The organism is Betaproteobacteria bacterium (genome assembly GCA_016713305.1).
Lineage (GTDB): Bacteria > Pseudomonadota > Gammaproteobacteria > Burkholderiales.
Window position 1 is genome coordinate 114,360 of sequence record JADJPK010000009.1, and the last position, 57,671, is coordinate 172,030.

Consider the following 57,671-nt stretch of genomic DNA (forward strand, 5'->3'; position numbering starts at 1 on the left):
TTGGAGTGCACCATCGCGGCAGAAATGGCGGCCCGCGTCGTCTCCATCGGGGAAGGCGGCTCGGGGTGCTGTGGCATCAGTCCGGCCTCCCGTTCCACGTCCCCGAGGGTGATCGCCGCCCCGGCCCCGGTACCGTCGACCCGCGCGAGATCGATGCCCAGTTCCCCGGCGCGTTTGCGGGCGGCCGGGGAGATTCTCTTCCATGAAGGGATCCCGGCATCTGCCGGAGTCGCGTCCGGCGACCCGCCGGGGGATTCGGGAGCCTCCGGTAGGGAAGCAGCCATCGAGGCGGTCCCGGCATCCCGGGCAACCCGGGCCAGCAATCCGCCGACGGCGAGCATCTGGCCCGGTTCGGCCACCAGCTCCGTGACGATTCCCGGCTGCTGGATCGCCACATCCACGGTGCCGGCCGGGGTCTCGAAGACGCACAGCACGTCGCCGATCGACACGTGATCGCCTCTCCTGACCGTCCAGCGGACGAGTCTTCCCTCTTCCACGCCGTCGCTCAACGGCGGCAATGAGAATTCCATCGCTTCACCCTGTCGAACCCGATCCGGGGCCTTGTTTCTTTGACCCGGAACTCTTCTGATTGACCAGATGCCGTCCTTTCGCAGCACGATCTGTCAGCCGGCACGTGCGTGTGCCTCGCACGGGACACCCGTACCGATGCCCTCGAGCGGCCGATCCCCGCGCCACATGGAAGGACTTCGCTTCCTTCGGCGGCACCTCCGGCACAGGTCCCGGATTATTCACGATCCCGAAAGCGAGGGCAGCACTTCGCAGGCTGATCGCCGCAGGACCGTCGACTCGGCTGTCAGGGAGACGATCGCGGTCGCGCCCCGCGGCCGGCCGCACCGGCGGCATGCCATCGCGACAGGCCGACCGTGTCGGTGGGAACGGGCGAAGTGACAGGGCCCGCACACCTCGTGCCGCCGAGGAGAGCCATTCCGCCGATTCCACCGGCGCCGACGCTTCCTCGCATCGTGCCGGAAGATCGATCGCGGGAATGTCGCATCCTGTGCCGTCGAACCTCCTCATCCTGTGAGCGCTGCCATGCACGCATGCGGCGGTTTGTGCCATCCTCGGCGCAGTGGCGCAGAGTGCTGGCGGAGCGCTGCACCTACATTGATGCCGATCAAGCAAAACCACCGTGACCAGAAAGAAGCCCCCGCCCCCCCTTCCGGCAACCTCCCTCGAAGCCGAACGCCTGTACCGGCCGTCCCGGTTCGAAACGATCGATTTCCGCTCCACGGACGAGCTGGAGGATCTGCCCGGCGTCCCGGGTCAGCAGCGGGCGCAGGAGGCGCTGTCCACGGCCATCGACATCCGGCGTCGCGGGTACAACGTGTTCGTCCTGGGGCCTGCCGGGGTCGGAAAGCGGACCGTCGCCGTGGAATACCTTCGCAGCCGGGCAGCGGCCGACCCGCTTCCGGACGATTGGTGCTACGTCCACAACTTCGACGCACCACAGCGTCCCAGGGCACTGCGGCTTGCCGCGGGAGACGGTGCGCGGCTGCGTGCACAGATGCGCGGCTTCGTCGAGGAGCTTCGTGCGGCCATTCCCGCACTGCTGGACAGCGACGAGTTCCGCTCCAGGGCAGAGCAGATCGACGCGGAGTTCAGCCATCGGCAGGAGGAATTGTTCCTCGCCCTGGGTGAGGAATCGTCTCGCGACGGCATCGCGCTGGTGCATACCCCGGCAGGTTTCTCCTTCGCGCCCATGCGGGAAGGCCAGGTCATCTCGCCCGAGCAGTACGAGGCCCTGCCGGAGGAGGAGCGCAACCGGATGCAGACGAGGCTCGGCGCGCTGCAGGAGCGTCTGCAGGCGACGGTCCGCCAGGCGCAGTCCCTGCAGAAAGCCAAGCGCAACGCCATCAAGGAACTGGCGCGGGAGATGACGCTGTCGGTCGTGGGCGGCCTCACCGAAGAGATCAAGGCGAAGTTCGCGCAGATCCCCGCGGTGCTGTCCCATCTGGACGCCGTGCAGGCGGACGTGCTGGAAAACGTCGAATCCTTCCGCCGGCCTGCGGATGGCGAGAGCAATCCCCTGCCTGTGGCACTGGAAGAGGACGACGCCTTCCGCCGCTACGAGATCAATGTGCTCGTCGGCTCCGACGCGCAGGGCACTGGCGCGCCCGTGGTCGTGGCGGACTACCCGACCTTTCCCAATCTCCTGGGCCGCATCGAGAACGTGGCTCGCCTGGGCACGCTGGTCACGGACTTCTCCCTGATCCAGGCAGGTTCCCTGCACCGGGCGAACGGGGGCTACCTGGTCATCGACGCGCACAAGCTGCTCACCCAGCCCCTGTCCTGGGAAGGGCTCAAGCGGGTGCTGGCGTCGGGTGAACTGCGGCCGGAGACTCTGGGCCAAAGCCTGGGGCTCGTCACCACGCTCGCGCTCGAACCCGAGCCCATTCCCATCGACGTCAAGGTCGTGCTGGTCGGCGACCGGATGCTCTACTACCTGCTGCAAGGCCTGGATCCCGAGTTCGACGAGCTCTTCAAGATCCCGGCGGACTTCGAGGACACCCTCGAACGCACGCCGGAGAACGAAGCGCTGTACGCGAGGCTGGTGGCAGCGCTGGTGCGCAGATCGAGGCTGCTGCCCTTCGACCGCTCCGCCGTCGCACGCCTGGTCGAGCATGCGGCGCGCGAGGCCGAGAATGGTCTGCGTCTTTCGGCCCAGGTCGAGCAGGTGCAGGACCTCCTGCTCGAGGCGGATCTCCTGGCGCGCAAGGCATCGGTGGCGCAGGTGACCTCGGACCACCTCGAGGCCGCCCTGGATGCCCGCGACGGAAGGATCGGGCGGATCCGCGAGCGCCTGCTCGACGCAGTGCTGCAGGACGAGATCTACATCGACACCACCGGCGCCGTCGCCGGGCAGATCAATGCCATGTCGGTCAGCATGGTGGGCAGGCTGCGCTTCGGTCATCCGATCCGGCTCACGGCGACCACGCGGCTGGGTGACGGCGAGATCATCGACATCCAGCGGGAAGTCCAGCTGGGCGGCCCCATCCACTCCAAGGGCGTGATGATCCTCGCGTCCTATCTGGCTTCGCGCTACTCCACCGACCGCCCGCACTCCCTGTCGGCGACGCTCTCCTTCGAACAGACGTACGGCGAGGTCGATGGCGACAGTGCATCGCTCGCCGAGCTGTGCGTGCTGCTTTCGTCGCTGGCGGACCTGCCGGTCGCGCAGGGTTTCGGCATCACCGGTTCCGTGAATCAGCGGGGCGTGGTGCAACCCATCGGCGGCGTGAACGAGAAGATCGAGGGCTTCTTCGACGTCTGCCAGGCACGGGGACTCACCGGATCGCAAGGCGTCATCATCCCTGCCGCCAACGTGCCACACCTCATGCTGGCGAGCCGCGTACGCGACGCCGTGGCCGCGCGGCGGTTCAGCGTGCATGCGGTCAGCCACGCAGACGAAGCGATCGGACTGCTCACCGGAACTCCCGCGGGCGAGGCGAATGCGCGGGGCAGCTATCCGGTGGGTTCCGTCAATTTCCGCGTTGCCGCGCGGCTGCTGGAACTGTCTCTCATGCGGCAGACCTTCGCGAGCCTCGCCGTGCGGATCAAGCGGGTCCGCGAACCCGCGCCGAAGGCGGCAAAGGCGGCGAAGCCGCCGAAGTCCCGATCGTGACGACACGGGCTGCTCCTCAGGAGCTTCCTCCGCTTCCGCGCACGCGGCTGCTGTTCGTGCTTGCCGCCAGCTTTCCTTCATCGCCGCGGGCACGGTTGTTCCGATCGCTCGCAGTCGACTCGTCCATGGAGGTGGAAGTGCTGTTTCTGGAGGACGCCGATCTCCTGGGACTTGCCGCGCTGCCGTTCGCGCTGGAGATCGGGCTTGCGTCCGGCGTCGCGCGCACGATGCTCCGGCACGACGTGGAGCGCACGCTGCAGACGGCGGCACGGCGCGCGGAACAGGAATTGCACGATCTCGCAGCGCGGCACCGCTTCCGCTACACGTTCGAGGTCCGCCGGGAACACCTGCGGGCAGCGTGGGACCAGGCGGCCCGGCCGGCGGACGTCATCGTGCTGGAACCGCAACGCACACTGCGTGCGTCCTGGCACGGGGCGCCGTCCTCGCCGAGAGTGTTCGTGCGCTACGACCCGGCCAGCGCGTCCTCGGAACACGTCTTCTCCACCGCACTGGCACTCGCCGGGACCCGGCGGGAGTCGATCGTCGTTCTCGTCCCGGCGGCCCACACTGGCGTGAGCGCCGCGGAAATGTCCCGACTCGCCGCACACCTTGGCGTGCGGGCGGACTGCATCAAGACCATCCGGGAGACACCCGCGGTCGCTCGCGACGCTCTCCTGGACTCCCTGTCGCCCGGAAGGCAGGACGTGCTGGTCCTGTCCACCGAGGCCGTCGAGGACGGCGTACCGGCCTGGTCGCAGTGGATCGAGAACCGGACCTGTACCGTCGCACTCGTGCGCTGAAGCGCGCCGTCTGCGCACTTGCCGTGCTTGGGGCACACCTGCTCCTTGCGACGGTGGGCCATGCCGCAACGCCGCTTTCGGTGGCGGAACTGCGCCAGACGTACGCGACGCTGGTGGAGCAGCGGCTGAGCGTTCCGGATCCCGAGGCATGGCGCTACGGCCGCATGATGGAAACCGCCCTGAGAGAGAACGGCGCACGCCCCGAGCCGCAGTTCGTGCTGCTGGTGGATTGTGCCCCCTCCGTGCAAGCCATGTTCGTGTATCTCCGGCTATCCGACCAGGAGGCACGGCTTGTCGGAGCCTCTCCCGTCTCCACCGGCAGACCCGGCGCCTACGAACACTTCGCGACCCCGCCGGGCGTGTTCGAGCACACGCTGCGCGATCCGGACTTTCGCGCCGAGGGGACGAAGAACGCGCAGGGTGTGCGCGGCTACGGCAAGGCGGGGATGCGGGTCTTCGATTTCGGCTGGGTGGTCACGCCGCGCGGCTGGGGCGACGGCCGTCCCGGCGCCATGCGACTGCAGGTTCATGCCACCGATCCCGACCTGCTGGAAGGCCGGCTGGGCACGGCGTGTTCCAAGGGCTGCATCCGCATCCCTTCGGGCGCGAACGTCTTCCTCGACCGGCACGGCGTGCTCGACGCGGACTACGAACGCGCGCTTCGGGAGGGACACGCCGTGTGGCAGCTGCGCTCCGATCGCCTCACCACGCCGTGGTCCGGCCGCTACCTCGTCGTCGTGGACTCCGCGAAGCCCGAGCGGCCTGTCTGGGCGGCGTTCCGCACGCGTGTGCGATCGCTACGGCCGCGCTGATCCGACCTCCATGCGGGCGGCCACATTCGCCACGCACGCATCGATGCGGTCATCCGGGCCGACCCGCATCACGTCCTGTTCGCCTTCCGAGATGGGTTCCTGCCAGCGCATCTGGTCGGCCAGCACGCTCGTGGTGGCCTCGGACACATTCCCGGCATCCCGCCGGCGCGCTTCGATGCGCCGGCGCAGTTCCTCCTCGCCGGCCTCGCAGCTCACCACGCAAAACGGCAGGGTCAGTCCGCCGGCAAGCATGCGGAAGCGGTCCCGCTCCGATCGCAGCAGCGAGGCCGCATCGACCACGACAGGCCAGCGGCCCTCGCCGGCAACGAGACGCGTAAGAACCTCCAGCCGGTCGTACACGCGCCGCGTGAAATCGGCGGAGTACACCCCGGGCATCCCACCCGTCGACGCCTCGGCGGGAAGTCCCGCCAGGCGCTTGCGCTCGACGTCCGAACGCACCCGTACCGCCCCGAGCGATTCCGCCAACCGAAGCGCGAACGTGCTCTTGCCGGAGCCGGACAGACCGTGCATGGCCACGACACTTGCCCGGGCGGAGCGGGCGAGATCGCGCGCCAGATCGAGGTGCCCGCGTACTTCCGGCGGCATTGCTCCGGCCGCCGCTTGCTGTCCCGACCGTATGGCCGCGACCTTCGCGCGCACGAGTGCCCGGTAGACCAGGAAGAACCGCAACGGCACCACCGCCTCGTAGTCTCCGGTGACCGCCAGATACTCGTCGAGAAACCGCCACGCCAGCGCGGGCAGTCCGTGATCGAGAAGATCCATCACGACGAACGCAATCTCGCTCGCGACGTCGATCCAGCGCAGCGCGGGCTCGAACTCGATGGCATCGAACGCGACCGGCGCGCCGTCGATCCAGGCGATGTTCCCCAGGTGCAGGTCGCCGTGGCACTCGCGAACACGTCCCGCGATCCGGCGCCTTTCGAGCATGGGCGAGATCCTCGCGAATTCCGTGCGGGTCCAGACGTCAAGTTCGCCCAGATCGCTGGACGCGCAGAGATCGGCATACCGCGCTCGCAGGGAAGAGACGTTGTCGAGCGCCTGGTCGAGCACGGTCGCGCTCGCGCCCCAGCGGCTGTCGGCCGGCGTCCCATCGGCCCTGGCGTGGAACCATGCCACATGCCTGGCGAGCTCCACGACGTGTGCCGGGCCGAGTTCGTTCCGGCGGGCCATGGCATCGAAGAGGTCCGTCTGCCGGAAGCGCCGCATCCGGACCGCGTACTCGGCGGGGTCGCCGGCGGCGCCGACGCAGGGCCCGGAGGCGGAGTCAGCGATGGGAACGACATCCAGGTAGAGCGCCGGCGCGGTCCGGCGATTGATGCGCAACTCCTCTTCGCAGTACCGCCGCCGGAGCTCCAGCGTGGAATAGTCCAGAAAGGGCAGCGCGAGCGCCTTCTTGATCTTGTAGGCGAATTCTCCCGCGAGCAGCACGTAGGAAATATGCGTCTCGAGCACGTCCACCTTTTCCACCGGGTGCGGGTAACAGCGCGGATCGAGCAGCCGGCCGACGAGTGCCCGTTGGTCCATGCGGATCAGGTCCCGCCCGAATCGGTGCAAACGGCGCGCAAGGCGCGCCCCACGCGCTCGAGCTCCGGCTCCGGCAGGTTCGCGAGCGACACGCGCAGGGAAGAGTCGCTTCCGCCGAAGCCGTTCCCCGGAAGGACGACCACGCCGTGGCCGGCGGCAAGCCGGCCCAGCAGGTCGGGCATGGAGGGCGGCAGCACGGCCGGCGAGGACTCGGGGAACCCATTGCCGGACCAGCCCGGCCGTATCGAGCCATTCGTAATACCCCGTGTGGTCCCGCACGGAAGGCGGGGGAAGACCGAGCCCGCGCCACAAAGCGGCACGCCTGCCGGCAAGAGCGGTCTGCAGCTCGTGACACCTCCGGCCCTCCGTGTCCATCAGGGCGTCGAGAGCGAATAGCGCCAGCTGAACCTGCTGAGGCGTGGAGAGCCCGGCCGTGTGATGGAAGGCGACCCCCCGGCTGTCGGCGACCAGCCGATGGAAGAAATCCGGCCCGCCGGGAGCAGCGCTCAGCGAGCGGTAGCGCGATTCATCGGTCACGATGCGCGTATCGGGGCGCTCCGCCAGCCAGCGGTCGAGCACGTGATCGGCGGCAAGACTCATGATGCCCAGCCGCCAGCCCGTGGCGCCGAAGAACTTGGAATACGAGAAGAGGGCCGCCGTATTGCGGGGCAGCCGGGCGGCGAACGATGCGTATCCCGGGACGAGCGGCCCATAGACGTCGTCGCTGATCACGAGCAGATCGGGGCGCTCGGATTCCACCAGCCTGCCGATGCGCTCCACCACGTCGGCCCCGAGCGGACACGCCACAGGATTGCCTGGATTGACAGCCACGAGAGCGCGTATGTCGGGGTCGCGCAGGCGATCGATGCAGTGACGCGGAAGCTGCCAGCCGTCGTCATCGTCGAGCGGCAGCGCGTCGATCCCGAATCCGAAGGCGGGCCGGCTCAGGATCTCCAGATAGGGACTGAAGATCGGCGTGACGACCGCGATGCGATCACCCGCCGCGAGCAGTCCGTTGCCCAGCAGGGACTCGAACAGATAGCAGATGGCGGCACTCGCGCCTTCGGTCGCGAAGAGCCGCATCGACCGCGCGGTACGCTCGTCCAGTCCGTACACCTGTGCCAGGTGGGCGCGGCAGATCCGGTCGGGCAGCGGAAGCATCGCCGGGGGCTCGGGGTACCGCGCGCCCAGCACCCCATCGCACAGTCCGCCGAACAGAGCGCGCCGGTCGATGCCGAGCGCGGATTCCGCCCACGTCAGCGCCCTGCTCCACCACGGCTCGCCGTCGGCCTCGTTTCCCAGTTCACGGAGGAAGGCGTCGAGCTGCGCATCACGATCGGGAAGTCCGTTGCCGAGGGCGGCGTGATGCCCGAGCTGGAAAAACGCCCGGCGCGGTTCGATGGCCATCCAGTCCGGATTTCCACGGCCGGCATCGAGAAGCCGGCCGCCGGGACGCGCAGCAGCGCTGCGCGCGAGACCGAGCAGCCGATTCCTGATCTCGAACGGACTGGTGGCGGATTCCCACGCCGGGGATGGACTCCCCCCTGCGCCGTTCACCCCGAGTGCAATCCGGCCGTGCGTCATGCGCCCGAGCATATCGCACCCGACCGACCGTTCAGTTGCGGACCGGCAGGGGATCCTTGCGCGGGGAGCCCACGCCGCCGCTCGATCGCGAAGTGGCGCGGCCGCACCCTGCGCGTGGCCGTGGCGAGGACGTCCGGACCGGCCAGGTCCGCACCGACCCGGTCCCGTCTTGCCGAGTGTTAGATTCGTCTTCCGCCACCAGACCGGATTCCGTCATGACCCGACGCATCGTCATTCTGGGCGCCGCCGGACGCGACTTCCACGACTTCAACGTCGCGCTGCGTGACGACGCTTCCGCCCGGGTCGTCGCCTTCACGGCGGCGCAGATCCCGGGCATAGACAGGCGGCGGTATCCGCCTGCCCTGGCCGGTCCGCGCTACCCCGACGGGATTCCCATCCTGCCCGAAGCGGACCTCGAGACGCTGGTTCGCAACGAACGCATCGACGAAGTGATCTTTGCGTACAGCGACGCGTCTCACGCCGACGTGATGCATCTCGCGTCGCGCGCGCTCGCGGCCGGGGCCGATTTCTCTCTCCTGGGTCCGTCGCGGACCATGCTGCGCGCAGACCTTCCGGTCCTGGCCATCACGGCCGTGCGCACCGGCTGCGGCAAGTCGCAGGTTGCACGCTGGGCAGCCGGTGTCCTCTCGCGGCACGGCCTGCGCGTGGGCATCCTCCGGCATCCCATGCCCTACGGCGACCTGGAACGTCAGCGCGCTCAGCGCTTCCTCACCCTTGCCGATCTCGAGGCCGCGGACTGCACGGTCGAGGAACGCGAGGAGTACGAGCCGCACCTGGCGGCGGGCCACGCGGTGTTCGCCGGCGTGGACTACGGCGAAGTCCTGCGGCTCGCACAGGCGCAGGCCGACGTGCTGCTGTGGGACGGGGGCAACAACGATTTCCCGTTCCTGCGGCCCGACCGCCACCTCGTGGTCGTCGATGCGCTGCGTCCCTCCCAGGTGGCGACGCATCACCCCGGGGAGACGAACGTGCGGATGGCCGACGCGGTGATTCTCAACAAGGTCAACGCAGCATCGGGCGAACAGATCCGCCAGGCCACCGAGAACATCCGGTCGATCCGCCCCGGCGTTCCCATCTTCGCCGGCCAGTCGATCGTGGACCTGGACGAGCCCGAACGCGTGCGCGGGAAGCGCGTCGTGGTCGTCGAAGACGGCCCCACGCTCACCCACGGCGGAATGCCGACCGGCGCTGGCTACGCTGCCGCCCTTGCCGCCGGCGCCGCAGAAATCGTCGACCCGAGACGCACGGCGTCACCCGAACTGCGGGAGGTCTTCACCCGCTATCCACACATCGGGCCCGTTCTGCCTGCGGTGGGTTATGGCCCGGCGCAGTGCCGGGCCCTGGCGGAATCGCTCGACCGCAGCGGCGCGGACGCGATCGTGTCCGGCACCCCTGCGGACCTCGCCCGGCTGCTGAACCCCGTACTCCCGGTGGTGCGCGCCCGTTACGAATTCGCGCCGGCGCCCTCTTCCGGGCTGCAGGACTGGCTGGACGGATTCGCGCGCGGGGTGGCCGCGCCGTGACTCAGAATTGCTCGTCCTCGCCCAGATAGCGCCACTGACCGGGCGGAAGCTCGCCCAGCCGCACACGGCCGATGCGGATGCGCTTCAAGCCTGTGACCTTGAGTCCCACCATTTCGCACATGCGGCGAATCTGCCGCTTCTTGCCTTCGCTGAGAATGAAGTTGAGCTGGTCGTCGTTCTGCCAGCGGACCTTCGCGGGCAGCAGGGGTTCTCCGTCCAGTTCCAGTCCGTGCCGCAGCAGGGCCAGCCCCTCCGGCGCGAGTCGTCCCTCGACGCGCACCAGGTACTCCTTCTCGATGGTGGAGTCCGCGCCGATCAGCTTCTTGGCAATGCGGCCGTCCTGCGTCAGCACGAGCAGCCCCGTGGAGTCGATGTCGAGGCGGCCGGCGGGGGCAAGCCCGCGCAGCTGCGCCGCCGAGAAATGCAGCGGCGAAGGATCGTCGTCCGCGTGCGACTGGGCACCGATGAGCGACACCGCCGGGCGATAGCCGTCCTCCGCCTGGCCGGAGACGAATCCGACCGGCTTGTTGAGCAGGATCGTGACTCGTTCGGACTGCCGCGAACGCGCGGCCTCGGCCAGCGTGATGGTCTGGGTCGGCAGTACCCGCGAACCCAGTTCGGTCACCTGCTCTCCGTCCACGAACACCCAGCCCCGCTCGAGGAACTCGTCGGCCTCGCGTCGCGAGCACATGCCGCGCTCGGACATGAGCTTGGAGACGCGGACCCGGCCATCGTTGTCCGCCGCGGGCACGGCGACGGACGTTCGCGCGGAGGGTGCCTTTTCGGCCTGGGTGCGGCCGCGAGCGTCTGTCTCCGAGCGCGCGCCACGCGGGCGTTGAGCGCGCCCCTTGGAGGGAATGCGCTCCGGGGGCGCCTTTCCCGAAGCCTTGTTGGCGGCAGGCCGGCCGGTCCGGGGCCGTTCCTGACCGTCGAAACGGGACCGTTCGGAGCGGGCCTGGTCCGGGTCTGCAAGCTCGACAGGTCGGGTCCGTGAGCGGGCCGCGCCGGGGCGCTCCTGGGATTCGGACCGGGGACGGCCGGATCGCGGCCCTTCCGGTGCGGCCGCGCCCCGCGGAGTGTCCGGCGGCTTCCTGCCGGCATACGTGCGATCCGGCCCGCCGGGTCGAGGACGTTCTGACCTGGGGCGCTCCACGACGGCACGCTCGGAAGATTCGTCGCGTGACCGGCCCGCGCGCGCGCGTTTCGCATCGTCTCCCGCGGGACGCTCGGTCCGGACGCGATCCGGGCGGGCACTTCGGGGCGAATCGCCGCGCGACCGGCCGGCGTCGGGACGCCCCGGGCCGCCTGACCGCGGACGCTCCGAGGCGCCCTGCGCGGCCGGTTTCGACGATGACCGGCCCGAGCGCGGACGCTCCGAGTCTGCGGATCCGCTGCGCTCGGACACCGCCCGTCCCGGCGCCCCGGCACGTGATCGATCCCTCTCGGACGGCTCTGTATTTCCGGATCCCCGGCGCTCGGATGCGTCGAGCCCGGATGGCTTGGCCCGGGCCCCATCGGCATCGGGTCGCTTGGCATCCTTCTCGGGGCCGGCCTCGGGAGCGGCGCGTCTGGTCACCTTCGCCTTCAGCCGGATGGCATTGCGGCGTTCCGAGAACGTCGTCTCCCGGGCGCCTCTTCGCTTCTGTTCCACCCTAACCTCCCGCCCGCTTCGCCGCGAAACCGCGGCGATTGAGTTCGGCCAGCAACGCGTCGCAGTGATCTCCCTGGATCTCGATGGCACCGTCCTTGACCGTCCCTCCCGTTCCACACATCCGCTTGAGTTCGGTACCCAGCGAAGCGAGCGCATCCGCCGCGAGCGGCAGGCCGGTCACGACGCTCACGGTCTTGCCGCCCCGTCCCTTGCTCTGCCGCATCACCCGGATCGGGCTCGCAGCGGCCGGCGCAGCCGGGGGTTTTCCTGCACACATTCGGGCGCGGGCCGGCGGCAGCCGGGACAGATGCGGCCGCGATCGGTCGAGTACACGAGACCGGTCGTGGATTGGGATCGGGAAGCAGCCAAGCGCGAGACTCCAGGACGGGGAGGCGCATTGTCGCCGATGAGACCCTCGCCGGGAACGCTTCCCGCACTCACCTCCGGGCCCCGCATCGCGTACCGGGCGCGCCGCAAGGAATTCACGCGGGACTTCGGGTGTCGCCTACAATCCGCCATCGGTTCGCGCGCGGGTCGCCGCAATGAGCGGGCGAGTGCCGGTGAAATCCAACAAAAAACTGGGAGGATTCACCCGTGTCCACGACCACGATGGCACCGCCGCCGTTCGAGGAAGCGACGTACGGCAAGGCCACGCGCCGCCTGATTCCGTTTCTGTTCCTCTGCTACATCGTCGCGTTCCTCGACCGCGTCAATGTCGGCTTCGCCAAGCTGCAGATGGCGTCCGACCTGGGATTCAGCGACGCCATCTACGGGTTCGGCGCCGGCATCTTCTTCATCGGCTACTTCGTGTTCGAGGTGCCGAGCAACGTGATCCTGGAAAAGGTGGGCGCGCGGATCTGGATCGCACGCATCATGGTCACGTGGGGGCTCATCTCCGCGGGATTCGCGTTCACCGGGGACATCCACTGGGGCAGCATCGCCACCTTCTTCAACTGCAGCGATGCGCAGTTCACGTTCTACTTCCTGCGCTTCTGGCTCGGAGTGGCGGAGGCAGGCTTCTTCCCGGGCGTGATCCTCTACCGCACGTACTGGTTTCCCGGACCGCGCCGCGCAAGGATGGTCGCGCTGTTCATGACGGCCATCGGCACGGCACAGCTCGTGGGCTCCCCGGTGTCCGGCGCCATCATGCAATTCATGGACGGCATGTCGGGCTGGCGCGGCTGGCAGTGGCTGTTCGTGGTCGAGGGACTGCCCTCCGTGATCATCGGGCTCCTGGTGCTGGTGATCCTGCCCAACGGCCCGAAGTCCGCCAGGTGGCTCACGGGCGACGAACGGGATCTTCTCGTGCGCCGCATCGAGGAGGACAACGCCTCCAAGGGAGCCCTGGGCGGCCGGCACCATTTCTCTGACGCATTCAAGGATGGGCGGGTCTGGGCCCTGGCCTTCGTGTACTTCGCGCTGGCGACCTGTTTCTACGCCGTGGGCTTCTGGATGCCCACGATCATCCAGGAGCTGGGCATCGACAAGAAGGATCTCCTCAAGGTGGGGCTGGTCAGCATGATTCCCTGGGGGGCCAGCATCGTCTCGATGGTGGTGTGGGGCAGCCACTCCGATCGCACCGGGGAGCGCCGGTGGCATTGCGCTGGCGGAATGCTCGTCACCATGCTGGGCCTCGTCGTCCTGGCGCTGGCGCACCGGTCACCTGTCGCCTCGATCGTCGGCCTCACGCTCATCACTTCGGGGTGGGCCGGTTGCGTCGTGACCTTCTGGTCGTTGCCCACCGCCTTCCTGACCGGCACCGCCGCCGCCGCGGGCATCGCGTGGATCAATGCGGTGGGAAATCTCGGCGGTTATGCGGGTCCGGACCTGATCGGATCCATCCGGACCGCCGCAGGCGGCGCCGCCGAGGCCGCGTTCTACGCCCTGGCGGTGCTGGCCCTGGTCGGGGCGCTGGTCATCATCTTCCTGCCGCGAACCCAGTCGGGCAAAACGGCAGGCTGATGCTGTTCACGGGCGTGAACACCGCTCGACGCGTCGATGACTAGGCCATCCTGCCCGTGCGCCCCGACGCAGCGCCCGGCACACGGCGGTTCGCCGGCCGGGTTTGCGCGGCCCGCTCTCGGGAAGAGGCTCAGGCGCCCGCACCAGGTGCCTGGCTTTTCCGGATTCTGCGGCGAAGCGCGCCCGCGAGGATCGCGGCCCCGCCCACCGTCAATCCGAACGTTCCGGGCTCGGGCACCTCGACGACCGTCGACACGTTCTCGAGCCCCGCCGGTCGGCAGGGGAATCCGGTCGGCCGTGATCGTCACGACGAGAGCGCCGCGGTTGTCGTCGAAGATATCGTCGTTGAATCCGAACAGCAGATAGTCGGCGCCCTTGGGAACCGTTCCGGTCCAGACCCGTCCGATGAGGAAGGGTTTGCCGACGGGATCCAGGTTCGCGTCCGCCCAGAGACCGAGCAGCGCCATCAAGTGCAGGGGATAGGCCGCGCTGTCGATGTGCGCGCTGGGGAAGACCTCCCCGGAAGTGCCCTTCTTGTCGTCCGTGACGTAGTCGAGATCGCCCAGGGCGCCCGAGTACGGTTCGCGGTTCGAGTAGGCGGATGTCTGCCCGCTCTTGTGACGAAACGTCACTTCGGCGCCTTCCGCGAGCGAGAAGCCGTTGAAGCGGGAAAGCGCGCCAGGGTAGCGACCGTCGTAGCTGCCGTAGGGAAGATAGTCGTTCAACTGGGCATTCGACTTCCAGGGCATCGTGCGAGCATCGATGCGGAAGTCCGCGCTGCGGACTTCCGCGTGGAGCGTGGCCGACACGCAGTGCGAGGCGAGAATGGCAGCAGCAAGGCGAATCGCAGTACCAAGCAGGGGATTCGCGGACGTACGGGTCATGTCAGGGTCTCCATTCTGTTGTTGCAGCGAATCGATCCTGACCGCCAGGGCCGGCTCCCGGATCGGTCGTCCGGCAAGCGGATCGTTGGTCGAGCGTGACCCCGGAAGATTTCGTTTCCTCGATCGGTCCTGATGCGAAGAATGGCCCATTCGGACCCGCAGTCCGTCCTCGTCGACATGAGCGTGATTCGGCACTGCCCGCAACGTCGTCGTCACGGGGCGCCGTCAGAATCTGCACTGTCGGCCGCCCTGGCCGAACGGGCGTACGCCCTTCGACCGTGCCGGCGCGCGCCTGCGATCCCTGGTTGCTGGAGTGACGGCCGTCACTCGGGAGATCCTCATGACGCAGGACCTTGACACCCATTCCGCTGACGCCGCTGTCCCTGGCGTTCCGTTCCGGTCACTGTCTCCCCAGGAATTGCACCATCTGGATGCCTTCTGGCGAGCCTGCAACTACCTCGCGCTGGGCATGATCCATCTGCGGGCGAACCCCCTTCTGACGGAACCGCTCGCGCCGGAGCACATCAAGCAGCGGCTCCTGGGTCACTGGGGGGCAAGCCCTGCGTTGTCCTTCGTCTACGCGCATCTCAATCGGGTGATCTTGCGCGACGGCCTCGACGTGGTGTTCATGGCCGGGCCCGGCCACGGCGCTCCGGGCGTGCTGGCCCCGGTCTACCTCGAGGGAAGCTACACGGAGATCTATCCGGACAAGAGCCTGGACGAGGAAGGCATGCTCCGCTTCTTCCGCCAATTCTCCTTTCCGGGCGGGATCGGCAGCCACTGCACGCCCGAGACCCCCGGCTCGATTCACGAAGGCGGTGAACTGGGCTACGTGCTTTCGCACGCTTGCGGCGCAGCCTTCGACAATCCCGACCTCATCGTCGCGGCCGTCGTGGGAGACGGCGAAGCCGAGACCGGACCGCTCGCGACGTCCTGGCACATCAACAAGTTCCTGAATCCGGCCCGCGACGGCGCAGTGCTGCCGGTGCTGAGCCTCAACGGCTACAAGATCAACAATCCGACGCTGCTCGCGCGAATTCCGCCGGACGAACTGGAACAGCTGCTTCGCGGATACGGGTGGTCGCCCCGGTTCGTGGAGGCGGCGGAACCGGAGGCCGCGCATCACGCGATGGCACGGGCGATGGACGAATGCATCTCCGAGATCCAAGGGATCCGGCGGAGGTCCCGCGACGAAGGCCGGCTTACGCGTCCCCGCTGGCCGATGATCGTGCTGCGTGCCCCCAAGGGATGGACCGCCCCGGCCCGCGTCGACGGACAGGCGCTGGAAGGCAGCTGGCGGGCGCATCAGGTTCCCATGGGCGACGTCCGGACCCACGCCGAACACCTGCGGATCCTGGAGGACTGGATGCGCGGCTACCACCCGGAAGAGCTCTTCGACGACGCAGGCGCCCCGCGGCCGGAGACGGTGGCCATCGTTCCTTCAGGCGCGCGCCGCATGGGCGCCAATCCGCACGCGAACGGCGGGCTGCTCAAGCGGGCGCTGCGGCTGCCGGACTTTCGCGACTACGCCGTCGGTGTCGACCGCCCGGGCGTCCAGCGTGCCCACAATACCTGGCCCCTCGGGGTATTCCTGCGCGATGTCATCCGCGGCAACCCGGACAACTTCCGCCTGTTCGGACCCGACGAAACCGCGTCCAACCGCCTGGGCGCCGTGTTCGAAGCGACGGGCAAGGTCTGGATGTGCGAAACGCTCCCCGTGGATGCCGAAGGCACGCACTTGTCCCCCGACGGACGCGTGGTGGAAATGCTTTCCGAGCACACGCTGGAAGGCATGCTGGAAGGCTATCTGCTCACGGGCCGGCACGGACTGCTCGCCTCGTACGAGGCGTTCGTCCATGTCATCGATTCGATGTTCAACCAGCACGCCAAGTGGCTGGACGTCTGCAACCAGCTTTCCTGGCGAGCCGATATCGCCGCGCTCAATCTGCTGGTCACCTCCACGGTCTGGCGCCAGGATCACAACGGCTTCACCCACCAGGATCCCGGCTTTCTGGACGTCGTTCTCAACAAGAGCGCCGACGTCTGCCGCATCTATCTTCCCCCGGATGCCAATTGCCTGCTCTCCGTCGCCGACCATTGCCTGCGGTCGGAGAACTACGTGAACGTGATCGTTTCGGACAAGCAGTCCCATCTCCAGTATCTCGACATGGACGCGGCGGTGATCCACTGCACCAAGGGCATCGGCATCTGGCCTTTCGCGAGCAACGACGGCGGTCGCGAACCCGACGTCGTGCTGTGCGCGGCCGGCGACGTTGCCACGCTGGAGGCCCTGGCGGCCGTGGCCTTGCTGCGGGAGGAACTGCCCGCACTGGCGATCCGCTTCGTCAACGTGGTGGATCTGTACAGGCTGCAATCCGACTCCGAGCACCCGCACGGCATGACGGACCGGGATCTCGACAGCCTCTTCACCGGCGACAAGCCGGTCATCTTCAACTTCCATGGCTATCCGTGGCTCGTGCACCGGCTCACGTACCGGCGCAACAACCATCGCAATCTGCACGTGCGGGGCTACAAGGAGAAAGGCAACATCGACACACCGCTGGAACTGGCCATCGAGAACCAGACCGACCGGTTCAGCCTTGCCATCGACGTCATCGACCGCGTGCCGCATCTCGGCCAGACAGGGGCGCACGCGAAGGAACGATTCCGCAACCGGCAGATCGCCTGCCGAAACTACGCGCACGAACACGGGGTGGACTGTCCCGACGTCGCGCAATGGTGCTGGCCCTGCTGAGCACCGGCGGCGGCCGGCCGGGCCGCGATCCCGCGGTTTCCGATCGGCGCAGCAGGGGATGACCGGCTGAGTACGGCGCACCGTGCGTGTGCGTGCGGCAAGGTACCATTGGCCCCCCGTTCCTCTCGACGCGTCGCCGTGATCACCCGTTCCACGCCCTTGTGGCGTCCCTCCGCCGCCCGCATCTCGAACGCCCGCATCACGCACTACCTCCGCTGGCTGGAGCGAACCCGGGGTCTCGCCTTCCCCGACTACGAATCGCTCTGGCAGTGGTCCGTCGACGAGATCGAAACGTTCTGGGAAACCGTCTGGCAATACTTCGAAGTGCGGTCGCACTCTCCTTACGAGCGCGTGCTGGACCGGAGGGTGATGCCGGGAGCGAAGTGGTTCCAGGGCGCGACGCTCAACTACGCAGAGCACCAGCTCGCCTTCGCTGAACGGCCGGATGCCGCTTCCCGGCCCGCCATCATCTTCCAATCCGAAACCTCTCCGCGCCGGGAACTGTCCTGGACGTCGCTGTCCGGTCAGGTAGGCGCCCTGCGGCGGTGTCTCCAGACATTGGGAGTCGAGCGCGGCGACCGGGTCGTGTCCTACATGCCCAACATCCCGGAGAGCATGATCGCGCTGCTGGCCGCATCCAGCCTGGGCGCCATCTGGTCGAGCTGTTCACCGGACATGGGCCCTGTGAGCGTCCTGGACCGGTTCCGCCAGATCTCCCCGCGCGTGCTCTTCGCCGTGGACGGCTACCGTTACAACGGCAAGCCGATCGACCGCCGCGAGGTGGTGCGGGAGCTCGTGGCGCAACTGCCCTCGGTCGAGGCGGTCGTGTTCGTGCCCTATCTCGATCCCGGCGCGACGTTCGATACGGGTCCGCTGCCGGCCGGCCGCCAGGTCGAGATCGTGCGCGCGGGAGACGTGCTGGCGCATCCCGAGCCGCCCCGCTTCGATCCCGTGCCCTTCGATCACCCGCTCTGGATCGTCTATTCCTCGGGAACGACGGGCATGCCCAAGCCCATCGTGCACAGCCACGGCGGGGTCGTCATCGAGAACTTCAAAGGCATCTGCCTGCACCTGGACATCGGGCCTGACGACCGGTTCTTCTGGTATTCGTCCACGAGCTGGATCATGTGGAATCTGCTCGTGTCCACGGCTGCGACGGGCTGCACGGTGCTCATGTTCGACGGCAATCCCGGCCATCCCGACCTGGACACGCTGTGGCGGTTCGCGGAACGCGAGCGCGCGACGTTCTTCGGAACGAGCCCGGCGTTCCTCGGACTTTGCATGAAGTCGGGCGTCGATCCCGCCTCCCGCTTCGACCTGACGGCGTTGCGGGCGCTCGGCAGCACCGGGTCGCCGCTCACGGAAGAAGGCTTCCGCTGGGTGTACGAGCACATCAAGTCCGATCTGCACCTGGCCTCCATCTCCGGCGGCACGGACCCGGGTTCGGCCTTCGTCGGGGCCTGCCCGACCCTGCCCGTCTACGCGGGGGAGATGCAGGCGCGCGGACTGGGGGTGGCGACCTACGCCTACGACGACGCGGGCAATGCCATCTACGACGAAGTGGGCGAACTGGTGTGCGCGCAGCCCATCCCTTCGATGCCCCTCTACTTCTGGGGAGACACCGACGGCCGGCGCTATTTCGAGAGCTACTTCGACGTGTATCCCGGCGTCTGGCGGCACGGCGACTGGCTGAAGCTCATCACGCGGCCCGAGTCCGTGACCGCCGTCATCTATGGCCGGTCGGATTCCACCATCAACCGGTACGGCATCCGCATGGGCACCTCGGAGCTGTATCGCGTCGTGGAGGACTTCGCCGAGGTGGCGGATTCGCTCGTGGTGGATCTCGAGTACCTCGGGCGCGAATCGTTCATGGCCCTGTTCGTCGTCCGGGGCGCCGGCAGCCGTGCCGTGCCGCCCGAACTCAAGGGGCGGCTGCTCGATGCGATCCGCGTCAAGCTCTCGGCACGCCACGTCCCCAACGATGTGTTCGCCATCGCCGAGGTCCCGCGCACGATCTCCGGCAAGAAGATGGAAGTGCCGGTGAAGAAGATCCTGCTGGGCCATCCGGCCGAGAAGTCCGCGAATCGCGACTCCATGGCCAATCCGGCCAGCATCGACTGGTTCATTGCGTTCGCCACGTCACGGGAGAGTCAGCGCTGAGGAAGCTCCGATCGTTTCGCGGAGTCGGCAACAAGCCGGGGCCCCGTCGCCACTTTTCCCGTTGTCCTTGCCTGCCGCGACGCGAGCTGCGCAATATCGGTCCATTCCGCACGAGCGTCAGTTCATCGACAAACGAAACAACGAAAGGAGGACACGTCACATGAGGCTGAAGGGCAAGATCTCCATCATCACGGGTGCCGCGCACGGCATGGGCGAATCCACGGCACGGCGGTTTGCGCGCGAGGGCGCGGTCGTGGTCATTGCGGACGTGCTGGATGCCGAAGGCGCGAAGGTGGTCGCCGAGATCAATGCGCAAGGAGGCAAGGCGGAATACGTGCACTTGGACGTGACCCAGGAAACCGAATGGAAGTCCCTCGTCGCATCGACCGTTCAGCGGCACGGCCGGCTCGACGTCCTGGTCAACAACGCCGGCATCAGCGGCGCCGTCCCCGACCGGATGGATGTGGCGATGTTCGACCGCCTCATGAACGTCAATGCCCGCGGCACCTTTCTCGGGATCAAGTACGGCATCGAAGCGATGCTCGGGACGGGCGGAGGCAGCATCGTGAACATCTCCTCGATCTCTGGGCTGGTGGGCCAGGAATTCGTGCACATGGGCTACAACGCCGCCAAGGCCGGCATCCATCTGCTGACCAAGTCCGCTGCCTTGCAGTTCGGAAAGGACGGCATCCGCGTGAATTCGGTGCATCCGGGAATCATGGCGCCGATGCGCACGTCGGTGACGGCGGCCGATCCGGCGCTTCGCGCCAAGCTGCTGGAAACCATTCCGCTTCGCCGCGCCGGAAACGGTGACGACACGGCCAATGCCGGTGCTGTTCCTCGCGTCCGACGAGGCGTCGTACATCACCGGGACCGAACTGGTGGTGGATGGAGGATTTCTCGCGGGCTGACACCCGAAGAGCGGGCGGGCGGCGTCGCCACGGCCCGCTCGCCGATTCCATCAGCACACCCGGTACGTCTCCAGCGCCTCCCAGTCGAACTCGACGCCATGACCCGGCCGATCGGGCGCGATGGCATGGCCGTCACGCATCTGCAGCGGCTCCGCGATGAAACGGTCGAGCCCGAAGCCGTGAACTTCCAGATAGGCACCGTTGGGGACGGCCGCGAGAAGGTGCACGTGGACGTCGTGCGCACCATGGGAGGTCACAGGCAGTCCATGTGCCTCGGCGAGCCGCGCGATCTTCATCCACGGCGTGATGCCGCCGCAGGTGGTGAAGTCCGGCTCGGGGAAATCGACGCCGCCCGCACCGATGAGCGCGGTGAATTCGGCGACGGTATGCAGGTTCTCGCCCGCGGCGATGGGCACACCGCCCTGCGCTCTCAGTCTTGCGTACCCGGCGAAGTCGTCGGGACGGATGGGTTCTTCGATCCAGACCAGGCGAAAGTCGCGCAGCGCGTGGAACGCCCGCAGGGCTTCGTCGGGCCGCCACGCTTCGTTGGCATCCGTCATCAGTTCGATGTCCGGCCCGATCAGGTCGCGAACGGCGGCTACCCGTTCGACGTCCTCCCGCAGCAGAGGGCGCCCGAGGCGCATCTTCACGGACCGATATCCGGCGTCGAGACTGCGCCGCACGCCTTCCAGCAGTTGTTCCATGGGGAAGTTGAGATCGATGTTGCCCGCGTAGGCCCGGACTTCCGGCCGGTATCCTCCGAGCAGACGCCACAACGGTTCGCCGAGCGCGCGGCCACGCATATCCCACAGAGCCGAATCCACGGCGGCAAGGGCGAAGCTCACGAGGCCGCCGCGTCCCGAATAGTGATGGCTGCGCCAAAGGCGATTCCACAGCCATTCGATGCGTCGGGCATCCTCGCCCTGCAGCCTGTTCCTGAAGGCGTTCTCCACGACGGCCGTCACGGCATTGCCGTGCCCGGCGTTGAGCACGGTGTAGCCGACGCCGGAAGGGCCGGAATCCGATCCGATGCGCACGGCCACCATGTCGAACTCGCGCATGACGCCGTGGCTCGCCGCCTGTACCGGCACGGGCAGCGGAATGCGGTAAAGCAAGGTGTCGATCCGATCGATATTCACTTGGTGCGTCCCCGGAAGCCGGCTTCGATGATAGCCCTTCTCCGGGTGCGGGACTTGCTCCGGAACGGGACGCGCCACCTTTCGCACTCTTCGCACGAACCAAGGAAACGTCATGACGTCCCCCTCCTCCGCCCCCATTCCCGCCACGCTCATCGCCGGTGACGGCATCGGTCCCGAAATCATGGACGCCACACTCGCGGCGCTCGATGCTCTAGGGGCGCCTTTCGCCTGGGAAACCGCCGTTGCCGGCATGGCCGGCGTCGCCACCGCGAACGATCCCCTGCCCGAGGCGACGCTCGCGGCCATCCGCAGGAATCGCCTGGCGTTGAAGGGGCCGCTGGAAACGCCCAGCGGCGGCGGCTACCGGTCGTCCAACGTGCGGCTGCGCGAGGCGTTCAAGCTCTATGCGAACCTGCGTCCGGCCCGCACCATCGTGCCGGGTGGCCGCTTCGACGATATCGACCTCGTGCTCGTCCGCGAGAACAACGAAGGCCTCTACATGGGCTACGAGCACTACATTCCCATCGACGGCGATCCGCACGCTGTGGCCATCGCGACCGGCGTGAACACGCGCAAGGGGTCGCGCAACATCCTGCGCTTCGCGTTCGAGTACGCCATCGCGCAAGGACGCAAGAAGGTCACGGTGGTGCACAAGGCGAACATCATGAAGGCCCTCACGGGCATCTTCCTCGAGACGGCGCGGGAGATGCACGAGGCCGAGTACCGCGGCCGCATCGCCATGGACGAGGTGATCGTCGACGCATGCGCCATGAAGCTCGTTATGAACCCGTGGCAATTCGACGTGCTGGTCTCCACCAATCTCTTCGGAGACATCCTCTCGGACGAGATCGCAGGACTCATCGGCGGTCTCGGCATGGCACCGGGCGCGAACATCGGCGAGGACGCCGCCATCTTCGAGGCCGTGCACGGCTCCGCTCCGGACATCGCGGGCAAGGGCATCGCCAATCCGATCGCCCTGATGCTCGCGGCCGGGCTCATGCTGGATCACGTGAAGCGGAAGGATCTCGGCGATCGCCTGCGCACGGCGATCGACCGCGCGCTCAACACCGATGGGGTGAAGACAGGGGATCTCGGCGGAAACGCCACCACGAAGCAGTTCACCGAAGCGGTGGTGAGCCGGATCCGCAACGGCTGAGCCCGTATCGGAACAAGGCCCTCGGCTGACGGCGGTGCCCGCCGCGAGGGCGGGCGCCGTTCACTGGATGGGCGGCGGATTGCCCGAGGGTCTGGCCGCTGCCGTGCCCGGATTCGTGAAAGACTCGACGAGCTGCAACAGGTTCGTGACCTGGTAGTCCGGCAGCGTATAGGCGGACTTCGCGCCGACCATCAGCACGTAGCGGCTGTGGCCGTCGGGGGCGAGATCGCCCACCGCGTACTGTGCCACGGGCTGGGGCTGATCCTTCCGGTAGAAGAGCACGATCGTCTTCGGGGTCGCGACACCGTACTGTTCCCCGCCCGCCTTCCAGGGGCATCTCCCGTTCCAGCTTGGCCCGGGCCGTCCCGCTCAATGCCTTCGAGATGCGCTCGGACACCGCCTGATCCACGGTGTGTTCATGCGTTGCCACATTGGAGGTGTGAATGCCGTGATAGAACCAGATCCCTTGCGCATCGCGCTCGAACCGGTGGAGGGCGCCGCCGTTCAGCACTTCCACGGCCGCCAGATCGTCGGGTGCCACGGGCATCCACAACCGCGCGGCTTCCTCGTCGGCCCCCTCTTCCCCGCTGCCCCCGAACCATCCCGGAAACTCGGTGTAGACGATCGCCGCCGCGAGCAGCGCAAGGACGATCCACACGGCGAAAACCCGCGTGTGGCGGCGGGGTTGGGCTGCACTCATCGCTGCTTCCACCACACGACGATGCCGATGGCCGCCAGCAACGCCGGAATCAGCACGACCACGAGCGCGAACGTGCCCTTCATCTGCCGGTTGGTCATGTTGACCCGCGGAACATCGAAGGTGCGCGGTTCGACACCGATCAGGTTCTCCTGCGCGGCGAGGAAGTTGATCGTGTTGAGGAACAGCTTGCCGTTGCCCATGATGTGAAAGAACGAGTTCGTGGCGAAGTCGGAATCCCCGATCACGACAATGCGGGACTTGGCTTTCATGTCTTTCGCGCCGCCGGTCTTTTCCGCGGCGTCATCCTTCGAGGGTACGGGCGTATCGATGTCGTGCGCATCCGTACGCCGCGTGACCGATACCATCAAGGTCAACGGGCCATCGAGATCCTTTCCGGAGGTGTACTCCGCGCGATCCGCCGTCGTCTCGCCGAAGCTGTTCTTCGACGTGTTGGCCAGCGGAGTGGCAGACGTACCGGCCACGCGCTGAGCCGTCGGCGAAAGCGACCGGGCACCGGGGAAGAAGCTGAGCGGCAGATCGCGGGTGATCTGGTGGGGGTTGTAGTCGCTGACCGCGGGTGCGGACGGATCGGCCCAGAAGTGACTCGCCTCGTCGAGCACGATGTCGTTGTCCGCGATCACACCGAACTCCTGCAGCGCCGGTTCCAGTCCCGTCTTCACGAACGGGTCCAGCATGAACAGCACGTTGCCGGCAGCAGCGACGAATCGGCGAATGGAATCCACTTCGGCCGGGAGCAGTTCGCTCTTGGGCCCCGCGATGACCAGCACGGCACACTTCTCCAACGAGGTCGAGGCCTGCATCAGGGAGACCTTCTCGACCACGTAGTTCATCGCCTCCAGCGCGGTCCGCGCCTTCGCCATGCCGTGCTGCTCGTGGACCACCAGCTTCTGGCCCATCCCGTGCGAGTGGCCCTGTTCGCCTTCCGTGTGGTCGTGCGATTCCATGCTGAAGGGGTCGGGCTCCCCGTGACCATCGAGGAAGCAGATGCGCTGCGTGATGCCGCGGGAGATCCGCAGGATCCCGTTGGCGATCTCGGTTTCGCTGGGACCGTTCACCTGGAGCCGCCGGCCCTCGCTTTCCATGACCGCGGTACCGGCGAACTGGACGCCCATCATCCTGGCTTGAGCAGGATTGACCATGGGATCGAAGAACTCCACCTTCACCTTGTCCGAGCGGTCGGCCATCATCTGATACAACTCGACGGTCTCGCGCATCATCGGATCGTGGAAGAACGTGATCTTCACCGGCTTGTCCAGACGGCTCAGCATCGTGGCCGTCTGTGGCGAAAGGGAATAGACCTTCGCCTCGGTCATGTCGATGCGGAACGTGTACTGGTTCGTGAGGTACGCCAGCGCCACCAGCACCCCCACCAGCCCGGCCGTGTAGAGGGCGATCTCGCCCCGGCGGCGCTGGAAGAATGAGCGCATTTCGGTGCGCAGCCCGCGCAGCGCCACGACGGTGAGCGCAACGCCCGCCAGTCCTACGAGCCAGGTCCACTTGTTGGCTTCCAGCAGGATGGCGTGCAGCACCAGCGCCAGCGCGACGAGCGCGACGCCGACGACCAGCAGAACCCCGAATCGGAAGGAGCGTTCCATGCTCACCGCCTCCACTGCAGGTAGGATGCGTTGAGCGATAGCGCGATGGCGCTCACGATCAGGAAGAACGCCACACCTTCACTGCGGATGAGTCCCAGCACGAAATCGCCGAAGTGAAGCGAGAACGACAGGTAGCCCACCAGATTCCGCAGAGCCGGTGCAGTCTGGAAACTCTGCAGGTGACCCACGAACCAGAACGACAACATGGCGGAGATCGTGATGAGTGCCGCAATGATCTGGTTCTGAGTGAGCGCAGAACACAACTGGCCCACGGCGAGGCAGGCCATGCCCAGCAGGAAGAAACCCACGTAGCCGGCGAACATCGTGGAGGTTTCGGGATTGCCGAACAGATACAGCGGCACCAGATCGATCATCGTGCCCAGCGTCATGAGTGCCAGGATGGTCAACGCGCCGAGGTACTTGCCGATGACGATCTGCCAGGGCGACAGCGGGAGCGTCATCAGCAGTTCGATCGTGCGGCCGCTGTACTCGGCCGAGAAGAGCCGCATGGTCACCATGGGCAGCAGCGTGACCAGCAGGATGCTGATGCTGCGAAACGTTTCCGCCATCGTCGCCGTACCGGTGAGGAACACGTTGTACGTGAAGAAATAGCCTGCCCCCACGAGAAACACGGCGACCACGAAATACGCGATCGGCGAACCGAAATAGAGCAGCAGTTCCTTGCGATAGACCGCCAGCATCGCCCTCATGCGGCCTGCCCCCCGATGTAGCTGAGGAACACGTTCTCCAGCGTTGGCTGTTCGCGCTGCAACCGATGCAGCGACCACTTGCGGGTGACTTCGCGGGCAATGTCGGACTCGATGCCGTCGCGCGCATCGGTCTGGCACTCCACGGCCAGCCGCGAGCCTTCGGCGCTGGCCGGTCTGACGCTCACATCGAGCACGCCGTCGATCTCCTTCAGCGCGGCGCGCAGGCTCTCCCCGTCCCCGCTCACGACCATGGTGACGCGGTTGGTCTTCTCGGAAGCCTTCTGCAGGCCGGACGGGGAATCGATTGCCAGCAACCTGCCCTGATTCAGGATGGCGACGCGCTGGCAGATGAGCGTGACCTCGGGAAGAATGTGCGTGCTCAGCAGAACCGCATGCTTCTCGCCGAAGGAGCGGATCACTTCGCGGGTCTCCTGGATCTGTCCGGGGTCGAGGCCGGCCGTAGGTTCGTCCAGCAGAAGCACCTCGGGATCTCCCAGCAGGGCCTGCGCCAGTCCGACTCGCTGCCGGTAACCCTTGGACAGCTTGTAGATCTCCCGGCGGACCACGGTTTCCAGCCGGCAGGCCGTCAGCACGCGGTCGAGTTCCGACGCCATGCGCGACGAGGGCACCCCCTTCACGGTGGCGACGAACCTGAGGTAGCTCCGGACTTCCAGCGTGTCGTAGAGGGGAGGATGTTCGGGCAGGTACCCGAGCCTCCGTGCGGCTTCGGCGTTCTGCGTGGCCATGTCGAATCCGGCGACCCGAATGGTGCCCGATGTGGCCGTGGTGAAGCCGGAGATCATCCGCATGGTCGTCGTCTTGCCGGCGCCGTTGGGGCCGAGAAAGCCCACGATTTCACCGGGTTCGACGGTGAAGGAGACATCGTGGATGATCTGCTTGGGACCGTAGTGCTTCGATACGGATTCGAGCGCGATGGCAGAGGTCACGGGAGCGATGCAAGGCAGTAGAAACAAACAGAAGGCCCCCTCGCGGGGGCCTTCTGCCGAGAAAGAACCAGGCGCTGCTTACTTGTACCAGCGCTGGCCTTTTTCCTTGAACTGATCGCCGTCGTGCGCCATGAACAGGTCGGTACCTTCCAGGTCACGCATCATCTTGAGGCGCGTAACAGAGTCGGTGTAGTCCTTGACGCTGTAGTTCAGGCCGGCGGGATAGCCTTCCAGGTTTTCCTTCATCCACACGGCGTCCTGCGTGATGATGATCGAGTGGCCGGAAGCCAGCTTGACCTTCATCGACTGGTGGCCGATGGTGTGGCCAGGGGTGCTCAGGATCTGGATGGAACCGTCACCGAAGAGATCGTAGTCGCCGTTGAGTTCGAGGTAGTTGAACTCGCGTGCATTGTCGATGTCGGCCATCACGAACGAGCCGGGCGTCGTACGGCCCTGGAACTTCTCCGGCCACCAGCCTTGATACATTTCCTTCTTCTGGCCCACGTGGATCGCATTCGGGAACATCTCGATGTTACCGATGTGGTCGAGGTGGGAGTGCGACGTCACGACGACCTTCACCTTGTCGGCGGAGTAGCCCAGCTTCTTCAGTTGCATGTCGATCACGTCGTCGCGCTTCTGGCTCGGCTTGAGGAAGTCGCAGTTGCCCGCGGCCCAATAGGCCTTGCAGTTGTCGATGATGGCGACGTTGTTACCGGTGTCGAACACGACCAGACCCTTCGGGTGATCGATGACCCACATGCTCACAGGAATCGTGATCTGGCGGGACTTCTCGACGGGCAGCGCGGGGATCAGACCGCGGATGTCGAACGGGCCGAACATGCCGCTCGTCGTCCAGTACACCTTGGCCTGCGCCATGGCGGCAGAAGATGCGGCCAAGCAAATCAAATCGTATGAAAACTTCTGGTGTGGCGCCCTCGGCGTTCTCCCGGACTTCCCCGAGTCCGGGAACGGGCGGGCACGAGAAGGGATGCAGGGGACGACGACTCGAGCCGGCCGCAGGCGGACTCGAGCGACCGTTTCCGATCCCGCCGACAATCGGCTAGCCTGCCGCTCTTTCCGGAAATGGAGATCTGCCATGCCCCCTTGTCTCAGCCGCTGCATCGCCCTCCTCGTCCTGACCGCCTCGGCCATGCCGCTCGCCCAGAGCGAATACGCTCCGATGACCAGCGTCTTCCCGGCCGATCTCAAGTGGGCGAACTTCCCCATCATTCCCAAGGGAATCCAGCTGGCTACCGTGTATGGCGACCCCTCCAAGCCCGGCCCCTACATATTCCGGGCCCGAATGTCGGCCGGTACCAAGCTCTTTGCCCATCGTCACCCGGACGAGCGCTGGGTGACCGTCCTGCAGGGAACCTACCGCTCGGCCGTGGGCGAGAACTTCGACCTCGCCACGGCGACCGAATACCCGGAGGGCAGCTTCTACGTGACAGAGGCGAATGCGCCGCACTTCAGTTACGCCGTGACCGACGTCATCGTGCAGGAGCAAGGGGTCGGCCCCACGGGCATGGCGTACGTGCACGACGAAGACGATCCACGCCGCCGGCACTGACGCTCAGGAGACCCGGGGGCCGGACAATGAACTTTCCGCCGGTCTCGCCACTCTCCATGACCGGTGGAGGCTTCCCTTCACCCGGGAGAGTCTCGCCCAAAGCCTGTGCAATAATTCCCGAGTCATTTCCGGACACCAATCCGGACCCAACAATCTGCCGGGCGCAAGACCCGGCGACCGATTCAAGGAGGAGTGGATCACCATGCGTTTCATGCCGTCGCTCGCCAGTGCGGCACTGGCTCTCGCCGCTCTCACCCCCATCGCGGGGATTGCAGCGGAGAACGAAGAACTCAATTGGCAGTACGTCCCCGGGGTCCCCAAGCCCATCGAGATGGCCGTCGTCTCCGGCGACCCCACCCAACCGGGACCGTATGTGGTGCGCTACCGGATGCCCTCCGGCATGAAGATGGCCCCGCACCGGTATCCCGATGAACGGGAGCTCACCATCGTCAAGGGCATCTACTGGATCGTGCCCGGTGAAAGCTACAACTGGCGGGACATGAACGAGTACAAGCAGGGCGCCGTCATCGTGAAGGAGGCGGGCAAGGCCTACTTCTCCTGGGCTCGCACGGCCGTCGTGCTGGAAGAAAAGGGAACGGGCCCCACTGCGATCGAATACGTGCATCCCGAGGACGACCCGCGCAACAAGCGCGTGCGGCGGCCGTCCTCGGCGGAATGATCGTCAGCCTGCGATCGCCTGCCTGATCTGCTCGAGGGCGCCCGCGTCCTCGAGCGTGGTCAGATCGCCGGGATCGCGCCCCTCTGCCAGCGCCTGGATGCTGCGCCGCAACAGCTTGCCGCTGCGGGTCTTGGGCAGCAGAGACACGAAATGAACCCGTGACGGGCGTGCAATGGCGCCGAGCTGGCCGTCGACCGTCGCCATGACTTCCTTTTCCAATGCGGCGCGCGCTTCGGCGGTTGCCACCCGGGCTGGGTCCTTCACCACCGCGAACGCAAGCGGCATCTGGCCTTTCAACTGATCCGCCACGCCGACGACCGCGACCTCCGCAACGGCGGCGTGACTCTGCACGGCTTCCTCGATCTCCCTCGTTCCCAGCCGATGCCCGGCGACGTTGATCACGTCGTCGGTGCGCCCGAGGATGTAGTAGTAACCCTCTCCGTCGCGAATGCCCCAATCGAAGGACGAATAGATGGGTCGGTCGCGGAACATGGAGAAATACGTTTTCACGAACCGGTCGTCGTCTCCCCACACGGTGCTGAGGCAACCCGGGGGCAGAGGCGGCACGACCCCCACGACGGCCTTCTCGTTGGCGCCGGCCTCCGAACCGTCCTCGCGGAACAGTCGCAGGTCGTACCCGTAGGCCGGAAAGGACGGGCTGCCGAATTTGATGGCCGTCTGCTCCACGCCCGGCAGGCTGGTGAGCATGGGCCAGCCGGTCTCGGTCTGCCAGTAGTGGTCGATGACGGGCTTGCCCAGGACGTCGCTGATCCAGCGGTGCGTCGGCTCGTCGAGCGGCTCGCCCGCAAGGAACAGGTGCTTGAGTGACGAGAGGTCATGCTTGCGGATGAAGTTCTCGTCCTGTTTCTTGAGCACACGTATCGCCGTGGGCGCCGAGAACATCACGCTCACCTTGAAGTCCTGGACGATCTTCCACCAGATGCCGGCATCCGGCCGGATCGGCACGCCTTCGTAGAAGATGGTGGTCATGCCCGCGATGAGCGGCGCGTACACGATGTACGAATGTCCCACCACCCAGCCGATGTCGGAAGTCGTGAACATCGTCTCGCCGGGAGCGCCGCAGTACACATGCTTCATGGAGGCCGCGAGCGCGACGGCGTATCCGCCCACATCGCGCTGCACGCCCTTGGGTTTGCCCGTGGTGCCGGAGGTGTACAGGATGTACGACGGCTCGTTCGACTCCAGCCAGGTCACCGGCACCTGAGTACCGTCATGTGCGGCACGCTGCTCCGCCCAGTCGACATCGCGGCCGGGCACGCGCGCGAATCCGGGATCGAGCCCGCGATCGACCATCAGCACCTTTTCCGGCTTGGCCGCAGACAGGGAGATGGCCTCGTCGAGCAGGGGCTTGTACTTGACCACCTTGCCCGCCCGCATGCCGGCATCCGAGGAGACGATCACCTTGGGACGCGCGTCATCGATGCGCGTGGCGAGGCTGTGGGATGCGAAACCCCCGAACACCACGGAATGGATGGCGCCGATGCGCGCGCATGCCAGCATGGCAACGGCGGCCTCGGGAATCATCGGCATGTAGATGAGGACCCGGTCGCCGGCCGCGACGCCGAGGTCCTTCAGGACCGCGGCGCACCGGTTCACTTCGTCGAAGAGCTGACGGTAGGTGTAGGTCTGCCGTACCTCGGTCTCCGTGGATATGAACACCAGCGCGGGCTGGTCGCCCCGCGCGGCGAGATGCCGGTCGAGGGCGTTGTGGCACAGGTTGGTTTCGCCACCCGCGTACCAGCGGGCGAACGGGGGTCTGGAGTAGTCCAGCACCTGTCCGAACGGCTTGTGCCAGTCGATGAGTTGCGCCTGCTCGCGCCAGAAGCCGTCGCGGTCTTCGATCGAGCGGCGGTGAAATGCGTCGTACGTCTTGCCCATGGCCGGTGATCCTCCTGGGCGCGAATGATGGCATACAAGCACCGCGCGGCTTTGATCCATGTCCAAAGCCGCGCCGGGCTGGAATGCCCCGACCCGACGGCCCGGGGTCGGCGCCGGGAACCGCGGCGCGAGGCCCCGGGATGAACGACCTCAGCCGACCTTCACCACTGTCCTGCCCTTCACCTGGCCCTTCACGAAGGCATCGAACGCGGCCGGCAGATCGTCGAACGCAAGCGTCCGGGTCATGGACCCGAGGTGCTTCGGCTTCATGTCCGATCCGAGCCGGCGCCACACGTCGCGCCGGGGCGCCATTTCGCAATTGACGGAGTCCACGCCGCACAGCGTCACGCCACGGAGGATGAACGGCATGACCGTCGTATTGAACTGGAAGCTGGCCGCCAGCCCGATGGATGCGATGGGCGCGCCGATCTGCATGGTGCTGGCCATCCACGAAAGCACGTCTCCGCCCAGATTGTCGACGGCACCGGCCCAGGTGGCCTTGTCCAGGGGCCGGATCTTCGCGAGGTCCAGCGACGAACGGAGCATCACCTGCTTCGCGCCCAGGCCCTTGAGATAGTCGGATTCGGCCTCCTTGCCCGTGAGCGCGGTCACGTCGTAGCCCAGCCCCGCGAGGATGTCGACGGCGATCGATCCGACGCCGCCGGTCGCACCGGACACGACCACCGGACCATTGCCCGGCTTGAGTCCGTTCGCCTCCATGCGTGCCACGGCGAGTCCGGCGGTGAAACCCGCCGTCCCCAGTGCCATCGCCTCGAACGTGGTAAGACCCGCGGGTAACGGCACCACCCACCCGGCCGGTACGCGCACGTAGCCGGCGTAACCTCCGTCATGCGCCACGCCCAGGTCGTAACTCGTGCAGATCACCTTGTCGCCCGGCTTGAATGCAGGGTCCGTGGAGGACTCGACCGTGCCGGCGACGTCGATGCCGCCGTTACAGGGGAAGCGCCGGATGATCTTGCCGGCGCCGGTGGCGGCCAGCGCATCCTTGTAGTTGATGCTCGAATATTCGGCCCGGATGAGGACGTCGCCGCGGTCGAGTTCGTCCACGGACATGTCGACGATGCGGCTCGCGACCTTGTTGTCCTCGTTGAAGATGCGCAATGCCTTGAACGTGCTCATTCGGGTTTTTCTCCTCGTGTGATCGTGCGGAATGGGGCTCAGCCCAGATGCGGTTCGCCGAGGTAGCGGTGGGACTGCATCTCGGTGAGCCGGCTGGCCGTGCGCTCCTGTTCGGAGCTGGACCGGATGGCCGAATATAGCCCGACCGGATCGCTTTCGGCGGTCACGATGAGCTTGACCCGGCGGTCGTAGAACTCGTCCACCAGCCAGGTGAACCGGCGCATGCGGTCGGATTCGCCCACGGCCTTGAAAACCGGCACGCCCGACAGGAACACCGTGTGATAGCGGCGCGCCAGCTCGATGTAGTCGGCCTGCGCCCTCGGACCGTCGCACAGGGCAGTGAAGTCGAACCACGCGACTCCGCCGGCGACGCATCGGACCGGCACCTCGCGACCCTCGATGGTCAGGGTGGTCCCGGCCTCCCCTGCCTCCGCGGCCACCTCGTGGAACATCGCGGCCAGTTCGCCATCGGATCGATCCCCTGGGGGGACGTGCCACGTGCCGGCGCGCTCCAGCGCTGCCTGACGGTAGTCGGTGCCGTCGTCCATGTGCACCACCTCGAGATGCTCCTCGAGAATGGCGATGGCCGGAAGAAACTGCGAACGCTGCAGGCCGTGAAGATAGAGCTGATCGGGACGGGTGTTGGACGTGGTGACGAGCGTGACGCCCTCCTCCACCAATCCTTCCAGCAGCTTGCGCATCAGCATCGCGTCGCCGATGTCGGTGACCTGGAACTCGTCGAGACACAGCAGACGTGCCTCGGAGGCCACGCGGGCCGCCACTTCGCGCATCGGCTCCTCCGTTCCCTGGAGCCGGCGCAGATCGGCATGGATCTCCTGCATGAAGCGATGGAAGTGCGCCCGGCGCTTGCGCTCGACGGACGAAACCTCGAAGAAGCTGTCCATGAGAAAGCTCTTGCCCCGGCCGACGCCGCCCCAGAGATAGAGTCCCCGCACCGGCGCGGATGGCCTGGACTGGAACCAGCGCAACAGCGACCGGGAAGGCGGCCGGGCTGCCGCCTGCAACCCGGCTTCCACCCGCGAGAAATGGGTCAAGGCCCGCCGCTGGGCTGCGTCGAGGGAGAATCCGTGGGAGCGCGCGCGTGCCTCGAACCCGTCGACGAATCCATTTCCGCGCGAAGCGGGGTGCACGGCGGCAGACACGGCGGTGGATCGGGAGGGGCCGGCGCGATCCCCGGACTAGATGTTCAGCGTGCGTTTTGCTACGCCCAGCGCCGCTTCGTGCATCGCCTCGGACAGTGTCGGGTGCGCATGAACGATCCGGGCGATGTCCTCGCTCGTCGCCCCGAACTCCATCGCCACCACCGCCTCGGAGATGAGTTCCGAGGCATAGGGACCGATGATGTGGACGCCCAGGATGCGATCCGTCCCGGTATCCGCCAGCATCTTCACGAAACCGGCCGTCTCGCCCAGCGCGCGGGCCCGCCCCGACGCGATGAACGGGAACTGGCCCGAACGATACGCAACGCCCTGCGCCTTGAGGTCCTGTTCGGTGCGTCCCACCCAGGCGATTTCGGGTGCCGTGTAGATGACCCACGGAATCGTGTCCAGGTCGATATGCGCAGCCTGTCCCGCGATGGTCTCGGCCACCACCACGCCTTCCTCGGACGACTTGTGTGCGAGCATCGGGCCGCGAACCGCATCGCCGATCGCGAAGACATTCGGCAGATTGGTGCGGCAGAGACTGTCGACCTCCACGTAACCCCTTTCGTCCAGCTTGAGCCCCACGGACTCGGCGTTGAGCCCCCTCGTGTTCGGCGCGCGGCCGATGGCGACCACCAGGCGGTCGAACTCCGAGACGTGACGGGTGCCTTCGCGGTCCTCGTACTCCACCGTGACGGAATTCGAGCCGCGCTTGACACCCGCGACCTTCGCGCCGGTGTAGATCTTCAGACCCAGGGGTCCGGTGAACTGGCGATAGGCTTCCTTGGCGATCTGTTCGTCCGCGGCGGCGAGGAACGAAGGCAGCGCCTCGAGAATGGTGACTTCCGAACCGAGGCGGCGCCAGACGCTGCCCATCTCGACACCGATGACACCCGCGCCGATGACCGCCAGCCGCTTCGGAACCTCGGAAAAGGACAGCGCACCGGTGTTGTCGCAGACCAGCGTGTTGTCCACGTCCACGCCCGGAAGCGCCCGCGGAATGGAACCCGTCGCCACGATGACGTGCTTGCCTTCCACCGTCTCGGGCGGACCATCGCCCGCCACCTCGATCAGGTACGACGAGCCGTTCATGCCGGCGAAACGGCCGAAGCCATGCATCGACGTGACCTTGTTCTTCTTGAAGAGAAGCGCGATGCCGGTCGTGAACGTATCCACGATCTTGTCCTTGCGCGCCTGCATCTTCGCGACGTCGAGACTCACTTCGCCCACGTGGATGCCGTGGTCGGCGAACTTGTGGGCCGCGCGCTCGTAGTTCTCGGACGATTCGAGGAGCGCCTTGGAGGGAATGCATCCGACGTTGAGGCAGGTGCCCCCGAGACTCGGTTTGCCCGCGTTGTTCTTCCAGGCATCGATGCAGACCGTGGACAGTCCCAGCTGCGCCGCACGGATGGCCGCGACATACCCCCCCGGGCCGGCACCGATCACGACGACGTCGAATTGTTTGGCCATCTGAGTTTCCTGTTCTTGGACGTTGGAGGCAAGCCTCCGATTCTATGTCCGGAACACCGGACCGGAACGTCCGATGGCGGGCACACCGTCCCCGCCGGGAGTGCCGGGCGCCCGGAGGCGTCCGGCATCGTGCGTCACACGTCGAGCAGCAGGCGCGCGGGATCTTCCAGCGCGTCCTTGATCGCCACCAGGCCCAGAACCGCCTCGCGGCCGTCGATGATGCGATGGTCGTACGACATCGCCAGGTAGTTCATGGGCCGGATCACGATCTGGCCGTTCTCGACCACGGGGCGATCCTTGGTCGCGTGCACGCCCAGGATGGCGCTCTGCGGCGGATTGATGATCGGCGTCGACAACATCGACCCGAACACGCCGCCGTTGGAGATGGAGAACGTCCCGCCGGTCAATTCCTCGATCGTGAGCTTGCCTTCCTGCGCGCGCTTGCCGAAATCGGCAATCTGCTTCTCGATGTCCGCCAGGGACATCTGATCGGCGTTGCGCAGGATCGGCACCACCAGCCCGCGCGGGCTGCCCACCGCGATGCCGATGTCGAAGTAACCGTGATAGACGATGTCGTTGCCGTCCACCGACGCGTTCACGACCGGGTACTTCTTCAGCGCGGCGACACATGCCTTGACGAAGAACGACATGAAGCCGAGCTTCACGCCGTGCTCCTTCTCGAAGCGGTCCTTGAAGCGGGCACGCAGGTCCATCACGGCCTGCATGTTCACCTCGTTGAAGGTCGTGAGAATGGCCGCCGTCTGCTGCGACTGCACGAGCCTCTCGGCGACGCGCTGCCGCAGCCTCGACATGGGCACCCGCTTCTCGGGGCGGTCGCCCAGCAGCGCATCGATGTCCACGGGCATCGGCATCGGCGGGGCCGAGCGTCCGGAGGGCTGGGCCGGCGCTTTGCCCTGCACCACCGCCAGCACGTCTTCCTTGGTCACGCGTCCGCCGCGGCCCGTTCCGGCCACCGTGTTCACGTCGATGTTGTGGTCCGCCGCGGTCTTCTTCGCCGCGGGCATGGCGATCACCGAACCCGCGGACGGCGCGGCCTTCGCGGATTCGGCGCGGGCGGGCGCTGGCTTCGGGACACTCACCGCGGCCGGCGAACCGCCCGATGCCGCAGCGGCGACGGGCGCGGCGACCGCCTTCGCATCGGTGTCGATGCGGGCGATGATCTCGTTGCTCACGACCGTGGCACCGTCCCCTTCACGATTGCCGTCAGCACACCTGCTTCCGGCGCCGGCAATTCGAGCACCACCTTGTCGGTTTCGATGTCGATCAGGTTCTCGTCGCGCTGGACGAACTCGCCCTCGCGCTTGTGCCACTTGAGCAGGGTGGCCTCCGCAACCGACTCCGACAATGCCGGCACCTTCACTTCGATCTGCATAGGAACTTCACCTCTTTCGTGCATGAGGACGGCGGTTCGCCGTCACCCGATCAGCCGCCCAGCTTCAGGGCGGCATCCACCACGGCCTTCTGCCGCTGGTTGTGCAGAGCCACGAATCCGCCGGCCGGGGATGCGCTCGACGGACGCAATGCGTACTTCAACTTCTGTTCCGGACGCATGTGCCGGACCAGGTAATGCTGAATGCGGTGCCACGCTCCCTGATTGCCGGGTTCCTCCTGGCACCACACCACTTCCGCCGCGTTCGGATAGCGCGCGATCTCGGCCGCGAAATCCTCGTGCGGGAAGGGATACAGCTGTTCGATGCGCACCACGGCGATGTCGCGAATGCCACGCTCGCGGCGAGCGGCCACCACGTCGTAGTAGACCTTGCCGCTGCAGAACACGATCTGCTTCACGCCAGCGGGATCCAGGGCATCCGTCTCGGGGATCACCGGCTGGAACCGTCCCCTGGACAGCTCCTCGAGCGTGGACACGGACTCCTTGTGCCGCAGCATGCTCTTGGGGCTCATGATCACCATGGGCTTGCGGTAGGGGCGCAGCATCTGCCGGCAGAGCACGTGATACATCTGGGCGGGCGTCGAGGGGACGACCACCTGCATGTTGTAGTCCGCGCACAACTGCAGGAAACGCTCGAGTCGGGCCGAGGAGTGTTCCGGCCCCTGCCCTTCATAGCCGTGCGGCAGCATCAGCACGAGCCCGCAGAGGCGGCCCCACTTCACCTCGCCCGACGCGATGAACTGGTCGATCACCACCTGCGCGCCGTTGGCGAAATCGCCGAACTGCGCTTCCCACACCACCAGTTCGCTGGGCGAGGCCGTCGCATAGCCGTACTCGAACCCGAGCACGGCCTCTTCGGACAGCGTGGAATCGATCACGACGAAGTCTGGCTGGTTCTCGGCGATGTTCTGGAGCGGCACGTACGTGCCGGCATCCCAGCGTTCGCGGTTCTGGTCGTGCAACACGGCATGACGGTGGAAGAACGTGCCGCGGCCGCTGTCCTGGCCGGACAACCGCACGCCGTAGCCCTGCTTGAGCAGAGAGGCGTAGGCGAGGTTCTCGGCCATGCCCCAGTCGAGCGGAAGCTTGCCGAGCCCCATCTGGCGCCGGTCGGCGATCACCTTGTCCACCCGCGAATGCAGCTTGAAATGCGCCGGCACGGTGGTCAGACGCTCGCTCAGATGCGTGAGATCCTCCAGCGACATGCCGGTCGAGATGCCATCGTTCCACTTCTTGCCGTTGTAGATCGTCCAGTCGACGGCGAACGGCGGCCGGTAGTCGTAGATGATGCTCTTGTTGGTGTGCTGACCTGCGTCCAGCGCGCTGCGGAATTCCGCGATCATCCTGTCGGCCTCGCCCTCCTTGACGACGCCTTCGGCAAACAGACGGTCCGCGTACAGCTTCCGGGTGCCCGGATGCTGGCTGATGATCTTGTACATCAGCGGCTGGGTGACCATCGGCTCGTCCTGCTCGTTGTGGCCCAGCTTGCGGAAGCACACCAGGTCCACGACGATGTCCCGCTGGAACTCCACCCGGAAATCGAGCGCCGCCTCGATCGCCATCATCACGGCTTCAGGATCGTCGCTGTTCACATGGATCACGGGCGCTTCCACCATCTTCGCCACGTCCGTGCAGTAGATGGTCGAACGCATGTCGCGCGGGTCCGACGTCGTGAAACCGATCTGGTTGTTCACGATGATGTGCACGGTGCCGCCGGTGCCGTAGCCCCGGGTCTGCGACAGATTCAGCGTCTCCATGACGACGCCCTGGCCCGCGAAGGCGGCATCGCCGTGGATGAGCACGGGCAGTACCTGGCGGCCTTCTCGATCGCGACGGCGATGCTGCCGCGCGCGGACGGAACCCTCCACCACGGGGTTCACGATCTCCAGATGCGACGGGTTGAACGCGAGCGTCACGTGCATGGGGCCGCCCATCGTCATCACGTCGGACGAGAAGCCCTGGTGATACTTGACGTCGCCGGCCGGCAGCTCCCCGGCCTTCTTGCCCTCGAACTCCGAGAACAGGTCCTCGGGAATCTTGCCCAGCGTGTTCACCAGCACGTTCAGGCGGCCGCGGTGGGCCATGCCGATGACCAGTTCCTGCACGCCGTTCTCGCCCGCGCGCTGCAGCAGGTTGTCCAGCATGGGAATGAGCGTCTCGCCGCCTTCCAGGGAGAACCGCTTCTGCCCGACGAAACGGGTGTGAAGATACTTCTCGAGGACCTCCGCGGCGGTCAGCCGCTCCAGCACGTGCCGCTTGGCATCCGGGGAGAGGGAGATGCGGGAACGCATGCCCTCGAAGCGCTGCTGGATCCACTTCTTCTGGGCCGTATCGGTGATGTACATGTATTCGAGGCCGATCGAACCGCAGTACGTCTCGCGCAGCGCCTGGAGGATGTCGCGCAGGGTCGCCTGCTGCGCCCCCACCAGCGTGCCGGTGTCGAAGACGCGGTCGAGGTCGGCTTCGGTCAGCCCGTGATGCGCAGGATCGAGCTCGGGAACGTTGGGACGTTCGAGGCGCTTGAGCGGATCGAGCGCCGCGTGGCGAACGCCCAGGAAACGGTACGAGCTGATCAGCTGGAACACCGCCGCCTGCTTGCGGCCCAGCTCGGCCAGTTCGGCGGGCGCAAGATTGGAACGCCCGCCTGAAGTGCGTTCGCGCGCGATGCGGGCGATGAGTTCTCGGACCGGCTCGTGCGGAACATCGCGCGGTCCGGGCAGGACCTGGATCTGGTCGAAATAGCGCTTCCACTCCGGGGCCAGCGATTCCTGCCCCTGCAGATACGCCTCGTACAATTCGTCGATGTAGGCAGCGTTGCCGCCCGAAAGATACGAACCCGACATCAGGTCCTTCATCATCGTCCTGCTCCTCCCCTTGCATGAACCGCCACGGGTCCGGAGCCGGCGGACTGCCGGCGCGGGCTGGGGGACTCAGTGGCGGTTCCGGATCGAATCAATGTGCGCTCCCGTCCCGGGATGTCTCAGCTGCGCTTGGCGATGGGCACCACCGTCCGCGCCGAGGCGCCGGTGTACATCTGCCGCGGCCGGCCGATCTTGTACTCGGGATCGATGATCATCTCGTTCAGCTGGGCGATCCAGCCGACCGTGCGCGCAAGCGCGAAGATGGCCGTGAAGAGCTGCACCGGTATTCCGACGGCCTTCTGGACGATGCCCGAATAGAAGTCGACGTTCGGGTACAGCTTGCGGGCGACGAAGTACTCGTCCTCCAGGGCGATCTTCTCCAGCGCCATGGCCAGCTTGAACATCGGATCGTCGCCGAGACCCAGCTCGTTGAGGACCTCGTAGCAGGTCTCGCGCATGAGCTTGGCGCGGGGGTCGTAGTTCTTGTAGACACGGTGGCCGAAACCCATCAGCCGAACGCCCGAATCCTTGTCCTTCACCTTGGCGATGAACTCGCCGATGCGGGCGATGCCGCCGTCGCGCTGGATCTGGTCCAGCATGTTGAGGCAGGCTTCGTTGGCCCCGCCGTGCGCAGGCCCCCAGAGGCATGCCACCCCTGCCGCGATGGCGGCGAAAGGATTGGTGCCCGAGGAGGCGCACAGCCGCACGGTCGACGTGGACGCGTTCTGCTCGTGGTCGGCGTGGAGGATGAAGATGCGGTCCAGCGCGCGGACCAGCACGTCGTTGACCTTGTATTCCTCGCAAGGCGTGGCGAACATCATGCGCATGAAGTTCGCGGTGTAGCCGAGCTTGTTCTGCGGATAGACGAAGGGCTCGCCGATGGAATACTTGTAGGCCATCGCGACCAGGGTGGGCAGCTTCGCGATGAGCCGGATGGCCGAGATCTCGCGCTGGTGGGCGTCGTTCAGGTTCTGCGAATCGGGATAGAAGGCCGACAGCGCACCGACCAGTCCGGTCAGAACGGCCATCGGATGCGCGTCGCGGCGGAAGCCGCGCAGGAAGAACTGGAGCTGCTCGTGCACCATCGTGTGACGGGTCACGCGCGAATCGAAGGCTTCCTTCTGAGCCGGCGTGGGCAGTTCGCCATACAGGATCAGATAGCAGGTCTCGAGGAAGTCGCAGTTGGTCGCGAGCTGCTCGATCGGATAGCCACGGTACAGGAGCTCGCCCTTGTCGCCGTCGATGAACGTGATGGCGGAGCTGCAGGACGCGGTCGAGAGGAACCCCGGGTCGTAGGTGAATTTTCCGGTGAGACCGTAGAGCTTGCGAATGTCGATCACTTCCGGACCTGCCACACCTTTCAGAATGGGCAGTTCGATGGAAGGAGTTCCGTCGGAGAAACTCACGGTCGCTTTGGCTGGGGTGCTCATCACCTGCTCCGTCTGAATAAGAACGCTCATTGTAGTGTCATTTCTGCGGAATTGTTGCTGTGCATCAAATTGGTGAACAGCCTTCCGCTAGGCCTGCCGGAGCTTCTCCAGCAAGGCCTCCTGGCTGGGATCCGGCGCCGTCGAACGCCCGGCGATCATGTCCCAAAGGTCGTTATCGGCAAGTTCCAGCAGCCCTGAAAAAATATCGCGCTCGCCCGGAGTGAGAGAGGCGTAGGGCCCATCGAGGAAGCGGGCCAGGATGATGTCCAGTTCCAGCAGACCGCGCCGGCAATGCCAGCGAATCCGGTCGAACTCACCCATGCCGTGCCTCCGAAGCCGCAGAAGCGGCCGTCGCCCCGGCCCGGATGACGCCTTCGTATGGCCTGTCTCCGCCGCAGGGGTTCATTCCGGCAACCCGAGGGCCGGCCATTCACGGGAAGAGCGCCGATTCGTCGCCGGGAACGCCGCGACATCCGTCCGCCGGACCTCCGTCGCGACCGCGATCATGGATCCGCTCTGCCCCGGAGCGTTGCCTATACCATCCTCTTGATCATGATGTCCTTGATGCGCCCGATCGCACGGGTCGGATTCAGACCCTTGGGGCACACGTCGACGCAGTTCATGATCGAGTGGCAGCGGAACAGACGGTAGGGATCCTCGAGATCGTCGAGGCGGTCGTTGGTCGCCTCGTCTCGCGTGTCGGCGATGAAGCGGTAGGCAGCCAGCAGGCCGGCGGGCCCCACGAACTTGTCCGGGTTCCACCAGAACGAGGGACAGGACGTGGAACAGCACGCGCAGAGGATGCACTCGTACAGGCCATCCAGTTCCTCGCGCTCGGCCGGCGTCTGCAGCCTTTCCTTCTCGGGCGCCGGCTGCGTGTTCTGCACGTAAGGCTTGATCGAGTGGTATTGCTTGAAGAACTGCGTCATGTCCACGATCAGATCGCGGATCACCGGCAGCCCGGGAAGCGGCCGCAGGACGACCGGCTCCTTGAGGTCGGCGAGCCTGGTGATGCACGCGAGCCCGTTCTTGCCATTGATGTTCATGGCGTCCGAACCGCAGACCCCCTCGCGGCAGGACCGGCGCAGGGACAGGCTGTCGTCCATGGACTTGATGCGCACCAGCGCGTCCAGCAGCATGCGGTCGCTGGGCTCGAGCGCAACGTCGTAGTCCTTCATGTAGGGCTGGGCGTCCTTCTCCGGGTCGTACCGGTAGATACTGAATCGCATCTTTTCCTCGTTTCCTGCGTTTGCCTGACAGTCGGTCGGGTCGGTGCCCGTCGTGCAACTCTCCTCGGACGGGGCGCCGGGCCGCCCCAAGCCCCGTCCGCTGATCAAGACGGTCGAAGTGCACGTGCGCCACTGCAAGGGGCGCGTACACTTCGACCGATCAATCAATAACTCCGCACCTTCGGCTCGAAGGTCTCGGCGGTCAGGGGCTTCAGCTTGACCGGCTTGTACTCGAGCCGGTCGCCGTCGTGGTACCACAGCGAGTGCTTCAGCCAGTTCACGTCATCGCGCTTGGGGAAGTCGGCGCGGTCGTGCGCACCGCGACTCTCCTGGCGCGCGGCCGCGGAGATCATCGTCGCGCGGGCGACTTCGATGAGGTTCTCCAGTTCCAGTGCCTCGATCCGGGCCGTGTTGAAGGTCTTGCTCTTGTCCTTGATCTCGGTGCGCTTCACCCGTTCCGTCACCGCCTGGATCTTTTCCACGCCCTGGGAAAGCATGTCCGGGAACCGGAACACCCCGCAGTGGGCCTGCATGGTCCGGCGCATCTCCGCGCCCACCTCGAACACGCTCTCTCCGCCCGTCTGGCTGTCCAGGCGGGCGATGCGCGCCCGGGAGTATTCGCCGGCGTCGGCAGGCAGGTCCTTGTGCCCGGGGTTCTCCTTCAGGAACTGGATCACGCGGTCGCCGCTGGCCTTGCCGAACACCAGCAGGTCGGTGAGCGAGTTGGTGCCGAGGCGGTTGGCCCCATGCACCGAGGCGCAGGCGCACTCGCCGGCCGCATAGAAACCCGCCACCACGGTATTGGGATCACCGTTGGCCGGCGCGACGACCTCGCCGTGATAGTTGGTCGGGATGCCGCCCATCTGGTAGTGGCAGGTGGGCACGACGGGAATGGGATCCTTCACCGGATCCACGTTGGCGAACTTCTTGGCGATCTCGCGGATGCCGGGCAGGCGCTTCTCGATGACATCCAGCCCCAGATGATCCAGTTTCAGCAGGATGTGATCGGCTTCCTTGCCGCATCCGCGCCCGTCCTTGATCTCCGTCGCCATGGCGCGCGCCACCACGTCCCGGCTGGCGAGGTCCTTCATGGTCGGCGCGTAGCGTTCCATGAACCGCTCGCCGTCCTTGTTGAGCAGATAGCCACCCTCGCCGCGAACGCCTTCGGTGATGAGCACCCCGGCCCCGGCCACCCCGGTCGGGTGGAACTGCCAGAACTCCATGTCTTCCAGCGGGATGCCCGCGCGCGCCGCCATGCCCAGGCCGTCGCCGGTATTGATGAACGCATTCGTCGAGGCGGAATAGATCCGCCCGGCGCCGCCCGTCGCGAACAGCGTGGCCCGGGCGTGGAAGACCCAGATGTCGCCGCTTTCCATTTCCATGGCCGTGACGCCCAGCACCTGGCCGGTGGCATCGCGGATGAGATCCAGCGCCATCCACTCCACGAAGAAGAGCGTGTTCGCCCGCACGTTGCGCTGGTAGAGCGTGTGCAGCATGGCGTGGCCGGTACGGTCGGCCGCGCAGCAGGACCGCTGGACCGGACGCTCGCCGAAATTCTGCGAGTGGCCGCCGAAGGGCCGCTGGTACACCGTGCCGTTGTCGTTGCGGTCGAACGGCATGCCGAAGTGCTCCAGCTCGTAGACCACCTGGGGCGCCATGCGGCAGAGGAATTCGATGGCGTCCTGGTCGCCCAGGTAGTCGGACCCCTTGACCGTGTCGTACATGTGCCAGAGCCAGGAGTCGTCCCCCATGTTGCCCAGGGATGCGCCGATGCCGCCCTGGTGCCAGAACACCGACAGCAGGAAGAGAAGGCTCGCCAGCCGGAACCACTGCATCGCGAACAGGGACTTCCAGGCGGCGTATTCGGTGGGTCTGGCCACCAGCACGATCAGGAACATGACCACGGCGTACACGGCCATGACCACGGCCGTGACCCGCTGGACCAGCCAGTCGCGCAGCCCGTAATGGGCGCCTACGGGAACGCGCTTCACCATAGCCAGACTCCCAGGATGACGGTGAGGACGAGACTCACCCCGAACACGGCATAGCTGGTCGCCCGGGCGCACTCCAGGTCCGTCCCGATATGCACGTCCAGCGCGAGGTAGCGGACGCCTGCGCAGAAGTGATGCAGGAAGGCCCACAGCACGCCCAGCAGAACCAGCTTGGCCAGCGGATGCGCGAGCACGGCCGCGGCGCTGGCGTGGGTTTCCGGCGACTGCAGGCTCTGCTGCAGCAGGCACAGGAGAAACGGCAGCATGACGAACAGCCCTGCTCCGCTCACGCGATGCAGGATGGACACCACGCCCGGAAGGGGCAACCGTATCTGGAACAGATTGAGATGCTTGGGGCGGGTTCTGGCTGTCGCGGGTGTCATGGCGCTATGGGCGTGGGTGGGTTTGGCTCAGCTGATGATGTTGGCGTAATGGTGTTCTGCGCAGTTGCAGTAGCTGCGTCTGAGTTCGACGGGGCGGCGTCCGTAAGTATAGGCGACCCGCTCCGTCGCCAGCAGCGGCGAATCGGCCGGAACGCCCAGCACGGAGGCCATATCGGCGGTGGCGGCCACCGCCTTGAGGCGTTCTTCCGCTGCCACGATGCGGACATGGAAAACCGACTCGTACATGCTGTAGAGCATGCAGCCGTGCGCCTCCAGAATGGTTGCATCCAATCCCTTGAACAGCCCGGCCGGAACCCGGGCTTCCTCGTACACGACCCGTTTGTCATTGATGAGCAGCGCCCGCCGGATGCGGACGACCGGCTCGCCGGCGGCGAGATCCAGGCTCCGCGCGGTCGCGGCGTCAGCCTTGACACGCCGGCAGTCGACGAGTTCCGCCCTCAGGGATTCCATGGCGCCGTCGTCCGGCGTGATGCGGAGGAACGCGAGCTGGGCGCGCTCGTGGGCGTGGGAGGCGACGAAGGTGCCCCGCCCCTGCCTGCGGACCAGCACGTTCTCCTGGGCGAGTTCCGCCACGGCCTTGCGGACCGTGCCCTGACTCACGTTGAAGCGCTTGGCGAGCTCGATCTCGCTGGGGATGCTCTGGCCGGGCTTCCATTGGCCGTTCTCGAGCCCCTCCGTGATCAGCAGCTTGATCTGCCGGTAGAGAGGCTGAAAGGCGGGAGCGGCGGCTTCGGGCTTCATTTGAGGGCGGATTTTTAGCACATCGTCACGGCCGGGTCCAGGGTAGACGTGTATCAGTCGTCATATATAAGACTCTCGTTGACACGCCGCAACGCCCGTCCTTATCATCCTGCCGTTTGACGAGACCGCATCGTCCATTGCATGACTGTGGCAATGCACCAAACGGCTCTGCCGAGAGCGCCCCGCGCCGGAAGATCCCGGCCGGATTTCCCATCCCTTCGAAGGAGTTTCCGTCCATGAAGACCCCCGTGCGAGTCGCCGTCACCGGCGCTGCTGGCCAGATCGGCTACAGCCTTCTCTTCCGCATCGCCAGCGGGGAGATGCTGGGGCGCGAACAGCCCGTGATCCTCCAGTTGCTGGAGATCCCCGACGAGAAGGCCCAGAAGGCGTTGAAGGGCGTGATGATGGAACTCGACGACTGCGCGTTCCCGCTGCTCGCCGGCATGAGCGCCCACAGCGATCCCATGACCGCCTTCAAGGACATCGATTTCGCACTGCTGGTCGGCGCGCGCCCGCGCGGCCCCGGCATGGAACGCAAGGACCTCCTCTCGGCCAACGCGCAGATCTTCACCGCGCAGGGCAAGGCGCTCAATGCCGTGGCGAGCCGGAACGTCCGCGTGCTGGTCGTGGGCAACCCTGCCAACACCAACGCCTACATCGCGATGAAGAGCGCCCCCGATCTGCCCAAGGGAAACTTCACGGCGATGCTGCGCCTGGACCACAACCGGGCGCTCTCCCAACTCGCGCAGAAGACCGGCAAGACCGTCGAGTCCATCGAGAAGCTCATCGTCTGGGGCAACCACTCGCCCACGATGTATCCCGACTACCGCTTCGCCACCATTGCCGGACAGGCTGCTCCTGCCGCCGTGGCTGACGAACCCTGGTATCGCGACACGTTCATCCCCACGGTCGGCAAGCGCGGCGCCGCCATCATCGAGGCCCGCGGCCTGTCTTCCGCCGCCTCGGCCGCGAACGCGGCCATCGATCACATGCGCGACTGGGCGCTGGGCACCCACGGCAAGTGGGTGACCATGGGCATCCCGTCGGACGGCTCCTACGGCATTCCCCAGGATGTCATGTACGGTTTTCCCGTGACCTGCGCCGGCGGCAAGTACGAGATCGTCCGGGGACTGGCCATCGACGACTTCAGCCGACAGAAGATGGACGCCACCCTCAAGGAACTCGAGGAGGAGCGCTCGGCCGTCGCCCACCTGCTGGGTTGAGCGGAGCCGTCGGCGTGGATGCGCTGCAGCGGGACGCCGCAGCGCCCGATCGTTTCCGGGCCGCAAGGCCCCACGGAGTGACACAACCATGACCCAACCGGCCACCCCGGGCGCCAGGTTCCGCCGCGCCCTGGAAGAAGAGAAACCCCTGCAGATCGTCGGCACGATCAACGCCTACCACGCCCGCCTCGCCGAGCGCACCGGCTTTCGTGCCATCTACCTCTCCGGCGGCGGTGTCGCCGCCGGTTCGCTGGGCCTGCCCGATCTGGGCATCAGCAACCTCGACGATATCCTGACCGACATCCGCCGCATCACCGACGTCTGCGCCCTGCCCCTGCTCGTCGATGTCGACACGGGCTTCGGTTCCAGCTTCTTCAACATCGCCCGCACGACCCGCTCGCTGATCAAGTTCGGCGCCGGCGCCATGCACATCGAGGATCAGGTCGGCGCAAAGCGCTGCGGCCACCGCCCCGGCAAGGAGCTCGTCAGCACCGAGGAGATGGTCGATCGCGTCAAGGCGGCCGTCGACGCCCGCACCGATCCCAGCTTCGTCATCATGGCCCGCACGGATGCGCTGGCCGTGGAAGGCCTCGAGGCCGCCATCGACCGCGCTTGCCGCTGCGTCGAGGCCGGCGCCGACGCCATCTTCCCCGAAGCGATGACCGAGCTTTCCATGTACCGCCAGTTCGCCGACGCCGTGAAGGTGCCCGTTCTCGCGAACATCACCGAGTTCGGTTCGACGCCGCTGTTCACCGTCGACGAGCTCGCCTCCGCGAACGTGGGCATGGTGCTGTACCCGCTGTCGGCCTTCCGCGCCATGAACAAGGCGGCCCTGAACGTGTATCAGCACCTGCGCAACGACGGCACGCAGAAGCACGTGGTCGACACCATGCAGACGCGGGCCGAGCTCTACGACTACCTCGGCTACCACGACTTCGAGAACAAGCTCGACGAGCTGTTCGCGAAGAAGAAGCAAGGTTGACGAACGCGCCGCCGGCCGGCATCGCCATCGCGCCGGCGGATCGAGACGAAGGCAGAGGGCCCGTGCGTACACGCGTTCCCGACACGCAGCGCGCCAACGTCCGGCCCGGAACGGAATTCACCAGGAGAACGAACCATGACTGAAGTGCAAGCAGCGGGCCCGAAGCCGAAGAAGTCGGTGGCCCTGTCTGGCGTTGCAGCCGGCAACACGGCCCTGTGCACGGTCGGACGGACCGGCAACGACCTTCATTACCGCGGCTACGACATCCTCGATTTCGCCGACGAGGCGACCTTCGAGGAGATCGCCTATCTGCTGGTCCACGGCCGTCTGCCCGGCATCGCGGAATTGAACGCCTACAAGACGAAGCTTGCCCGTCTGCGCGGCCTGCCCACGGCCCTCAAGGCCGCGCTCGAGTGGATTCCGCCCTCCGCCCACCCGATGGACGTGATGCGCACCGGCGCCTCGGTGCTCGGCACGCTGATCCCCGAGAAGGACGACCACAACACGCCCGGCGCGCGCGACATCGCCGATCGCCTGATGGCGAGCTTCGGTTCGATCCTCCTGTACTGGTACCACTACAGCCACAACGGCCGCCGCATCGAGACCGAGACGGACGACGAGTCCATCGCCGGGCATTTCCTGCACCTGCTGCACGGCGCGCCGCCCAGCGCCACGTGGGAACGCGCGATGCAGACCTCGCTCAACCTCTACGCCGAGCACGAGTTCAACGCGTCCACGTTCACGGCGCGCGTGATCGCCGGCACGGGTTCCGACATGTACTCGGCCATCGCCGGCGCCATCGGCGCGCTGCGCGGCCCGAAGCATGGCGGTGCCAATGAAGTCGCCTTCGACATCCAGGGCCGCTACTCCGATCCCGACGAGGCCGAGGCCGACATCGTGCGGCGCGTGCAGAACAAGGAGATCGTGATCGGCTTCGGCCATCCCGTCTACACCATCTCCGACCCGCGCAACAAGGTCATCAAGGACGTCGCGAGCCGCCTGTCGAAGGAGGCCAAGGACACCAAGCTCTTCGACATCGCCGACCGCCTGGAAGCCGTGATGTGGCGCGAGAAGAAGATGTTCCCGAACCTCGACTGGTTCAGCGCCGTGTCCTACAACATGATGGGCGTGCCGACGGCGATGTTCACGCCGCTGTTCGTCATCGCCCGCACCTCCGGCTGGTGCGCCCACGTGATCGAGCAGCGAATCGACGGCAAGATCATCCGCCCGAGCGCCAACTACACCGGCCCCGAGAACCAGAAGTGGGTCCCTTTGGAACGCCGCAAGTAATCCGCCGCGCCCTTCGCCCCAACCGAACAACATTCACGACCACGGGAAAACAACCGCCATGTCCGCACACATCTCCAACGTCCGCCCGAAACCCGACAAGGTTCTCGTCGACATCGCCGACTACGTCTCCAAGACCAAGATCTCCAGCAAGGAAGCCTACGAGACGGCGCGCTACTGCCTGATGGACACGCTGGGCTGCGGACTCGAAGCCCTCGAGTACCCGGCGTGCACGAAGCTCATGGGCCCGATCGTCCCGGGTACCGTGGTGCCCAACGGAGCGAAGGTGCCGGGCACCCAGTTCCAGCTGGACCCCGTACAGGCGGCGTTCAACATCGGTGCCATGATCCGCTGGCTCGACTTCAACGACACCTGGCTGGCGGCGGAATGGGGTCACCCTTCCGACAACCTCGGCGGCATCCTGGCGACGGCCGACTGGCTCTCCCGCAACGCCGTGGCCGCCGGAAAGGCGCCGCTCACCATGCGCGACGTGCTCACCGCCATGATCAAGGCGCACGAGATCCAGGGCTGCATCGCGCTTGAGAACAGCTTCAACAAGGTGGGCCTCGATCACGTGGTGCTGGTCAAGGTGGCCTCCACCGCCGTCGTGGCGCAGATGCTGGGCCTCACCAAGGACGAGATCATCACCGCCCTGTCGCTCGCCTGGGTCGACGGCCAGTCGCTGCGGACGTACCGCCACTCGCCCAACACCGGCTCGCGCAAGAGCTGGGCAGCCGGTGACGCGACTTCCCGCGCCGTGCGCCTCGCGCTCATCGCCAGGACCGGCGAGATGGGCTACCCCTCGGTCCTGTCGGCCAAGACCTGGGGCTTCTACGACGTGCTGTTCAAGGGCAACGAGTTCAAGTTCCAGCGGCCCTACGGCAGCTATGTGATGGAGAACGTGCTGTTCAAGATTTCCTTCCCCGCCGAGTTCCACTCGCAGACGGCCGTGGAATGCGCCATGCAGATCCACCAGGCGCTCGCAAAGGCCGGCAAGACCGCGGAGGACATCAAGAAGATCACCATCCGCACGCACGAGGCCTGCATCCGCATCATCGACAAGAAGGGCCCGCTCGACAATCCGGCCGACCGCGATCATTGCATCCAGTACATGGTGGCCGTGCCGCTGCTGTTCGGCCGCCTGACCGCGGGCGACTACGAGGATGGCGTCGCCACCGATCCGCGTATCGACATCCTGCGCGACAAGATCGTCTGCGTCGAGGACAAGCGCTTCACGAAGGACTACCACGATCCCGCGAAGCGCTCCATCGCCAATGCGCTGACGGTGGAGTTCAAGGACGGCACGACGATGAAGGAAGTCGTCTGCGAGTACCCGATCGGCCACAAGCGCCGCCGCAAGGAAGGCATGCCGGTCCTGGTCGAGAAGTTCAAGACCAACCTGGCGCGCAAGTTCCCGGCGAAGCAGCAGGCCGCGATCCTCGCGCTCTGCATGGACCCGGCCAAGCTTTCGGCAACGCCGGTGAACGAGTTCGTCGACATGTTCGTCATCTGAGTCGTTCGTGATCGAAGTCCCATCCCGCTGGAGCTGACATGAGCCACAACCTGTTCAAGTCCCTGCAAGAGTTCCCGATCGGCACCTCGAAGGGCAAGTTCTACTCCCTGCCTGCCCTGGAGAAGGCCGGCCTGGGCAAGATCTCGCGCCTTCCCGTGTCGATCCGCATCGTGCTCGAGGCCGTGCTGCGCAACTGCGACGGCAAGAAGGTCACCGAGGAGCACGTGCGGCAGCTGGCCGCCTGGAAACCCACGGCCGATCGCGTCGACGAGATTCCCTTCGTCGTCGCCCGCGTCGTGCTGCAGGACTTCACGGGGGTGCCTCTGCTGGCCGATCTCGCCGCCATGCGCAACGTGGCCGCCGACATGGGCAAGAACCCCAAGACCATCGAGCCGCTGGTACCGGTGGATCTGGTGGTCGATCACTCGGTGATGATCGATCACTACGGCGGGAAGGACTCCCTCGATCTCAACATGAAACTCGAGTTCCAGCGCAATCGCGAGCGCTACGAGTTCATGAAATGGGGCATGCAGGCGTTCGACACCTTCGGCGTCGTGCCCCCCGGCTTCGGCATCGTCCACCAGGTGAACCTCGAGTATCTGGCGCGCGGCGTGCACAAGAAGTCCGGCGTCTACTATCCGGACACGCTGGTGGGCACGGACAGCCACACCACCATGATCAACGGCATCGGCGTGGTGGGCTGGGGCGTGGGCGGCATCGAGGCCGAGGCCGGGATGCTGGGCCAGCCGGTCTATTTCCTCACGCCCGACGTCGTGGGCGTGGAACTGAAGGGACGCCTGCGCGAAGGCGTCACGGCGACCGACCTGGTGCTCACCATCACCGAAATGCTCCGCAAGGAGAAGGTCGTCGGCAAGTTCGTCGAGTTCTTCGGCGAAGGCACCGAGACGCTCGCGCTGCCGGACCGCGCGACCATCGCCAACATGGCCCCCGAGTATGGCGCGACCATGGGCTTCTTCCCGGTCGACGACAAGACCATCGACTACTTCCGCGGCACCGGCCGCACCAAGGCCGAGATCGACGCGTTCGAGGCCTACTTCAAGGCGCAGAAGCTCTACGGCGTGCCCAAGGCGGGCGAGATCGACTACACCAAGGCGCTCGTGCTGGATCTTTCCACGGTGGCGCCATCCCTGGCAGGCCCGAAGCGTCCACAGGACCGCATCGAGATCGGCAACGTGAAGACGAAGTTCGCCGACCTCTACTCCAAGCCCGTGGGGGAGAACGGCTTCAACCAGCCCAAGGAAAAGCTGGGGCAGCCGTTCAAGACCGACAGCGGCGTGGAGCTCAGGAATGGCGACGTGCTGATCGCCGCCATCACGTCCTGCACCAACACCTCCAATCCGGGCGTGCTCCTGGCCGCGGGCCTGCTGGCCAAGAAGGCCGTGATGGCCGGTCTCACGGTGAAACCGCACATCAAGACCTCCCTTGCGCCCGGATCTCGCATCGTCACCGAATATCTCGGCAAGGCCGGTCTGCTGCCCTACCTCGAGCAGCTCGGCTTCAGCGTGGCGGCCTACGGCTGCACGACCTGCATCGGCAACGCCGGTGACCTGTCGACCGAGATCAACGACACGATCGTCAAGAACGACCTCGTGTGTGCTGCCGTGCTGTCCGGCAACCGCAACTTCGAGGCGCGGATCCACCCCAATCTCAAGGCCAACTTCCTCGCCTCCCCGCCTCTGGTGGTGGCCTATGCCATCGCCGGCACGGTGACACGCGATCTCATGACCGAGCCCGTGGGCAAGGGCAAGGACGGCAAGGACGTCTGGCTGGGCGACATCTGGCCCACCAGCGAAGAGGTCTACAAGCTGATGAAGTTCGCCATGAACCCGGCGGCGTTCAAGGCGAACTACGGCCAGGTGAAGAACAAGCCGGGCGAGCTGTGGGAGAACGTGGAGGGCGTCAGCGGCCAGGTCTACAACTGGCCCGCGTCCACCTACATCGCCCGTCCGCCCTTCTTCGACGGTTTCCAGATGAAGCCGGCAATCGGCGGTGCCACCGGCGTATCCGGTGCCCGCGCGCTGGGTGTGTTCGGCGAGTCGATCACCACCGACCACATCTCTCCCGCCGGCTCCATCAAGGAATCGTCCCCGGCCGGCAAGTGGCTGATCGGCAATTCGGTCACGAAGACCGATTTCAACAGCTACGGCTCCCGCCGCGGCAACCACGAGGTCATGATGCGCGGCACCTTCGCCAACGTGCGCATCAAGAACCTGATGATCCCCGCCAAGGCCGATGGCGCCCGGGTGGAAGGCGGCATCACGCTGCATCAGCCTTCCGGCAAGGAAATGTCGATCTACGACGCCGCGATGAAGTACATCGCGGAGGGCACGCCGACGGTGGTCTTCGGCGGCGAGGAATACGGCACGGGTTCATCGCGCGACTGGGCGGCCAAGGGCACGCAGCTTCTGGGCGTGAAGGCCGTCGTCGCACGCAGCTTCGAACGGATCCACCGCTCGAACCTCGTCGGCATGGGCGTGCTGCCGCTGCAGTTCAAGGGGACCGACAGCGTCGACTCGCTCGGCATCAAGGGCGACGAGCAGTTCGACATCCTCCTGGGCAACGAGATCAAGCCGCAGCAGGACGTCACGCTGGTCATCCGCCGCAAGGACGGCAGCAAGACCGAAACGACGCTCAAGCTGCGGATCGACACGCCCATCGAGGTGGACTACTACCGGCATGGCGGCATCCTGCCCTACGTGCTGCGCGAACTGCTCGCGGCCGCCTGACCGTCAAGGCGTCCCGCAAGACAAGGCCCGCGGCGATCGCCGCGGGCCTTTTTTCATTCCTGCCGCCGCCAGCTCAGCGCTGTTCGCGCCGCCGCCGCGATTCCACCCGGTCCGCCTCCCGCACGCGATCCGCATCCCGGTTGAGGTCCGTGTCGCGGTCCCGCTCGTACTGTCCGCGGTGATCGGACTGCAGTTCACGGCGCCGGTTGTCGTAGGCCCGCTGCCGGTCAGCGGGATCCCCCGGGGCTTCCGGCTTGACGGCAGGTGCTCCACCCGTGGCGGGTGCCCCGCGGGGCAGTCCCGGCTTGCGGGACTCGGGACGACCTGCGGGCGCTGCCGGAGGCGCCGAAGACGACTTGTCCGGAGCCGGAGCCGCCAGCGGTGACGATGGCGCAGGCGGTGCCGGGGGTGCCGCAGGCGCCACGGCCGGTGCTGCCTCCGGAATGGGAATGCCCGGCACCACCCCTCCGACCGGGGGAACCGCCGCCCCGGCCGCACCCGCCGCACCCGGAAGGATCGCGGGTATCGCAGCACCCGGCACGGCCACGCCCGGCAGCGGGATCTCCGGGACGGCACCGCCCTTCGCGCCAGACTCCAGGCCTTGTTCCACCTTCTCGCCCGAAACGCCGCTGCGCGGTTCCGTCTGCCCGGCCCCGGGTTCCTGGTTGAGCCGCAGCCGCTCATCCAGCCTCTCCTGCAGGCGCTCCTGAATCGACTTGTGCTTGCCCGACAGCAGATTCTCGTTGGGCGTGCCCTTGAAGAAATCCGGAATGCGCTCCAGCAGCCTGGCGCGCACCCCGTCCTGGAGCGACGAGTAGCCCGCAGTATTCGGCGGTATGTAGACAACGCCGGACTTGTCCTCCAGGGACGTCTCGCCCTCGTTCACCTTGTCGTAGGTGCCGGGCGGACCCAGGGGGCTGCCCTTGGGCAGGAACATGGGTTCGTGATCGGTGCCGCGCACGCCGATGGTGGCGGTGATCGTCTCGATGCGGTAGCTCCGGGGGGACACACGAGGAATCCAGCCGGTGATCGACCGGAACGTGCCCTCGATGAGGCGCAGGATGCTGCGGTCCTCCTTGTCACCCATGGCCCGGTAGTCCACCACCTTGAGCTGGGTATTGGGACGGACCGCGAGGTAGCCGCTGTCTTCCATCGTGAGATGTACTTCGCCGTCGCGGCCGGAAACGATGGTTTCGCCCGACAGCACCGGATCGCCTTTCGCCGGCCGCCGGTTCTTCTTCGCCGCATCGATGAACCGGACATCGCCGGTGACCAGATCCACTCGCCCGGCAACGACCGGCGGAGGCTCGGCATTGGCGCTCAGTGCCCAGAGGGCGAAGGCAAGGGCGAGGAGCCACAGCCCGGCGTGGAATTGGCGGGCGGCCGGGTCGAGAACAGCCGCTGCCCGCGGCCGGGCGGACGGCGGCCCTGCTAGTGGATGCTTCAAAGGCGTGCTCCCTGTCGATCGATTGTTGCCGCGTGCTTGTGAGGCCAGACCCCGTCCGGCATTATATGAACGTCCGCTTGGGCAGACGCGCGCGTGTCCGGTCCAGTGCAAAAATTCCTGCCGTTCCGCCCGGCTGCCCGCAACGAGTTCCAGAAGGAGATGCTCAATTGAACGGGAAGATCCTCGTGGCCGCCCTGCTTGCCGCCTGCACCCTAGCCGGCTGCGGCTCCCCCAAGCCCAAGGGTCCGCGCATCGACGTGACCATCGGGCAGCAGCTCATCGAGCTCAAGGAAGCCCATGATGCAGGCGCCCTGTCAGACAAGGAATACGAGCGTCAGAAGAAGGCGCTCATCGACAGCGTTCAGTGAACGCTGGGGGAACGGGAAAATGATCGTGAATCGTGTCTGTCAGGCTGCCACCGTGTTGGCGGCAGCGCTCGCGCTGACCGCCTGCGGCGGCGATACCGTGGTCAAGGTGGAGCAGTCCACCCAGATCTCCAAGGGCTGGGAATTGAAGGATCTGCAGAAGGCCCTCGACGCCGGCGCCATCAACCGCGACGAGTTCGAGCGGATCAAGCAGAAGCTGCTCAAGCGCACCAACTAGATCGCCGGCTCCGCCTGGGCCCTGGCGGGCAAGTCCCACCGCGACCGCCGCGGGTCGACGTCTGCGCCGGGCTGTTCCCGGGCGGCAGTCTCTGCGGCCGAACGCCGGTGCGCCACGGCGGAGCCGCGCCCGGGCCTCCAAGGCACTCTGACGCGGCCGCTCAGTCGTCCTGATCGAGCTGGCCGGGAAACAGCACGTCCGCAAAGCCGAAATTGCGCAGATCCCGGATGCGCATCGGGTAGAGCACTCCCGCCAGGTGGTCGCACTCGTGCTGGACGACCCGCGCGTGGAAATCCGAAACAGTGCGGTCAATCGGCTGTCCCTTCGCATCGAACCCCACGTAGCGCAGCCGCTTGAATCGAGGCACCAGGCCCCGCATCCCCGGTACCGACAGACAGCCTTCCCAGCCCTCCTCCATCTCGCCGCCCAAGGGTTCCAGCTTGGGATTGATGAGGACCGTGAAGGGGATCTCATCGCTTTCGGGATAGCGCGGACTCTTGAAGCCGCCGAAGATCACCACCTGCAGCCCCACGGCGATCTGGGGCGCGGCGAGTCCCGCGCCGTTCAGGTGCTTCATGGTGTCCAGCATGTCGTCGACCAGGGTCCGAAGCTCCGGCGTGTCGAATGCCCGCACGGGTTGCGCCGCCTCGAGCAGGCGCGGATCCCCCATGCGGATCACCTCACGGACTGACACAGTCCTCCAGCAGCTTCTCGAGGATCCGTCGGGCGCGCCCCAGGGATTCCTGCAGCACGGCCTTGATGTCGTCCAGCGAGATCCCGTCCACGCTGTCGCCGCGGCCGGCGGCATGATTGACCACGACCGTGAGCGTTGCATAGGCCAGCGACAGCTCGCGGGCGAGTGCCGCCTCGGGCATGCCCGTCATTCCCACGACGGTGGCGCCGTCACGCTCCAGGCGGTTGATTTCGGCCGCCGTCTCCAGACGCGGCCCCTGGGTCGTCGCGTACACGCCCCCCTCCACGATCTTCTCGCCGATGGCACGCGCGGCGCGCAGGAGATCCTGGCGCAGCCGCTCGTCGTAGGGATGGGTGAAGTCGATGTGTGTGACTGGCTGGTCGGGCCCCTCGAAGAACGTGCTCTTGCGGCCCCAGGTGTAATCGATGATCTGGTCGGGCACGCACAGGACGCCCGGCCCCAGCCCTGAGGCGATACCGCCCACCGACGCAATGGAAACGACGCGCTGCACGCCTTCGGCATGCAGGGCCCACATGTTCGCGCGGTAGTTCACCTGATGCGGCGCGATGGTGTGCCCGTAGCCGTGGCGCGCGAGGAAGATCACCTCGCGGTCGTGAATCCTGCCGAAGGTCAGCGCACCCGAGGGTTCGCCGAAGGGCGTCCTCACGACCTGCCTGCGCGAGACCTCCAGGTTCGAAAGCTGGGTGAGCCCCGTACCACCGATGATGCCGAGAACCGGCGCGGTCATGAGTCCTGCTGCTCCTTCAGTGCGTAGACGGCGGGCAGATTGCGCCACGCCCCGTAAGCATCCATCCCATAGCCGAACACGTAGCGATCCGGCACGGTCACTCCGACAAAATCGGCCGACACCGGCTTCTCGCGTCCGAGATCCTTCACGCAGAACACGGCAATGCGTACCGCCGCCGCGCCTCGCGCCAGGAGACTCTCGCGGATCGCCGCCAGGGTATGCCCTTCGTCGAGAATGTCGTCCACCACCAGCACGGTGCGGCCGCGGACACTGTCCGGCGGGTTCACCTTCCAGGAGATCTGCTTCCCGGCCGTGGCGTTCTCGTAACGCGTCGCGTGGATATAGTCGAACTCCAGGGGAAAGTGCAGCAGCGGGAGCAGGTGGCCGCAGAACACGCTGGAACCGCGCATCACCTGCAGCACCACGGGAAACGTGTCACCGATGGATTCGCTGATCTCCCGCCCCAGGCGGACCACGGCGGCCTGGACCTGATCGGCCGGGCAGACGAGTTCCGCCGTCTCCAGGATCCTCAGGGCTTCGTCGCGCGACACCATCGCGCTAGTTCTTCACCGACTTCGCCATCGACGCCGCAAAGGCGGCGAAGTCGACCCCCACTTCCGGGTGACGCAGCGCATAGACGAAGTTGGCCATGAGGTAGCCGAGCTTGGAGCCGCAGTCGTAGCGCTGGCCTTCGAACTCCAGGGCAAGAACATGCTCGACGTCCAGCAGGCGGGCGATGCCGTCTGTCAGCTGGATCTCGCCCCCGGTGCCCTTGCCGATCCCTTCCAGGAAATCGAACAGGCGCGGGGTGAGGATGTAGCGCCCCACCACGGCCAGATTGGACGGCGCATCGGCGGGCTTGGGCTTTTCCACCATCCCGACGATCCGGTGCAGCTTGGAAGCCAGCGGCTCGTTGCGGATGACGCCGTACTTGTTGGAATCCTCGGGCGGAATCGTCTGCACCGCGAGGACCGAGTTCTTCCGTTCGGCGTAGACGTCCACCATCTGCTGGAGCGTGGACGGCTGAGCATCGATGAGGTCGTCGGCCAGGATGACCGCGAAGGGCTCGTTGCCCACGACGGGTTTGGCGCACAGCACCGCGTGGCCGAGCCCCAGCGCTTCCGGCTGGCGCACATAGATGCAGCTCACGTTGCTGGGAACGATCTTCCGGACGCAGTCGAGCAGCGCCGTGCGGCCCTTGGCCTCCAGCTCCGTTTCCAGCTCGAAGGCCTTGTCGAAGTGGTCCTCGATGGCGCGCTTGTTGCGGCCCGTGATGAACACCATCTGCGTCATGCCCGCGTTGACTGCCTCTTCCACCGCGTACTGGATGAGCGGCTTGTCGACGATGGGCAACATTTCCTTGGGACTTGCCTTGGTCACCGGAAGGAACCGCGTTCCCAGTCCTGCCACGGGAAACACGGCGGTCTTGATGGGCCCTTTCATTCTTTCTCCTTGGCTTTGTGCTCTGCCGACACGCACGGCTCGAGCAATTCTAACAACCCCGCCTCGTCGAGAATCTCGATTCCCAGCGCTTGGGCCTTTTCCAGCTTGGATCCTGCGTCCGAACCGGCCACCACGTACCGGGTCTTCGCCGAAACGCTCCCGGCGACCTTGCCGCCCAGCGCCTCGATCTTCTGTTTCGCCTCGTCGCGGGTGAGATTCGGCAGCGTACCGGTGAGCACGAAAGTCACCCCAGCAAGTGGCGCGCCGGAAGCGGTCACCGGAGGTTGTATCGGCCAGCGCACTTCGTCCTTGAGCGCGTCGATCACCTCGGCGTTGTGCGGCTGGGCGAAGAAATCGGCGATGCTCTGCGCCACGATCGGCCCCACGTCCGGCACCCGCATGAGTTCGTCCGTTGTGGCGGACCGCAGCGGCGGCAGATCGCCGAAGTGCCGCGCGAGGTCCCGGGCCGTGGCCTCG

At 66.3% G+C, this 57,671-nt stretch carries 44 protein-coding genes and 3 pseudogenes (2 of these 47 cut by a window edge); 18 read left to right on the forward strand and 29 right to left on the reverse strand.

All coding sequences use genetic code 11. The annotated features are described in order from the left end of the window. Positions 1-530, reverse strand: the 5' end (the start) of a protein-coding gene (locus IPK20_12855; GenBank protein ID MBK8017505.1) for a 2-oxo acid dehydrogenase subunit E2. The gene continues 619 nt to the left of window position 1, outside the view; only the first 530 of its 1,149 coding nucleotides appear in the window; the start codon lies at positions 528-530; its stop codon lies beyond the left edge, outside the window. A 620-nt stretch (positions 531-1,150) separates the two neighbouring features. Between IPK20_12855 and IPK20_12860 the strand changes: the two genes are divergently transcribed. The 3 genes from IPK20_12860 to IPK20_12870 are packed head-to-tail and all read left to right on the forward strand — an operon-like array spanning position 1,151 to position 5,255. After that, complete coding sequence (locus IPK20_12860; GenBank protein MBK8017506.1) at positions 1,151-3,643, forward strand: AAA family ATPase; 2,493 nt, start codon at positions 1,151-1,153, stop codon at positions 3,641-3,643. Then, complete coding sequence (locus IPK20_12865) at positions 3,640-4,443, forward strand: hypothetical protein (GenBank protein ID MBK8017507.1); 804 nt, start codon at positions 3,640-3,642, stop codon at positions 4,441-4,443. The genes IPK20_12860 and IPK20_12865 overlap by 4 nt, the downstream gene beginning before the upstream one ends. Next, positions 4,401-5,255: a murein L,D-transpeptidase gene (locus IPK20_12870; protein MBK8017508.1), complete on the forward strand. Its 855-nt coding sequence runs from the start codon at positions 4,401-4,403 to the stop codon at positions 5,253-5,255. The genes IPK20_12865 and IPK20_12870 overlap by 43 nt, the downstream gene beginning before the upstream one ends. Here the strand turns inward: IPK20_12870 and IPK20_12875 are convergent. Beyond that, complete coding sequence (locus IPK20_12875; protein MBK8017509.1) at positions 5,241-8,384, reverse strand: bifunctional aspartate transaminase/aspartate 4-decarboxylase; 3,144 nt, start codon at positions 8,382-8,384, stop codon at positions 5,241-5,243. The genes IPK20_12870 and IPK20_12875 overlap by 15 nt on opposite strands. A 215-nt stretch (positions 8,385-8,599) precedes the next feature. Here IPK20_12875 and IPK20_12880 point away from each other — a divergent pair, with 215 nt between their 5' ends. Next, on the forward strand, positions 8,600-9,928 hold the full coding sequence (locus IPK20_12880; GenBank protein MBK8017510.1) for a GTPase: 1,329 nt from the start codon (positions 8,600-8,602) through the stop codon (positions 9,926-9,928). Position 9,929: 1 nt separating this feature from the next. Here IPK20_12880 and IPK20_12885 read toward each other — a convergent pair whose 3' ends face one another. Both IPK20_12885 and IPK20_12890 read right to left on the reverse strand, forming a co-directional pair. Next, complete coding sequence (locus IPK20_12885) at positions 9,930-10,634, reverse strand: rRNA pseudouridine synthase (protein ID MBK8017511.1); 705 nt, start codon at positions 10,632-10,634, stop codon at positions 9,930-9,932. A 946-nt stretch (positions 10,635-11,580) separates the two neighbouring features. Next, a pseudogene (locus tag IPK20_12890) lies at positions 11,581-12,035 on the reverse strand (translation initiation factor Sui1). A gap of 153 nt (positions 12,036-12,188) precedes the next feature. Between IPK20_12890 and IPK20_12895 the strand changes: the two are divergent. Further along, on the forward strand, positions 12,189-13,541 hold the full coding sequence (locus IPK20_12895) for an MFS transporter (GenBank protein MBK8017512.1): 1,353 nt from the start codon (positions 12,189-12,191) through the stop codon (positions 13,539-13,541). 130 nt (positions 13,542-13,671) lie between these two features. Here IPK20_12895 and IPK20_12900 read toward each other — a convergent pair whose 3' ends face one another. After that, the gene (locus tag IPK20_12900; protein ID MBK8017513.1) at positions 13,672-13,797 is read right to left on the reverse strand and encodes a PEP-CTERM sorting domain-containing protein; all 126 of its coding nucleotides are present in this window, start codon (positions 13,795-13,797) and stop codon (positions 13,672-13,674) included. A 968-nt stretch (positions 13,798-14,765) separates the two neighbouring features. Between IPK20_12900 and IPK20_12905 the strand changes: the two genes are divergently transcribed. The 3 genes and pseudogenes from IPK20_12905 (at position 14,766) to IPK20_12915 (ending at position 20,251) form a co-directional block, all read left to right on the forward strand. Beyond that, the gene (locus IPK20_12905; protein ID MBK8017514.1) at positions 14,766-17,180 is read left to right on the forward strand and encodes a phosphoketolase family protein; all 2,415 of its coding nucleotides are present in this window, start codon (positions 14,766-14,768) and stop codon (positions 17,178-17,180) included. Between the two features lie 108 nt (positions 17,181-17,288). After that, positions 17,289-19,340 (forward strand): acetoacetate--CoA ligase, encoded by a 2,052-nt coding sequence (locus tag IPK20_12910; GenBank protein MBK8017515.1) that lies wholly within the window; start codon positions 17,289-17,291, stop codon positions 19,338-19,340. A 160-nt stretch (positions 19,341-19,500) separates the two neighbouring features. Further along, positions 19,501-20,251: pseudogene (locus IPK20_12915) on the forward strand (glucose 1-dehydrogenase). Between the two features lie 50 nt (positions 20,252-20,301). Here the strand turns inward: IPK20_12915 and IPK20_12920 are convergent. Then, on the reverse strand, positions 20,302-21,504 hold the full coding sequence (locus IPK20_12920) for a mandelate racemase/muconate lactonizing enzyme family protein (protein MBK8017516.1): 1,203 nt from the start codon (positions 21,502-21,504) through the stop codon (positions 20,302-20,304). Between IPK20_12920 and IPK20_12925 the strand changes: the two genes are divergently transcribed. Next, positions 21,503-22,546: an NAD-dependent isocitrate dehydrogenase gene (locus IPK20_12925; GenBank protein ID MBK8017517.1), complete on the forward strand. Its 1,044-nt coding sequence runs from the start codon at positions 21,503-21,505 to the stop codon at positions 22,544-22,546. The two genes, IPK20_12920 and IPK20_12925, sit on opposite strands and share 2 nt — an antisense overlap. A gap of 60 nt (positions 22,547-22,606) precedes the next feature. On the opposite strand, the gene IPK20_12930 is transcribed toward IPK20_12925, so the two are convergent. From IPK20_12930 to IPK20_12950, 5 genes are all read right to left on the reverse strand, one after another. Continuing rightward, positions 22,607-22,828, reverse strand: coding sequence for a hypothetical protein (locus IPK20_12930; protein ID MBK8017518.1), 222 nt, complete (start codon positions 22,826-22,828; stop codon positions 22,607-22,609). Between the two features lie 414 nt (positions 22,829-23,242). Continuing rightward, complete coding sequence (locus IPK20_12935) at positions 23,243-24,862, reverse strand: GldG family protein (GenBank protein MBK8017519.1); 1,620 nt, start codon at positions 24,860-24,862, stop codon at positions 23,243-23,245. 2 nt (positions 24,863-24,864) lie between these two features. Then, a complete protein-coding gene (locus IPK20_12940; GenBank protein MBK8017520.1) occupies positions 24,865-25,572 on the reverse strand; it encodes an ABC transporter permease subunit in 708 nt (235 codons plus the stop codon). Further along, entirely contained in the window at positions 25,569-26,519 is a 951-nt protein-coding gene (locus tag IPK20_12945) for an ABC transporter ATP-binding protein (GenBank protein ID MBK8017521.1), read from the reverse strand. The genes IPK20_12940 and IPK20_12945 overlap by 4 nt, the downstream gene beginning before the upstream one ends. 78 nt (positions 26,520-26,597) lie before the next feature. Beyond that, positions 26,598-27,416 carry an N-acyl homoserine lactonase family protein gene (locus IPK20_12950; protein ID MBK8017522.1) on the reverse strand — a complete coding sequence of 273 codons (819 nt, stop codon included), beginning with the start codon at positions 27,414-27,416 and terminating at the stop codon, positions 26,598-26,600. A gap of 199 nt (positions 27,417-27,615) precedes the next feature. On the opposite strand from IPK20_12950, the gene IPK20_12955 reads away from it, so the two are divergent. Together IPK20_12955 and IPK20_12960 are read left to right on the forward strand one after the other, a co-directional pair. After that, on the forward strand, positions 27,616-28,089 hold the full coding sequence (locus IPK20_12955; GenBank protein ID MBK8017523.1) for a cupin domain-containing protein: 474 nt from the start codon (positions 27,616-27,618) through the stop codon (positions 28,087-28,089). 202 nt (positions 28,090-28,291) lie between these two features. Further along, positions 28,292-28,768 carry a cupin domain-containing protein gene (locus tag IPK20_12960; GenBank protein ID MBK8017524.1) on the forward strand — a complete coding sequence of 159 codons (477 nt, stop codon included), beginning with the start codon at positions 28,292-28,294 and terminating at the stop codon, positions 28,766-28,768. A gap of 3 nt (positions 28,769-28,771) precedes the next feature. On the opposite strand, the gene IPK20_12965 is transcribed toward IPK20_12960, so the two are convergent. The 12 genes and pseudogenes from IPK20_12965 to IPK20_13020 form a co-directional block, all read right to left on the reverse strand. After that, positions 28,772-30,667, reverse strand: coding sequence for a propionate--CoA ligase (locus IPK20_12965; protein ID MBK8017525.1), 1,896 nt, complete (start codon positions 30,665-30,667; stop codon positions 28,772-28,774). 150 nt (positions 30,668-30,817) lie between these two features. Beyond that, positions 30,818-31,807 carry an oxidoreductase gene (locus IPK20_12970; protein MBK8017526.1) on the reverse strand — a complete coding sequence of 330 codons (990 nt, stop codon included), beginning with the start codon at positions 31,805-31,807 and terminating at the stop codon, positions 30,818-30,820. A 38-nt stretch (positions 31,808-31,845) separates the two neighbouring features. Beyond that, positions 31,846-32,958, reverse strand: coding sequence for an AFG1 family ATPase (locus IPK20_12975; protein MBK8017527.1), 1,113 nt, complete (start codon positions 32,956-32,958; stop codon positions 31,846-31,848). 48 nt (positions 32,959-33,006) lie between these two features. Then, on the reverse strand, positions 33,007-34,440 hold the full coding sequence (gene lpdA, locus IPK20_12980) for a dihydrolipoyl dehydrogenase (protein MBK8017528.1): 1,434 nt from the start codon (positions 34,438-34,440) through the stop codon (positions 33,007-33,009). A 134-nt stretch (positions 34,441-34,574) separates the two neighbouring features. Beyond that, positions 34,575-35,833 (reverse strand): annotated as a pseudogene (gene odhB / locus IPK20_12985) (2-oxoglutarate dehydrogenase complex dihydrolipoyllysine-residue succinyltransferase). 50 nt (positions 35,834-35,883) lie between these two features. After that, a complete protein-coding gene (locus IPK20_12990) occupies positions 35,884-38,709 on the reverse strand; it encodes a 2-oxoglutarate dehydrogenase E1 component (GenBank protein MBK8017529.1) in 2,826 nt (941 codons plus the stop codon). 122 nt (positions 38,710-38,831) lie between these two features. Then, the gene (locus tag IPK20_12995; GenBank protein ID MBK8017530.1) at positions 38,832-40,142 is read right to left on the reverse strand and encodes a citrate synthase; all 1,311 of its coding nucleotides are present in this window, start codon (positions 40,140-40,142) and stop codon (positions 38,832-38,834) included. 87 nt (positions 40,143-40,229) lie between these two features. After that, on the reverse strand, positions 40,230-40,463 hold the full coding sequence (locus IPK20_13000) for a succinate dehydrogenase assembly factor 2 (protein ID MBK8017531.1): 234 nt from the start codon (positions 40,461-40,463) through the stop codon (positions 40,230-40,232). Positions 40,464-40,675: 212 nt separating this feature from the next. Continuing rightward, entirely contained in the window at positions 40,676-41,371 is a 696-nt protein-coding gene (locus IPK20_13005; protein ID MBK8017532.1) for a succinate dehydrogenase iron-sulfur subunit, read from the reverse strand. Positions 41,372-41,535: 164 nt separating this feature from the next. Then, on the reverse strand, positions 41,536-43,290 hold the full coding sequence (gene sdhA / locus IPK20_13010) for a succinate dehydrogenase flavoprotein subunit (GenBank protein ID MBK8017533.1): 1,755 nt from the start codon (positions 43,288-43,290) through the stop codon (positions 41,536-41,538). A 68-nt stretch (positions 43,291-43,358) separates the two neighbouring features. Further along, positions 43,359-43,745 carry a succinate dehydrogenase, cytochrome b556 subunit gene (gene sdhC / locus IPK20_13015; protein ID MBK8017534.1) on the reverse strand — a complete coding sequence of 129 codons (387 nt, stop codon included), beginning with the start codon at positions 43,743-43,745 and terminating at the stop codon, positions 43,359-43,361. Positions 43,746-43,772: 27 nt separating this feature from the next. Further along, the gene (locus tag IPK20_13020) at positions 43,773-44,507 is read right to left on the reverse strand and encodes a GntR family transcriptional regulator (protein ID MBK8017535.1); all 735 of its coding nucleotides are present in this window, start codon (positions 44,505-44,507) and stop codon (positions 43,773-43,775) included. Positions 44,508-44,743: 236 nt separating this feature from the next. On the opposite strand from IPK20_13020, the gene IPK20_13025 reads away from it, so the two are divergent. From IPK20_13025 to acnA, 5 genes are all read left to right on the forward strand, one after another. After that, complete coding sequence (locus IPK20_13025) at positions 44,744-45,730, forward strand: malate dehydrogenase (GenBank protein MBK8017536.1); 987 nt, start codon at positions 44,744-44,746, stop codon at positions 45,728-45,730. An 88-nt stretch (positions 45,731-45,818) separates the two neighbouring features. Beyond that, on the forward strand, positions 45,819-46,712 hold the full coding sequence (prpB, locus tag IPK20_13030) for a methylisocitrate lyase (GenBank protein MBK8017537.1): 894 nt from the start codon (positions 45,819-45,821) through the stop codon (positions 46,710-46,712). A 135-nt stretch (positions 46,713-46,847) separates the two neighbouring features. Continuing rightward, positions 46,848-48,002: a 2-methylcitrate synthase gene (gene prpC / locus IPK20_13035; GenBank protein MBK8017538.1), complete on the forward strand. Its 1,155-nt coding sequence runs from the start codon at positions 46,848-46,850 to the stop codon at positions 48,000-48,002. A gap of 58 nt (positions 48,003-48,060) precedes the next feature. Beyond that, the gene (locus IPK20_13040) at positions 48,061-49,512 is read left to right on the forward strand and encodes a bifunctional 2-methylcitrate dehydratase/aconitate hydratase (protein ID MBK8017539.1); all 1,452 of its coding nucleotides are present in this window, start codon (positions 48,061-48,063) and stop codon (positions 49,510-49,512) included. 38 nt (positions 49,513-49,550) lie between these two features. Further along, complete coding sequence (gene acnA, locus IPK20_13045; GenBank protein ID MBK8017540.1) at positions 49,551-52,259, forward strand: aconitate hydratase AcnA; 2,709 nt, start codon at positions 49,551-49,553, stop codon at positions 52,257-52,259. Positions 52,260-52,332: 73 nt separating this feature from the next. Here the strand turns inward: acnA and IPK20_13050 are convergent, their stop codons facing one another. After that, positions 52,333-53,706: a FecR domain-containing protein gene (locus tag IPK20_13050; GenBank protein ID MBK8017541.1), complete on the reverse strand. Its 1,374-nt coding sequence runs from the start codon at positions 53,704-53,706 to the stop codon at positions 52,333-52,335. A gap of 167 nt (positions 53,707-53,873) precedes the next feature. Between IPK20_13050 and IPK20_13055 the strand changes: the two genes are divergently transcribed. Both IPK20_13055 and IPK20_13060 read left to right on the forward strand, forming a co-directional pair. After that, positions 53,874-54,074 carry an SHOCT domain-containing protein gene (locus tag IPK20_13055; protein MBK8017542.1) on the forward strand — a complete coding sequence of 67 codons (201 nt, stop codon included), beginning with the start codon at positions 53,874-53,876 and terminating at the stop codon, positions 54,072-54,074. Between the two features lie 19 nt (positions 54,075-54,093). Beyond that, a complete protein-coding gene (locus tag IPK20_13060) occupies positions 54,094-54,309 on the forward strand; it encodes an SHOCT domain-containing protein (protein ID MBK8017543.1) in 216 nt (71 codons plus the stop codon). 160 nt (positions 54,310-54,469) lie between these two features. Here IPK20_13060 and IPK20_13065 read toward each other — a convergent pair whose 3' ends face one another. The 5 genes in view from IPK20_13065 to ligA are tightly spaced (at most 4 nt apart) and all read right to left on the reverse strand, a layout consistent with a single transcriptional unit that may run on beyond the window. Then, entirely contained in the window at positions 54,470-55,003 is a 534-nt protein-coding gene (locus IPK20_13065; GenBank protein MBK8017544.1) for a peptide deformylase, read from the reverse strand. Further along, positions 54,990-55,751 (reverse strand): S-methyl-5'-thioinosine phosphorylase, encoded by a 762-nt coding sequence (locus tag IPK20_13070; protein MBK8017545.1) that lies wholly within the window; start codon positions 55,749-55,751, stop codon positions 54,990-54,992. The genes IPK20_13065 and IPK20_13070 overlap by 14 nt, the downstream gene beginning before the upstream one ends. Next, entirely contained in the window at positions 55,748-56,305 is a 558-nt protein-coding gene (locus tag IPK20_13075; GenBank protein MBK8017546.1) for a hypoxanthine-guanine phosphoribosyltransferase, read from the reverse strand. Before IPK20_13075 ends, IPK20_13070 begins: the two co-directional genes overlap by 4 nt. Before the next feature lie 4 nt (positions 56,306-56,309). Next, complete coding sequence (gene galU / locus IPK20_13080) at positions 56,310-57,194, reverse strand: UTP--glucose-1-phosphate uridylyltransferase GalU (GenBank protein ID MBK8017547.1); 885 nt, start codon at positions 57,192-57,194, stop codon at positions 56,310-56,312. Next, positions 57,191-57,671, reverse strand: partial view of an NAD-dependent DNA ligase LigA gene (ligA, locus tag IPK20_13085; protein MBK8017548.1) — the 3' end only. It continues 1,568 nt past the right edge of the window; the window shows 481 of its 2,049 coding nt (coding positions 1,569-2,049); its start codon lies beyond the right edge, outside the window; the stop codon is at positions 57,191-57,193. Before ligA ends, galU begins: the two co-directional genes overlap by 4 nt.

Excerpts from the sequence above, each read along its gene's own strand:
- IPK20_12875 (MBK8017509.1), bottom strand. The coding sequence starts at position 8,384 with ATGACGCACGGCCGGATTGCACTCGGGGTGAACGGCGCAGGGGGGAGT.
- IPK20_12880 (MBK8017510.1), top strand. The coding sequence starts at position 8,600 with ATGACCCGACGCATCGTCATTCTGGGCGCCGCCGGACGCGACTTCCAC.
- IPK20_12885 (MBK8017511.1), bottom strand. The coding sequence starts at position 10,634 with ATGTCCGAGCGCGGCATGTGCTCGCGACGCGAGGCCGACGAGTTCCTC.
- IPK20_12895 (MBK8017512.1), top strand. The coding sequence starts at position 12,189 with ATGGCACCGCCGCCGTTCGAGGAAGCGACGTACGGCAAGGCCACGCGC.
- IPK20_12905 (MBK8017514.1), top strand. The coding sequence starts at position 14,766 with ATGACGCAGGACCTTGACACCCATTCCGCTGACGCCGCTGTCCCTGGC.
- IPK20_12925 (MBK8017517.1), top strand. The coding sequence starts at position 21,503 with ATGACGTCCCCCTCCTCCGCCCCCATTCCCGCCACGCTCATCGCCGGT.
- IPK20_12920 (MBK8017516.1), bottom strand. The coding sequence starts at position 21,504 with ATGACGTTTCCTTGGTTCGTGCGAAGAGTGCGAAAGGTGGCGCGTCCC.
- IPK20_12935 (MBK8017519.1), bottom strand. The coding sequence starts at position 24,862 with ATGGAACGCTCCTTCCGATTCGGGGTTCTGCTGGTCGTCGGCGTCGCG.
- IPK20_12940 (MBK8017520.1), bottom strand. The coding sequence starts at position 25,572 with ATGAGGGCGATGCTGGCGGTCTATCGCAAGGAACTGCTGCTCTATTTC.
- IPK20_12955 (MBK8017523.1), top strand. The coding sequence starts at position 27,616 with ATGCCCCCTTGTCTCAGCCGCTGCATCGCCCTCCTCGTCCTGACCGCC.
- IPK20_12960 (MBK8017524.1), top strand. The coding sequence starts at position 28,292 with ATGCGTTTCATGCCGTCGCTCGCCAGTGCGGCACTGGCTCTCGCCGCT.
- IPK20_12965 (MBK8017525.1), bottom strand. The coding sequence starts at position 30,667 with ATGGGCAAGACGTACGACGCATTTCACCGCCGCTCGATCGAAGACCGC.
- IPK20_12970 (MBK8017526.1), bottom strand. The coding sequence starts at position 31,807 with ATGAGCACGTTCAAGGCATTGCGCATCTTCAACGAGGACAACAAGGTC.
- lpdA (MBK8017528.1), bottom strand. The coding sequence starts at position 34,440 with ATGGCCAAACAATTCGACGTCGTCGTGATCGGTGCCGGCCCGGGGGGG.
- IPK20_12990 (MBK8017529.1), bottom strand. The coding sequence starts at position 38,709 with ATGATGAAGGACCTGATGTCGGGTTCGTATCTTTCGGGCGGCAACGCT.
- IPK20_12995 (MBK8017530.1), bottom strand. The coding sequence starts at position 40,142 with ATGAGCACCCCAGCCAAAGCGACCGTGAGTTTCTCCGACGGAACTCCT.
- IPK20_13000 (MBK8017531.1), bottom strand. The coding sequence starts at position 40,463 with ATGGGTGAGTTCGACCGGATTCGCTGGCATTGCCGGCGCGGTCTGCTG.
- IPK20_13005 (MBK8017532.1), bottom strand. The coding sequence starts at position 41,371 with ATGCGATTCAGTATCTACCGGTACGACCCGGAGAAGGACGCCCAGCCC.
- sdhA (MBK8017533.1), bottom strand. The coding sequence starts at position 43,290 with ATGGCCGTGTACGCCGTGGTCATGTTCCTGATCGTGCTGGTGGCCAGA.
- sdhC (MBK8017534.1), bottom strand. The coding sequence starts at position 43,745 with ATGACACCCGCGACAGCCAGAACCCGCCCCAAGCATCTCAATCTGTTC.
- IPK20_13020 (MBK8017535.1), bottom strand. The coding sequence starts at position 44,507 with ATGAAGCCCGAAGCCGCCGCTCCCGCCTTTCAGCCTCTCTACCGGCAG.
- IPK20_13025 (MBK8017536.1), top strand. The coding sequence starts at position 44,744 with ATGAAGACCCCCGTGCGAGTCGCCGTCACCGGCGCTGCTGGCCAGATC.
- prpB (MBK8017537.1), top strand. The coding sequence starts at position 45,819 with ATGACCCAACCGGCCACCCCGGGCGCCAGGTTCCGCCGCGCCCTGGAA.
- prpC (MBK8017538.1), top strand. The coding sequence starts at position 46,848 with ATGACTGAAGTGCAAGCAGCGGGCCCGAAGCCGAAGAAGTCGGTGGCC.
- IPK20_13040 (MBK8017539.1), top strand. The coding sequence starts at position 48,061 with ATGTCCGCACACATCTCCAACGTCCGCCCGAAACCCGACAAGGTTCTC.
- acnA (MBK8017540.1), top strand. The coding sequence starts at position 49,551 with ATGAGCCACAACCTGTTCAAGTCCCTGCAAGAGTTCCCGATCGGCACC.
- IPK20_13060 (MBK8017543.1), top strand. The coding sequence starts at position 54,094 with ATGATCGTGAATCGTGTCTGTCAGGCTGCCACCGTGTTGGCGGCAGCG.
- IPK20_13070 (MBK8017545.1), bottom strand. The coding sequence starts at position 55,751 with ATGACCGCGCCGGTTCTCGGCATCATCGGTGGTACGGGGCTCACCCAG.
- IPK20_13075 (MBK8017546.1), bottom strand. The coding sequence starts at position 56,305 with ATGGTGTCGCGCGACGAAGCCCTGAGGATCCTGGAGACGGCGGAACTC.
- galU (MBK8017547.1), bottom strand. The coding sequence starts at position 57,194 with ATGAAAGGGCCCATCAAGACCGCCGTGTTTCCCGTGGCAGGACTGGGA.